The organism is Microseira sp. BLCC-F43 (assembly GCF_041929235.1).
Lineage (GTDB): Bacteria > Cyanobacteriota > Cyanobacteriia > Cyanobacteriales > Aerosakkonemataceae > Microseira.
Genome location: NZ_JBHFNP010000043.1, coordinates 1 through 44,611, shown reverse-complemented (window position 1 = coordinate 44,611; position 44,611 = coordinate 1). Strand labels below are relative to the sequence as shown.

Below are 44,611 nucleotides of genomic sequence, written 5' to 3'. Positions count from 1 at the left end.
CCTTTCCTTTGCCAAATGGCTCCAGCCTAACAGCCTTATTTCGCTGGTTGAATTTGACGATGGTTCGGGCACACCTTCAACAGTGTTACTCATGGGTTCTTGCTAGCCGGGATTCTAGACTAGGCTTCTAGTTACCGTCATGATTCCCCGCTACATTGGTCAGTTAAGTTTGCTAGTCCTAACTGTGGGGGACTTGCTGTTACCACAGCACCTGTGGAGTAGGACTTGAAATTTCTAGGGTACTTTTCCTCACCTACATGGTTATCAAGTTGTCGAGGTTCTATGAACCAAGCGGCTATTCCAACCATTTATTGAGAATGGTGTTTCAAGCCAACGAATCGCAGAAGCGCATAGTTCCAGTGCCGACGCAGCAACTCACCCCAGAGTGTCATTGTTGCCATCTGGTCAGCATTGGGCTTGAGTTTGTACTGATAGGTGAGTAGCATAATACTATGGTACAGCATTTATCCGTACACTGCATGATGGCTACACGATTGGACATCAGACTTCCAGAGTCCGAGTTGGAAATACTGAAAGCGTACTGCGAGCAGGAAGGCAGGACTCAGACCGATGTAATCCGAGAGTTTATTCGCAATCTCAAGAGGAAGGTCAAACGTGAAATCAATGATTAATTGGCAACCTCCGCTTACCGCTGCGGTTGCCGCTCCTATCCCCCTCACCGCCAAGCTTGCCTGTGGCGGGAGTACCCCGGAGGTTTAGATGGGGGCAAGTTTGAGGAACAACCCTTCATCTCGGCACAAACTTTAGAACAGATGCACACACCCCATATTTTTGCGTCGCCAACCAAGAATCAATTGGGGCAGGAGTTTATCAGCTACGGATTGGGCTGGGGTATGTGTTCGCACAAAGGCAAAGTGCTACTCGAGCATGGCGGGGGGATTGATGGATTTGGATCGCTTGTCTCGTTCATGCCTCATCATCATCTAGGGGTGGTCGTGCTTTCCAATGGGGATGGGTCCCATAACCCTGTCCCCTTTCTGATTAGTTACGCGATTTATGACCGCCTACTCGGTTTAGAACCGACGGATTGGAATGGGATTTTCACAACCCAACAGCGAGAATGGGAAGAAGCGCAAAAGCGCAGCCAAGAAAAAGCAGTGGTGGAACGTCAGAAAGACGCACCTCCAACTCACCCTATTGAGTCTTATTTGGGGGATTACGAACATCCTGGATATGGCATTGTCTCCATCAGAATGGTGGATGAGCAACTCCAGATGGTAATCAATGACAAACTAACGTTGCCACTGGTGCATTATTACTATGATGTTTTTGCAGCGACCATTGTGCAATTTGACGCTCGAATCAAGTTCTCATTTTCTACAGACCTCAAGGGAAATATTGCCTCTTTAGCGATTCAGCTGGAGTTAGAGGTCAAGGATATAGTATTCATCCGAAAACCAGAGCGAAAACTGACTGAGAAAAGCTTTTTACAACAATTTGTTGGCATTTATGAATTTGCATCGGACAGTTCTACTTTAACTATTGCATTGAAGAATGAGACTTTGACAGCAACATTTCAAGGAGAGAGGGAGAATGTATTAGTTCCCGCTCGGGGAACTGAGTTCAATCTCCAGGGGCGCTCTGGTGTAAGTATTGAGTTTAAGTCGGATGAAAATGGGCAATTTACCCAGGCGTTCTTTATACTACCCGGTGCAGTATTGATAGCTAAAAAACGAGCTTGAACGGCATTTACAGCGGGTTACAGCCGATTGCAATACACCTGGTTGAGGCTGGAGTATAGCGTGTATTACTACAAGTGATATCATGTCTAGTGGCATCGGTAGTGTATGCTCTTGGTGCGAACAATACTGTGCGTTCGCGCCAGGGTTGCGGAGGCATATCGCGTGCATTTTAGATAGCGGTCAGACGCCACCAATGAAACGAGGTAAAACCATGAATTAAATCACGCTTTTTGTCACCAATTATTATAATTTTAGCAATTTAAGCTGTATTTTGCTGCGAATCTTCAATTAAATTTACAAGCCAATCTTTGACCAACAAAGTAGCGCGACAGTCGTCTTCGTTGTAGCGTACAATTGCGTCGAGGTAGTCGCGATTGCTTACCTTTAACCACTGGTCATACCAATAGATACATAACTGTCCATTTGCTTGAGGATTTTGCCATTCAAAACCCAACCAGCGGGCAATATGTTTGAGTGCATAACTTTGCACTGGTAACGTTACGGCTTGTTTAACTCGTGAGTGGATATCGACAAACCGCGCCAGGATGGATTTAACTCGATCGTAGGGTGTTTTATAGCACTTGGCTAACCGTTTTACTGTCTCGACTTCGTAGTCGCAAAAATGAAATATCGGCGCGTCGGGATAGCAGGAAACTAACTCTAAAAATTGCTGCCAAATCAAACCTTCATCTTCCGGTCGTTCTGCCAAAAAAGGATAAAATTTTTCCGTTTTGGCTGCCCGATCTACAACTAAAACCCCTAGCAAATAATCTAAATTAATATCCGGTTCTGCTTCTATATCGAAATAAAGTTCGATGGGCGCAGTTGGTAACGCATCCGCCGCGAAAGGTGGAGAATCGCTTAAAATTACTTTATTTTGCCAGACGGATTGAGCTTGTCTGACTAATTGAATCGCAATATCTCTTTCGATAGTCGGTTCTAACCAATCGACATTGGCGCCAGCGAGAGATTCTACCGTTGTTAGGTTGAGACTTCGCAAGTAACTGTATCGACTCGGACTCACCCCCGGTATCAAAGACAAATGTTGCTCGAATTGGGCTTTGGCGTAACAATGACTGTACCAGCGACAAAGATTGCACCGCTGACGGGAAATAAACACTTCTGGTTCTTCCTGCTGTTGCAGCAAAGCGATGCATTCATCCAAAACACCCTGCATCTTGGGCATAACTTTTGGTAAATTGACCTGATAGGGCGGGCGATCGCGCAAAATCAACCACGCCGTTTCCGGCAAACTTGCTTGTACCGCCGCCAGGACAAAAGCGTGAAACGCGGCAATAATTTGATAATCCTGCTTTGGACGCTTGCCCAGTTCAATTTGGTAGGGAATGTAACACCAATCCCCAAAAATAGATTCTCCCGGCTGTTTAACCAATAAATCCGGACAGCTTAATAAATTGACAAAGCGAGGTGCTTCCACTTTCCCCGCCTGTTGCATCGCGGTATGTGGAAGAAGACGCGGTGACGGGGGGACACCGTGACGCGGGGAAGAGGACAGTCTGAAGCTCTGACACTCTGAGACAGGGAAATTTTCACTCGACCCGTCACCCCTTCTCCTCGTCACCGCGTCTTCTTGGTCATCATTACTCGGTAGAGAACAAGAGTCTTCCTCGTCCCAAACCCGATCTGACGACAATTGCGCCAGCAACACCCCTTGATAAATCACCTCGACCCCTTGGTGCATCAATTCCAAGGTCGCTCTAGCACCCGCGTGCCAATCTCCCTTACGATACTCTGGTTGGCGATAAATTTTCCCTGCCAAAACAGTTCGTTCCTGGGCGAACCGATCCTGTTGTAGTTTCAAATGAAAATCGCCGATCGGATCGAGCTGTTCAGGATCTCCATAAACATCCAGAAAAGCTCGCCTCTCACAGCGCTGGTAACTTAGTAGCAGTTCCGCAGTCAACAACATAACCTTAACTTACCAATAAATTCCACAGACTGCGAACTCTCCTCTTCTTCCTCTTCCTTGGCGTCCTCTGCGTCCTCTGCGGTTTAATCAGGTAAAATACTCAATCTTGCCACCCTTGCCACCCACAATCATGACCGACGCAAAAACCGAACAACACCGTGCCTTATTTCCAGCTTTGGCGAATAAAGCCTATTTCAATTATGGCGGTACTGGCCCCCTTCCCAGTTTGGCACTAGCAGCAATTTCCCAAGCTTACCAATCCATCCAGCAAGCAGGTCCATTTTCCAGTGCGGTTAACGATTGGATCGACATCGCAGCCTTACGAACCCGAGAAGCGATCGCTTCCCAACTCGGCGTCTCCTTTCATTCAATCGCCCTCACCGAAGATGTCACCGTCGGGTGCAATATTGCCCTCTGGGGCATAGATTGGTCTGCGGGCGACCATATATTAATATCCGACTGCGAACATCCCGGCATTGTCGCCGCAGTCAAAGAACTCCAGCGCCGTTTTGCCATTGAAGTCTCGATTTGCTCCCTGGTGGAAACCCTTAATCAAGGCGACCCAGTTACAGCCATCGTCCAACATTTGCGACCTTCTACCCGCCTAGTAGTAATCAGTCACATCCTCTGGAATACAGGACAAGTCTTACCCCTAGCCCAAATCGCCACCGCCTGCAAAAATGTTTCTTCGGCAAGGATTTTAGTCGATGCTGCCCAATCCGTCGGCGTCCTGCCGTTAAATCTGGGCGAAATCCCCATCGATTTTTATGCCTTTACTGGTCATAAATGGTGGTGCGGCCCGGAAGGACTCGGCGGTCTTTACATCTCACCCGATGGGGAAGAATCTTTAAACCCTACCTTTATCGGCTGGCGCGGCATTGTTACCGATAGCAGCGGCAATCCGATTCGCTGGCAATCCGATGCGCGACGTTATGAAGTTGCTACCTCTGCTTATCCACTGATGGCAGGTTTGGGGGAAGCGATCGCTCTCCACGAGCGATGGGGTTCTCCCCAACAACGCCTTGAACAAATCCAGCATCTGAGTCACTATCTCTGGCAACGCTTATCCGAGTTACCTTATATCAACTGTCTGAATACTTCCCCTCCCGCCGCCGGTCTTGTTTCTTTCCAAGTTAAAGGTATCCCCCACAACCAATTCGTCAAACTTCTCGAACAACAAAACTGCTTTATCCGCACGATTCGCTTCCCCGACTGCGTCCGCGCCTGCGTTCATTACTTCACTCTCCCATCCGAAATCGATCTCCTACTCGATGTTGTCGCTTCTGTCAAGTCCGCCCTTTAGCTGCCGTCGCCGCGCCGGTGCTTTTAGACTGGTTAAATATCAATTTTTCCTGACATTTTGAGCGATAGGGGTGCCAACTCTTGTACGCAAGTTTCGATGTTTGAGTTATATTGATATTATGGTTATTTTTATGGGTATATATGGGCGCACGGATTCCCATTATCCGAATGTTAAGCATAATAATATTTCAACACAAAACTTCAAACTCGTCAACCCCCCTAAAATCGTCAAATTATTAAGAATAATTATCAATAATTTGTTAGGATTCCTTGACTTGCTTTTAATCTTTAAAAATTAGAGATAATTTTAATAAGCTAAGGTTATTAAAAAACCGCAGAGGACGCAGAGGACGCAGAGGTAAGAAAAAAGAAGAGTGGGGGGGAAGGATTGGGGTGATAATTAAGTTTGAAAGAGATAGGGGAATGCTTCGCCCTGGAAAAGGCTAGAAATTAAATCGTAGATGGTCGGGTTGAAGGTTTTAGCGGTTTTAATTTACGGCGGAAAATTGCGCCTGCGCCCAAAGTGGCAAAAGCGAACAAACCGCAGGTTGTAGTAGGTTCGGGAGTAGCGACGATGGAGAGTTTATTGATAGCGATCGCGCTCGCTGTTACGGAACTGGTAAAAACGATGGGGGAGATGTTGGCAGTGTCGCTGCGAACGCCGAGAAAAATAGCGGAATTATCCAGAGCCACGGAAGAAGTTCCTGGGAGGATAAAGGTATCGAGCAGTTGATTTGTGTCGTCAAAGACAGAGAGAATCGCGTCAAATTGTGGCGTATCGTCTACGGCAATTTGAGCGCCAGCACCTGGAACGGGGCGATGGAAGGAAAAGTAGGCGGGATGGTAAATTTCAAGCCGGTAAATAGAAGAAAATCCCCGGGAGCAAAGTTAGTCGGAATGCCGCTAGGTGGGGGTAAGGTTTGAAACACAAATGGCGGGGTAATGCTGGAATCGCCTGCGGGAGGAATGGTAACCTTTAGTCCTAAGCTGCTTGTAGAGGTGGCCCAGAAAGCGTTGCTTAAAAAAAGCAGTGGGATTGGGTGCAAGGGGATGGAAGACTTTCCCCAAACTCGACCAATCGAGTTGGTCGTTACTGCCTAGAGCAGCGCGATCGCTCACGAATGAGATCCCATCGGCGGGTGTTGGCAGCGTCGCGAGTAAAGTCAATAGCGCTACCCCAGAAAGACGCAAGCATTGAATGGTCATATTTAATTCAAAATCAGTTTGGCACAAAAGATTATCCTGGTTTACTATACAATCGGTGCTGATAGCGCCTGCTGAAGGAATTTTTACCAAAAAGAACGGATGTCTAGACCTGTTTTATATATTGCGATTACCAATCACGGATTTGGTCATGCGGTGCGCGCCGCCTCGGTCGCGGCAGAAGTTCAACGGTTAAACCCAGAAATTCTGCTAATTTTAGTCACGACAGCGCCGCGTTGGTTGTTGGAGTCGTATATTCCGGGAGATTTTATCCATCGACCCCGCGCATTTGATGTGGGGGTGATTCAGTCGGATAGTTTAACGATGGATAAAAATGCCACTTTGGAAAAATTGCGGCACATTCGTTCTAGTCAGCAATCGATTATTGCGGGAGAGGTTGGCTTTATCCGGCAAAATCGGGTGGGATTAATGCTGGCAGATATTCCGCCGTTAGCGCCTGTTATCGCTAAAGCTGCGGGGATACCTTGTTGGATGTTGAGTAATTTTGGCTGGGATTTTATTTATGGGGCTTGGGGGGGAGAGTTTATCGAAATAGCTGAGTGGATTAAGGATTGTTTTGGTTTATGCGATCGCTTGTTTCGTCTGCCGTTAAATGAACCGATGTCAGCGTTTCGGGTAATTGAAGATGTGGGTTTAACTGGTGGGACACCTCATTACAGTCGAGAGGTGTTGCGTTCGCGGTTTAATATAACTGCGCCACCGGAAAGAACGATCTTGCTCAGCTTTGGCGGATTGGGGTTGCAGGCGATTCCCTACGAGAATTTAAGTCAATTTCCCGATTGGCAATTTATCAGCTTTGATGACAATGCTCCCGATTTAGCCAATTTAATTAAAATCGGGGAGCGCTCGCTGCGTCCGGTGGATTTTATGCCGCTGTGCGGGCGAGTCATTTCTAAACCGGGTTACAGTACTTTTTCGGAAGCGTTGCGCTTAGAAGTGCCGATCGTATCCCTGACTCGCTCTGGCTTTGCCGAATCTCCCTTACTTATCGAAGGGATGCAAAATTATGGGTATCATCAAATTATTCACCCATCGGAGTTCTTCGCCACGAGTTGGGAATTTCTCCACCAACCCCTACAACCGCCCCGTAGAACTGAACGGTTAGATAAACGAGGCAGCTTCGCGATCGCCCAAGCGATTGTAAATTACTTCCAGCATTAGTCATTCACACGCACCAACCCATTTACCCCTGTTAGATCGCCAATGACCCATCACCAACAATTGCTCAAAATTCAAACAGCTGGCAAATCTTTGTCTAAGATTACCGGCAAGGTTCAGTCAGTTGTCGCCGAATCCGGGATAGAAACCGGACTTTGTAGCTTATTTTTGCGCCATACGTCCGCTAGCTTGCTGATTCAAGAAAATGCTGACCCGGACGTCCTGAAAGACTTGGAAAACTTCTTCTCCCAGCTAGTGCCAGAAGACGATCGGCTTTATATCCACAACGCCGAAGGACCAGATGATATGCCCGCCCACATCCGCACCGCCCTGACAAAAACATCGGAACAGATACCGATCGATCGCGGTCGATTGTTACTGGGAACCTGGCAAGGCATTTATATTTGGGAGCATCGGCAACATGGGTATATTCGAGAACTCGTCGTCCATATTTCCGGCAATAGCGAGAATTTCTAGTTTCTTTTCAGTTTGAGTTGGGTAGCTCGCTCCAAGTTATAACTTTTGTAAAAAAGATAGCAGCGCCATACCCCCAAACGGTGAAAATTTTGAGGATAATTAAAAAAATAGAAAATAATTAAAAAATATAGCCTGGGAGGGATGGCGAAATTGTTAAGCTACACTTCAAGCCCAACGGGCAACCGGAAAAAATCCCACAGGTCAAAACCAATGGCAGACCGTTTTTTTAATTTGTCATTGGATTTGCTGTGTATAGCCGGACTAGACGGCTATTTCAAGCACGTCAACCCGAGTTGGGAAAAAACCCTGGGTTTTAGACAAAGCGAACTCTTAGCCAAACCCTTCCTGGAATTCGTTCACCCGGAAGACCGGGAAGCAACGATTGCGGAAGTCAAAAAACTCGACAGTGGGATAGAAACGATCCAATTTGAGAATCGCTACTTGTGCAAAGACGGGTCGTATAAATCGTTGGTGTGGAACGCAGCACCCTTCGTGGAAGAAGGTTTAATTTATGCAGTGGCGCGGGATATTACCGAACAAAAGCAAGCTGAACAAGAACTGCGGGATTTGAGTGCAGCGCTGGCGAATGCGGTAGAGGGAATTTCGCGGTTAGATACCCAAGGGCGATATATCAGCGCCAATAAAGCTTATGCGAAGGCAGCAGGATACGAACCAGAAGAAATGATCGGCATGGAATGGCCTTTGACCGTCCATCCGGAAGACATAGAAAAATTAATAGCCGCTTACGAACAAATGCTCAAAGACGGTAAAGTCGAAGCGGAAGCAAGGGGAATTCGCAAAGATGGGTCGATCTTTTACAAGCAAGTCGTGATGGTCTGCGCCTACGATGCCCAATATAGGTTCATCGGACATCATTGCTTCATGAAAGATATCACCGAACGCAAGCAGATGGAAGCAGCGTTAATTCAAGCGAAAGAACTGTTAGAGTTGCGAGTAGAAGCGCGTACTGCCCAATTAAGGCAAACCGTGCAACAGCTAGAAAGCGAAATCCTCGAACGCAAGATGGCAGAAGCGGCGCGGGAACAAGCGAAAGAAGAGTTAGAAATTAGCAACGGTTTATTGCGTTTGGCGATCGAAGGCACTCCCGATATCATCTTCGTGAAAGACCTTCAAGGACGCTACCAGATGATTAACTCGGCGGGTGCGATCGCCATGGGAAAATCCGTAGCAGAAATTATCGGCAAAGACGATCGGGAATTAATGCCAGAGGAAATATGGCGTCAGATTCAAGCAACGGATCGTCGCATTATGGAAACGGGGGAAACCCAGATTTTGGAAGAAGAGGTCACCAGCGATAACGTGACTCGGACTTATTTATCTACTAAAAATACTTACCGCGATCGCAACGGCAATATTATCGGCGTCATGGGAATTTCGCGAGACATCACCGAACGCAAACAAGCGCGAGAAGCGCTAGATCGAGAACGGGAATTTCTCAACGCCTTGCTTGATAACCTGCAAGACGGTATCGTCGCTTGCGACGCCAACGGCACTTTAACCTTATTTAACCGCGCCACCCGCGACTATTGCGGATTGCCCGAACAACCGATTCCCCCCGAAATGTGGGCAAAATACTATAACATCTACATGCCCGACGGGAAAACCCCAATGCCAACCGCAGAGATTCCTTTATTTAGAGCATTTCGGGGAGAAACGATTCGCAACGTCGAAATGGTACTCGTGCCCAAAGATAGAAAACCGCGGACTTTACTTGCTTCGGGTCAACCGATTATCGACGCCTCTGGGAACAAACTCGGTGCGGTTGTAGCGATGCACGATATCACCGACCGTAAAATAGCAGAAGCTGCATTAAAAGCCAGCGAAGCACAATATCGTCGCATCGTAGAAACAGCCAACGAAGGCATTTGGATGCTGGATGAAAATGGGGTGACAACCTTTGTCAATCCCCAAATGGCGGCGATGTTGGGATATCAAGTCGAAGAAATGCTAGGCGAACCTTTGGTAGCATTTATGGACGAAAAGGGAATTGCGATCGCTAAAACCAAATTAGAACATCGTCGCCCAGGAATCGCCGAACAGCACGATTTTAAATTTACCCGTAAAGATGGTGCCGATTTGTGGGCAATTGTTTCTACCAATCCCATCCACGATACAACGGGTAACTATGCCGGAACCTTGGGCATGATTACCGATATTACCTCGCGCAAACAAACCGAAGCCGCCCTCGCCAAACAACAGCAAACTTTGAGGACGATTTTAAATCATGCGCCGATGTGGATTTGGATGACCGATCGCAACGGGAAAATGCAGTTTGTGAATAAAACCTTCTGCGAAAACGTCGGCATACCCGAATCGCGCTTTCTCGAAGTTTCCCACTATTCGGAAATATTAGGATTAGAACCATCAGCCAACTGCATGGCGTCCGATGCTGCTTGCTGGCGGCAGGAATTACCCCATCATTCGGAAGAAAGTCTGCCGTTTGTAGATGGTCAACAGCATTATCTGGAAATTACCAAAGCCAAAATTAAAGATAAAGACGGCAACATCATCGGCTTAATTGGTTTGGGCCAAGACGCCACCTTTCGCAGACGACAAGCGCAAGAATTGCAAGCATCGGAACAAAAGTATCGACTCCTGGCGCAAAGGGAAGCACTTCTCAACCAACTCGCCAGCCATATCCGCAATTCCCTGGACGTGAATACCATCCTGGAAACCGCCGTAGAAGAAATCCAGACAAAGTTGCAACTCGATCGGTGCAACTTTGTCTGGTATCGCCCCGCATCTGCACCCCCCGTTTGGCAAGTCGTCACCGAAGCCAAGATTCCCACCCTAGCTTCTCAAGTCGGCGTCTATCCCGTCGAAGCCAATATCCTGGTCGAACAGCTAATAAACCAGGCAATTGTCCGCGCCTCCGATTTGAAAAACTCCCGAAATCTAGAGGGTAGGAGATTATATCATAAATATGGATATAGGGCAATAGTATCTTTACCGATACAAACGCCTTCTGGGGCAATTGGGTTGCTGGTTTGCGCCCAGTGCAACAATGGGCGAACTTGGTGCGACGAAGAAGTGGAACTGCTGCGGGCGGTGGCGGATCAACTAGCGATCGCGCTATACCAAGCCGAACTATACACCCAAGCGCAAAACTCTGCCCAAGAAGCGCAAGAAAAAGCCGTGGAACTCGAACAAGCTTTACAACAGCTGCAACAAACACAAACCCAATTAATTCAAACAGAAAAAATGTCATCTTTGGGACAGTTAGTTGCGGGTGTCGCCCACGAAATTAACAACCCGGTTAATTTTATTTACGGCAATCTGGTTCACGCCGAACAATACAGCCAAGATTTGCTGAAGCTGCTGGGGCTTTATCAAGAACATTATCCCAATCCACCCGCAGAAATTGAAGATGAAGCCGAAAACTGCGAAATAGATTTTTTAGCAGAAGACTTGCCCAAACTACTCGGTTCGATGAAAATGGGAGCCGAACGCATTCGTCAAATAGTCCTATCGTTGCGGAACTTTTCCCGCCTCGATGAAGCGGAAATGAAAGCAGTAGATATCCATGAAGGAATTGAAAATACTCTGCTAATATTGCAAAACAGGATTAAAGTAAAATCAGACTATGTGGGGATTGAAATAGTTAAAAAATACAGCGAATTGCCACCTGTAGAATGCTACCCAGGTCAACTAAATCAAGTGTTCATGAACATTATTAATAATGCGATTGATGCGTTAGAAGAACACAGGTGTAAGCTGGAAAAGCAAGGAGAGAAAAACAACAAAGTTCCTAGAATTAAGATTAACACCGAAGTCAAAAACGGGGAAAGATTAGTAGTGCGAATTGCCGACAACGGACCGGGAATGACTCAAGCAGTAAAAGCCAAATTGTTTGACCCTTTCTTTACCACAAAACCAGTCGGTAAAGGTACGGGTTTGGGATTATCGATTAGCTACCAAATAGTGGTGGAAAAACACGGTGGCGTTTTGGATTGTATTTCCGAACCCGGTAAAGGAACGGAATTTTGGATAGAAATACCGATTCGCCAGGAAATGAGTTGAACTATCCCCCTAAATAACGAAGTAGAACAAATTACTTCCCCTCTTCCCCATGTTCTAGATTGGAACTGCCGCCAGCGCGTTGGCAGAAACCCGGTTTCAAAGTCGCTCTCTGATTGCCAAACTAAGGATTTTTGAGAGAAACCGGGTTTGTTTGCCTCAGTTATCTAGATGTTAGAGCGTAACGTGCAATCGCCGGTAAATCGGGATGCAAGCGAAAGTCATGGAATTATTTCTTCACTCCCCACTTGCCCATTGCGCTCGCTATTTGTAATACTATTTTTTTAAATATCTGCTAATAGTAAAGAACGTGAAATTAGCGCAAAAATTTCTCTGTACCTTGGCTTTAATGCTAGGTTCTTGCTGGGCAATGCCGGTATCGGCAGCGGAACGGTTACTCCTGCGATTGGGACCGTTTGAGCAGTCGATCGAGATCGAGGATTTGGAACGGTTTGCCAAAACTGGCGAATTGCCTGGGAACCTGAGATCCTTCTCGGTGGTGTTGAATCAGGATGTGCGGCATCTCCTGTTACAGCGGCTGCAAGTAGACCCGAACATTACAGATAGAGTAATTAAAGACTGGGTGCGAAGTCCGGCGGCAGAACAAGTTATCAAAAGTTTAGGAGATGCTCTGCCCAATAGCAGCATTGAGCAAGTACAGGCTGCCATATCGATCGCGGCGCGTCAAGCCAACGGGTTGAGTGCAATTTCCTTGTTGCGGGCATTTCCGGGGGAAAGCGTCACCATAGACGTGACGAGAGCGATCGCACTAGCGTTACAATTCAACCCATCATTCTGGGAAAGCCAAGTCCTCGGTCCGATGCTGGAACGGGAACTCGCCAGCGACACCACTGGGTTCGATCCGCCATTTAACCCCGCAAAAAGGGGTTTTGGGCGCGTGGAAGAGCAAACCTTGACTTTTTGGGACCGACAGCGCGATCGTTTGATTCCCGTAGACATATACTGGAATGACCCCAATTCCAACTTGGATGGCTACGACCTTACTCCACCAGATCCGGGTCCTCTGGTAATTATCTCTCACGGTTTTGGTGCCGACCGAGGATTTTTAAGGTATTTAGCTCGCCATCTAGCCTCCCACGGACTCACGGTAGCTGCTTTAGAACATCCAGGTAGTAATGTAAATTGGCTATCTAGAGCGTCCGTGAGTGGCAATCCAGGGGATTTAATGTCGCCGTCGGAGTTTATCGACCGTCCCAAAGATATCAGCTTTTTACTCGATGAACTAACGCTGTTAAACGAGCAACCCGGAACTTGGCAAGGGAAGTTTAACACCAAAGTGGTTAGCGTTATCGGTCATTCCTTGGGCGGCTATACTGCTTTGGCGTTAGCGGGTGGGGAACTGCAATTAGACGAGTTGCGGCGGTCGTGTAAATCAACGGATTTGCTTTCTAAGTCTCCCGCCGAATGGTTGCAGTGCGCCGCCTCCGAATTGCCCTCTCGCCGGTTACAATTGGGGGATGCCAGGGTAAAAAATGCGATCGCTCTCAACCCCGTCGTCGGTCAATTGTTTGGCAAAACAGGTTTAAAACAAGTCGCGATCCCGACCTTGATTTTATCCGGAACTGAGGATGCGTTTACCCCAGCGGTGAACCACCAATTGCAACCATTCACCCAACTCGGTAGCGAAAAATACCTTCTAACCGTCATTGGCGGTACTCACCTCAGCGTCGGAGACCCTAGTAATTTGGGCATTCAAAGAACCTTGGTGCAAGAGCGCATCGGCGATGATGTAGAGCAATTGCATCAATTGCTACAAGGAGTTAGTTTAGCGTTTATCAAACAACTGACACCAGAGGCTAAAACCTACGAACCTTTTTTAACGCCCGCCTACGCCCAATCGCTTTCTAGTCAGGAATTGCCTTTGCGCTTCAACACCCAACTACCGGCAACCGTGTACCGATGGTTGCAAATAACTGCGCGTCGGTAGATTGACACTCCCCGCGCCTGTTGGTACGGGGATTCTTCAGACATTGCGGTCTTAATATCCTGAAAACTCAGGAACGCTTAGCGCCATCGTTCTGCCTAATGGCGGTCAAAATCCTAGCCTTGCAGCGGTATCCTGGGTCGTCAACTTTCTCCCAGTCGGTGGGTAGGTTTTAACGTCTTGTACTGACGAAACCTGTTTTAGTCCCGATCCCCCCAATCCCGCCTTTTAGAGGGGGTGCAAGCGTGTCTCGTCATGCTTTATCAGGACAGGACTTACGCAAAGAAACTTTGGTGATAGCAAAAATCGTTGGTTTGGTTGGGAGAGATCAAGGTCGAAACCGGGTTTCTAGCCTAGTCATGCTTTATAAGGATTGATTTTAGAGTTAACTCCTGGCATCAAGTTGGGCGATTGCAGATTAGGATCGAGGTGAAGCTGCGGTTGCACCGCATCTGACAGTCTTGCGGTCGCTCGCGTTTTGGGTTATGAATTCTGTAACTTGAAATCCTGGGATTTCAATCAAAAATCGAGTTGGAGAAAACTTGTTATGGATGGGATTATTGCCGCCTTTGTCTTGCTAATCCTGGGTTCAACCGTAGGATCGGCAAAGGTGATCAACCAAGGTTATGAAGCGATTGTAGAGCAAACGGGTAAATACAAACGTACCCTTAAACCCGGTCTGAACTTCATCGTGCCTTTCCTAGACACGATTGTTTGGGAAGAAACGACGCGGGAACAACTGATCGATATCGAACCTCAAGAAGCCTTCACCAGCGATAGCGTCCAAGTCAAGGTGGATGCGATCATATACTGGAAGGTTACGGATTTGTACAAAGCTTACTACGAAGTTGAAGATCTGGAAAACGCGCTGAAAAATTTAGTTCTCACCGCCATGCGATCTCAAATTGGTCAGATGGAACTACAAAAAACTTTCTCAAACCGCAGAGAAATCAGCCAAGGACTGACGGAAGAAATCAAAGAAGTAACCAAAGCTTGGGGCGTCGAAATTACGCGGGTGGAAATTCAGGAGATTAAATTAGCGCCAAACATTGTCGCTTCCATCGAAAAAGAAAAGGCAGCTCAAATTGAAAGAAACGCAGCCAAATTGCAAGCTCAAGGCGTCGCAGATTACATGAGGCAAATTTCTGATGTTTTGAAAGATAACCCCAAAGGTCAGGACGCTTTGAAATTTTTCTTGGCGCAAAAATTTGTGGATGCTAACTATAAACTCGGTGAAAGTCCGAATTCTAAGATAGTCTTTATGAACCCGAAAGACATGTCAGAAGCTGTATCCGAATTGATGGTTGCAGATGAACTTAGCGATCAAATCAGAGATCTGGGCAGCGAAGGAACAAAAGCTAGTTAAGCTGAAAGATTTTAGATTTCAAATTGCATGAAATCTAAAATCTTCGCTTAACGTCGGAAAATAGCATCGGCGACAAGACAAACATCGCGCATTTCTTGCACGTCGTGGACTCGTAAAATGTCTGCGCCAGATGCGATCGCACCCGCACAAGCACCCGCCGTCCCCCAAATTCGCCCTTGGGGATCGGTTTGATTTAAAATCCGACCGATAAAACTCTTCCGCGATACCCCGACTAAAATCGGGCAATCTAAACTGGAAAATTCCGACAAGCGGCGCAGAATTTCTAAGTTTTGGTCGGAGGTTTTAGCAAAACCGATACCTGGGTCAATGATAATGCGGGATTTGTCGATACCGGATGCGATCGCAGCTTCTACCCTCGCTTGCAGAAACTGATAAATCTCCCCAATTAAATCCTCATAATCCGTCATTTTTTGCATAGTTTGGGGAGTTCCCCGCATGTGCATTAACACAATCGGAACCCCCAATTCTGCTACAGTTGGTAACATTTGGGAATCAAAAGTTGCTCCCGAAATATCGTTGATGATATCCGCACCGGCGAGGACAGAGGCACAAGCGATCGCAGCTTTTGTGGTATCCACAGAAATGGGTACGGACAATTCCCGACGAATTGCTTCGATTGCTGGGACTACCCGATTCAGTTCTTCTTCTGGGGAAATTTCCGCCGCACCGGGACGAGTCGATTCACCCCCCACATCCAGAATATCAGCCCCTGCCTTGACTAAATAGCGAGCTTGTGCTAAAGCAGCCTCTGGATGATTGAACAGTCCCCCATCGCTAAAGCTATCGGGGGTAACGTTCAAAATGCCGATCAAATAGGTGCGTTTTCCCCAGTTGAACGAGCGATCGCGTACTGTAATTGGTAGCAAGTCTATCTTTTGTCCTCTGTCAATACTCATTTGTTAGTGTTGACCAATGACCGCTACTTGTAGTTAACAATGCGAGCAAAACTAGCAGGTTCTAGACTCGCGCCTCCTACAAGTGCCCCATCAATTTCCGGTTGCGCCATGATGTCATCAATATTATCTGGCTTTACCGAACCGCCGTACTGAATTGGCACATCCCGATTCTTTAGCTGACTGCGAATTAAACCAATCACGCGATTCGCTTCTTTTGACTCGCAGGTATCGCCGGTACCAATCGCCCAAATCGGTTCGTAGGCGATGACGAGGTTGTTTTGGTCAATATCGACTAAACCTTTTTCGAGTTGGGAAATAATCAGCGATTCAGTTTCGCCAGCATCCCGTTGCTGCTTACTTTCACCGACGCAGAGAATGGGAGTGATGCCGTATTTTTGGGCAGCTTTGAGGCGTTTATTCACCGTTTCGTCAGTTTCGCCAAAATATTGCCGCCGTTCGCTGTGACCGACGATCGCGTAACGCACCCCAATTTCCGCCAGCATCGCCGGGGCGATTTCGCCGGTGAACGCTCCTGCATCTGCCCAGTGGAGGTTTTGAGCGCCCAATTGTACCCGACTCCCATGTAAATTTTTAGAGAGAACGCCTAGGGTTGTAAAGGGAGGGCAGATAATAACTTCTCGGTCTTGGGGGGTTTCTTCCAGGGTAGGGATAAATTTTTGCAAAAACTCAGTGCCTTCTGCCTGGGTTTTATACATTTTCCAGTTGCCAGCAATAACGATTTTCCGCACGGGTCACTCTTTCAAGTTCAAACTATTACAATTGCAAACTTTAGTTTATGACTTTAAGGGGTCAATTAGGGCTAAAGACCATTGCCAATTAGAATAAATGGTGCCCAGTAGAAGGGGTGACCCAGGCGGTTACTCACTTGTGGCGGTAGACTGCTGTTAATGTACTGCTGCCCCGTAATCAGAGCAATTTGGGCTTGGCGTAGGGCTTCGGCTTTGGTGATATTTCTCGTTCCCACGGCTTTGCCTGGGAACGCTAGAGCTGCATAGAAGGCATCCATCAAGACTTGCGTGCCGCCATCGTCTACAAACCATAACGATGCGATCGCCGCCCTAGCCCCTGTACGCTGCATTTGGTACCCAAACCCCAAAATTTCGTCCCCGTTGCCTAACGTGCCGCCTACAGCCGTCTGGCAGGCGCTCAGAACGATTAAATCTACCTTGGGTAACGACCAGGTTTCCACATCGCGCAGAGTTGCCCTGTCACCATTGCCAAACATAATAAAAGAATCTTCCGGCTGACCGACCAAAAAAGCAGCGTGGGTGGCGAGGTGAACAATCGAATAATCATTCATCAACAACACAGTACTGGGGTTAAATTGGTCGTCCAATAGTTTCCTTGTACCGGGAATTGTCGCCGCTAAATTTTCCACTTCTCGACCCGCAAATGGCAGTCCCGACATCGTGAAATCTCTCGTACCAACTCTGAAATTATAACTGCCTTGAGTAAAAGCAGCCGCTAAAACTTGCAGATTATTTTGAGGTTTCGTGTTGAAATCCGTCAGACTAGCAGCAGTAATATTGTTAATCCGGAAGCGCTGCACTAACCATTGTTTGCCATCGTGTAAAGCGGCAAGCGGAATATAGCGCAACTGTCCATCAGGAGCGTAAATAATAGTTTTGGCATCGGCTTGTGCTAAGTCATTTTCGATTGGTTTAATCAACAATTCGTAAAGCTTTTGAGCCGAAACTTCAGCATCGGCAATATCTCCACTCGGATTTGAGATTTCACGACGGAATTCAACAATGGCACGGTTAAGTTCTTCCCGTTTGATAGTAACCGTGCGGCGAATCGGCGGAGAATAAGGAGTAACTAAAACCAGTTATAATCGGTCATCTAGAACCAAAGGATAGAGAATAACGGCATTTTGTTGCAGCTTGTGGAGGTTGTCTCGTAAACTGTTGAAATTGGCTAAATTGAGAGTTTCTCCACCCGTGACTTGCCTCAATTGTGCTGTCAATGCCGTTACAGCAGGACTTTGGAGAAATTCGTCAAACTGTTGGGTAATCTGCTGCTGATTTTTTCTTAACTCTATGATGCGTTGTTGCTGGGCAGGAGTTCTATTAGCAGGTAAAATGCTTTCTAGTTGAACCAGTTCTTTACCGAGTTGAATCGCTCGATTTAAAATAGCTTCGTAGCCTTGCTGAATTTGCTGTTCTGAGGGAGTATTTGGGATTCCTTGAGCAGTTTGTTCGTTGCCCCGCACGTTGCTGAGATAATCTTCTAGTTCTTGAACTTTGAGTAAATCTAGAACTTGTTGGGCTTCGAGAACTCGGTCTTGTTTGAGGAGAAGGTCAGCTAAATAGCGATAATCTTTAGCAATTGTTTCGGTGTAGGATTGCTGTAATTCTTGAGGAAGTCCCTTGATATTCTTGCGAATCTCTTCTCTGACATTGACTGATTGCTTGAAGAATGCGATCGCTAATTCCGGCTGGTGCTGTTTCTCCAGCAAGTAACCGATATTGTTGAGAGCATTTGCTCGATCTGCCTGGTCGCCAAATTCCTGGAGAATTACCAAAGATTGCTGATAATATTTCCTGGCTAATTCGTACTGTCCTTGCTCAAAATATACTTCGCCAATATTGCCGATCGTTACCCCTTCTGACTGCTTATAGCCAAGGGGTTTGATAATGGTTAAAGCTTGCTGTAATACCTGTAATGCTTGTTCATATTTTCCTTGTTCGCGGTAAACAAATCCAATATTTTGTAGCGTCACTGCTTCGAGATTTTTTTTGTCTATTTTGTCATCAATTGTTTTGACGACTGCTAAGGCTTCTTGATAGAACTTCAAGGCTAATTCGTACTTTCCTAATCTAGAGTGAATGGTTGCGATCGCATTGAGATTTCTCACTTCACCTCCAATGCTGCCAATCGCGCCCCTGCCAGATACAAGTAGTACGGGTTTTCGGCTGAGATCTAAGGATTCTTGATAGAACTTCAAAGCCAGTTCGTACTGTCCTAACGCCTGGTAAAGCCTCCCCGTGTTGAACAGCATTGCCCCCCGATACTCCGCGAAATATGGTGGAGGAATGGCTAAGGCTTGCTGATAGGAATTCAAGGCTAATTCATACTCTCCCAGGTTGGTGTAAGCTATGCCAATTTGGTTGAGAGTTAACCCTTCCGCATCCTTCTGACCAAGTTTTCTATTAATGACTAGGGCTTGTTGGAATTTCTCTATAGCTTCTCGATATTGACTGCGATTGACCAGCTGAAGACCTTGATCGTCGTAAGTTCTCCTCATCACGTTTAGGGTTGTTTTTTGCTCTTCGCCATCGCCCACTTCCCGTTGAATTGGCAAAGCTTGCTGCAAGTAATTTAATGCTTGCTCATACTCTTTCTTTCTGTAGTAAACATATCCAATGTTGGAGAGGGTTTTCCCAACGCCTGCCTTGTCACCTATCTCTTGATAAATCAATAAGGCTTGATTGAATTTCCTTATAGCTCTTTCAAAGTTATCCCCAGCAATGAGATAAAAGCCTTCTCTAAACAGGCGATCCGCTATAGCTTTCCTATCTTGATTTGTTTGCGCCTGTGCGACTGGGGGCGAGAGGCTCAAGCTTGGTGGTAAAAAGGGAGAAGTTACCGAAAGCAGCAGAGTGGTAAAGCCGAGGCTAACTAGATGTAGACGCATAGTTGGGTTCTCCATCAAGGGCGTGTAACTGGAAAGTTGAAAGTATGAATGCGGAATGTTAAAGAATTAGACTGTTTTCATAAATGTTAAAGCTATCGGTAATAGGTACTATAACAACAGTTCTAAGCCTGATTCCCGATTGCTTGGGGAAATACGTAGGGTGCTGTCTTCCCGCAGAGTACGGCACCATTTAACCCGGAAGGTGCGTGAGGGAGATCTTCCAATGTTGGCCTTGATTTTGGTCATTTCTCCCCCTCACGCACCCTACTTAATCTACTGATGGGGAGTTCACCAACTATGAAATCAACTAGCGCAGCTGCTCTGATAATAAGTATGTGGGCGTTCAGTGGCTGGGGATGGGGAATTACTCAAGCCGCCGCACCTAATCGGGGGAGTTCTTTTAAAGACTGGTGTCAGCAACAAGCCAGTTTGTCAGCCGACACGAGAATCACTGTAGAGGTGCTGTTAGCAGCAGCAGGCACAAATGATTGCGAACTCGCTGCCAAAAATCTGTTAAGTCGCACAAAACTTGACCTCAACCAGAAAGGAATCAGCGATCTGAGTCCCTTATCAGAACTGACAAACTTGGAGGATCTTTCCCTCCACAACAACCGAATAACTGATATTCGCCCTTTGGCAGGACTAAAAAATCTGAAGCAGCTTTCTGTCGGAGGCAATCAAATTGCTGATATCAGCCCTCTGGCTGGGCTAAAAAACCTGGAGTCGCTTTCTCTTGGCAACAACCAAATTGCAGATGTCCGCCCTCTAGCAGGACTGACAAATTTGAATTGGCTTCACCTCTACAAGAACCAAATTTCAGATGTCAGCCCGTTAGCGGGACTGACAAAATTGACTAACCTCAACCTTGACAAAAACCAGATTGCAGATCTCCGCCCTCTGGCAGAACTGACAAACCTGACTCGGCTTGATGCGATCGCCAACCAGATCGCAGATATCAGAGGTCTAGAGAGACTCACTAACCTGAAGAAGCTTTATCTAATGGAAAACCAAATCGCAGATCTTAGCCCTCTGGCAGGACTAAACAACTTGACGGAGCTTTACCTGGAAGACAATCAAATTGCCGATCTCAGACCCTTGGCTAGACTGACAAATTTGAGGCGACTTGTTCTAACTTTCAACCAAATTAAAGATGTCGCTCCTCTGGCTGGACTCACTAACCTAGATTGGCTTAACCTCCGCTTCAATCAAATTGCAGATGTTCGCCCTCTGAGAGGACTAATAAACTTGACTGAGCTTTATCTACAAGATAATCAAATCAGAGATGTAAGTCCTCTGGCGAAGCTGACAAAATTGACGCAGCTTGAGCTTGATTACAACCAGATTGCAGATGTCAGTTCTTTGGCAGAATTGACAAACATAAAGCATCTTAATCTTGAAGGTAACCAAATAGATGTCCGCTCTTTAACAGGATTAAAAAATGTAAGTTCGCTTAATCTTGAGAACAATCAAATCAAAGATGTCAGTTATTTAGCAGGGCTAAAAAATCTGATTTCTCTTGACCTGGATAACAATCAAATACAAGATGTTAGTCCTCTAGTGGGATTGACAAACTTGACTTCGCTTTACCTTGCAGATAACCAAATCAAAGATATTAGTCCTTTAGCTTCTCTCGCAAAACTGAATGCTCTTAACCTTAAAGGCAGGCAGATCGAAGATGTTAGTCCTCTAGCCGGGTTGACCAACCTCTCTTGGCTCAATCTTGAAGGCAATCAAATCAAGGATGTTCGCCCTTTGGCAAAACTGATCAATTTGCGATCGCTTAATCTCCGCTTCAATCCAGTTGCAGATTTCACTCCTCTAGCAACACTGAAAAACCTGAGTTCACTTAATCTGGGAGATAATGCTATGGCGCGCCAAAATTGCCCAGTTACTGGCGCACAAGTTTGCCAGTTTTGATCGCCGGATTTACGGATCGATCCCCCCCAACCCCCAATGCCTTGGGGGGCTTTCCCGTTTCCCCCAAAGGGGGCTTTCTGCTTGCCCCCAAAGGTGGCTTTCTGGTTCCCCCCAAGGCATTGGGGGCTAGGGGGGATCGGCATTTGAGGGATTGCCTGCGTAAGTCCTGGAGAAATTAGAGATCGCATCCGCTACTCCTGCATAAATGACCTCACTTCTTCCAACGGTAATCCCAACGCTGCTGCTATTTGCTCTACCGTCAAACCCAAACCGAGCAAGCGCGGTATCGCTTCCCGTCGCGCTTGCGCTTCAGCTGTTCTCTCTTGTTCGGCAAGTTCGGCGCGCTGGCGTTCTTGTTCGGCGCGCTGGCGTTCTTGTTCGGCGCGGTGCTGCTCGATTTCAGCTCGCTCGCTGCCGGTTAGCAGTAAATTCCCCTGACTATCCCACCAGCGCAACCACCGCTGCGTTTGATTTTGATAGCTTCCCTGCCAAACTCCTAATTCAACTCCCAAGAGTTCGATCGGATAGTGTCCTCGTTCGTTTGGTGTTAGACGGCGGTACTGAGTGTTTACCAAGTTGTAGACCTCTAGTTCGCCGCTGTTGATTAGGAAAATAGCGTAGTAGGGAATGCGGATAATTTGCTCGTAAACCCAGAATTTGCCCGGTTTTCTGGTTTCAGCAGCAGTGCGCGATAGGGGAGTGCGATCGTGTTCTGGCGTTCCATCCCCACTCGCTAGTTCAATCGCAATCGCAGGCGCAATATATTCCCGCCACAGCACGTAGGAACGGCGAATTTCGCCATCAAGTAAGGGAGGAACGTTCGGCACGTAGAACCAATCCGGTGCTTCTGCACCTTGTTCCGGCGGTTCGGTTTCGCGCCAATAAATGCCGCAATCTTGTCCAATTGCGTATTGTCCGTCGGGGTGCAGACTTTGCAAAACCGAACCAATCGAGTCGGTGAGTAGAATACTTTGGGGATGTTCTTGAAAATTCTTCACAAACGTACCGTCTGATTCAGGCAGTTGGGTATGGTCCGGAAATGGAGGAGGAAGAATCCTGGGATTTGTGCTTTGAGTCATGTCTGGGGACTAAATTAAAGATGATAGCAGTGACTTACAGGCGACGATCCTAGAAAGCGGGTTGCTGCATATTTCATAGAAACCCGCTTTCTTTGCGTAAATGGATAAGTTACCAGCAGCTTCTCTCCTCTATTTTGCCTCGTGCCAAATAACTGTTAACTCTGGATTCCCTGCCGAAATTCTGCCAAAGCTTGAGTATGATTTGCTAAGTTGATGCAGCGCATCAACAGCGCTACATCTAAATTGCGGAGTATTTGCGACTGGAGGATGTTCTCATATCCCTCATCCCCCAGCGCATAAAACGAAAGTTGCCCTTTTTCCCAAAACCAAACTTCAGGAATTTGCAGAGGTTTGTCAGCTTCGAGTTTGTCAATCCCTCCACTGGTGACGATAACTTCTATTGCTGAATCGGGACCTTCTCTATCAGGACTTAGTTCATAAGATTTGTCTGCTTCCCGTTTGACTCGTCCAGATTCGCTTTCCAGAGTCATAGAACCAGTGGGAGTAAAATCTAACCCCAAGAATTCCAGATATATTTCCCACAAAGCACCGATGGGTTCTTTTATAGTTTCGTGTTTTTTCCCTGGAATTTTACGAATCTCTAAAACTCCATCCAGAAAAGATAGTCTGATATGATGTCCGCCTAATTACCCTTAATAAAAATCTCACCGCGTCACCGTGTCACCCCCTCAGAGGAATTCGCTAAATAGATGGGTGATTAACCGGACATCATATGACTCCTGGGCGAGCAATTAGCTGTTCCACAACTTTGAATTCGCGCCTGGTTAACCCGTCGATTAAAATTGGTTCTGCTTCTTTTTCCAGAGGTGTAACTGTCATTTTTGTCAACTCCCTTCTACATTCATTGCTGATAACACCGCCTGCTGACTGACATTCTTGTAAATTCCATCTAGATATTGCATCACAACCTGAGTATCCTGACCTTTTGAGCGATTTTCTGCGTCAGATGTGGGGGGAATTGACCCCAAGACATCTAAAACCGTCTCGCTACCAGGCGGCGCAATTACTACGAGGGAAGATTCCAGAGGTTCGTTATATTGCCAAAATTGGTTGATTTGTAGCGGGTATGAAGGGGGTGGTGGAGGTTGTGGAATCGGGGATGTTTCTGAGTCAGATGCTTCACCAGCAGCGCTTCGCATTTGGCGCAATGCGGATAGAATATCTTCTTTGGAACGACCCCGCAATTGGAATAGGACAAAGGGGTCTTCCTCGAAGCGATCGCCCAATACGTAATATACTGCCCCGATATGCTTGCAAGGAACTGCTTTATCCGGACAACTGCAATGCGATCGCACTTCAGATAAGCTAAACGGAAATAAAGACAACCCATTCGCCGTAAACACATCTTGGATATTCTGCGGCATTTCCCCCGCTAACAGTTTTGCAGAAAATATCGCCTGCTGGGATAAAGTTTCGATGACATAATCCCATTGTTCATCGCTGAAAGGATCTAACCACAAAGAAACATCATATTTAGGTTGTTCTCTCCCTCTAACTTCAGCAACTACTTTTGGTCCTTGAAACTCAAAGCTAAGCACGTTACCCTGACGCGCATAATCTCGCGCTCTTTCTAACCGTTTCTTGAAGCGGTAGGAGTTGAGTAAATCCAGCCACCCTTGCACCCACCATTCTCTTTGTGTTTGGTCGTTATTCATTTTTTTCCTTTTTTACTTTTTAATCTCTAATTGCTAATTGCTAATTGCTGTTTGACTATTAGCTATTAGCCATTAGCCATTAGCCATTAGCCATTAGCCATTAGCTATTTATTCATCATCTATTACTGAACTTCGGTCTAATATTAGCAAGTTCCGTAATTGGTCTGTATCTAGTTCTGTTAGCCATTGTTCTCCTGCACCTACGACTTGTTCTGCTAGGGCTTTTTTACTTTCGATTAAATCGTGTATTTTTTCTTCTAAAGTGCCGTTGCAGACAAATTTATGCACTTGAACGTTGCGGGTTTGACCAATCCGAAATACCCTGTCTGTGGCTTGATTTTCCACCGCTGGATTCCACCATCGGTCAAAGTGGAAAACGTGAGTGGCGCGGGTTAAGTTAAGACCAACCCCACCTGCTTTAAGGGATAAAATAAAGATTTTTGGTCCTTCGGGGTCGTTTTGGAAGCGGTCGATCATTTCTTCCCGTTGTTTTTTGGCGGTGCTGCCATATAAAAATAATACCTCTTGTTCGAGTTGTTTTTCCAGATGGGGTTTTAGAAGTTTACCCCACTCGGCGAATTGGGTGAAAATTAACGCACTATCGCCTTCTGCAACCAATTCTTCTAACATCTCATCCAATCGCTGGAGTTTCCCGGATTGTTGCGAACTAATTCCGGATTTTTCTGTCTCATTTTTTTCCTTAAATAAAACCGGATGATTGCAGATTTGTTTGAGTTTAGTTATCAAGGCTAAAATCATTCCCTTGCGCTTAATTCCATCGGCAGATTCGATTTCATCCAGGGATGATTCGACGATTTTTTGATAAAGCGTTGCTTGTTCTACTGTGAGGGGACAGAAGACAGTCATCTCCTGTTTTTCTGGTAAATCTTGGATAATTTCCTTATCGGTTTTGAGGCGGCGGAGGATGAAGGGTTGTACGAGCGATCGCAATGTTTTCAACGACTCTCCATCCCCATATTTTTCAATTGGAATTCCAAACCTTCGCTGGAAGAATTGTCGCTGCCCCAAATATCCTGGATTGAGAAAATCCATGATTGACCAAAGTTCCGCTAAGCGGTTTTCTACCGGAGTTCCTGTCAGCGCAATGCGAAATTGTGTCGGCAATTCCCTTACTGCTTTCGACTGCTTCGCGTCTGGATTCTTAATATTTTGTGCTTCATCCAACACGACTCCCCGCCAATTAATACTTTGGAGGTCTTTCGCATCCCGAAACACCAGCGGATAGCTAGTAATAACTAAATGCTTATCCTTAACCGCCTTAGCTAATGCTTTCCCTTTCGCGCGTTTATCTCCGTGATGCATTAAAGTTGTAATTGAGGGTCCAAATTTCTTAACTTCGCGTTCCCAGTTCCCTAAAACTGAAGTGGGAGAAAGTAGCAATACAGGTGCTTCTAATGCTTCTTGCTCTTGGAGGTGTAAAATAAAAGCAATGAACTGAATGGCTTTACCAAGGCCCATGTCGTCCGCCAAACAAGCTCCTAAACCCCATTGTTCTAGGAAAGATAGCCAACCGACTCCTCGTTCTTGATATGGTCGTAATGTTCCCTTAAAACTTTTAGGTACAATCGGTTCAATTGCGCGATTATTAGTTAAATTAGATAGCAATTCCTCAAGCGTTCCTGATGCTTCAAAACTAACTACGGGCAATTTTTCTATCATTTGAGTATCGCCCGTACTTAACCGCAAAGCATCTTCTAAAGATAGTGCCATTTGCTCTTTACGCGAGGCGAAGAATGCTTGTGCGGCGCGAACATCTTGGGCGCGCAACTCCACCCACTCCCCATTAATCTCGACTAGGGGCGTATTCTGCGCTACCAGTCGGTCAAATTCAGCTTTGGATAAAGTTTGTCCACCAATAGACAATTCCCATTTAAAATTCAACAAGCTTTGCAAACCTATCCTCTCCTCCTTTCCTCCCCTTCGCCAGGAGGGGATCTCAGGCGTTTCAGCTTGAATTTTCAAACCTAAGCGGTTCGCCCATCCTTCCTGACTTGCCAAAGAAGGCGGTAAAATGACACCGAGTCCGCTATCTTTCAGTCGCCACGCCGCCGACTTGATAAACTCATACGCCTGTAGGGGTGTTAAAAGGCAAGATTGGGGACGCCTTTCCCGTAAGCTGGGTTCAATCGGTGCAAATAACCTTGCTGCTAAACCCAAACCCTGCAAAAAAGTTTCCTGGGGATGGTTAATTTTCCGACCTTGGTGGACTAATTCAGCAGTAGTGTGGTTCCATATTCTCGCCGCACTAACTAAAAACTCGCCATCGTCTGCTGCTTGTAAGAAATACTCCAACCTCCAGCTATTTTCCCCCGTTCCAGGTGGATGGATGGAAAAGCAGGTGCGATACAAGTTCTGTCCCAATCCTTGCGATGGCGAGACGACGATATAATCTTGTACGGCAGCTGTCCAATTTTGCAGTGTAGTTTCCAGGCGTCCCACCGCTTCACCCGTTGCCTGGACTAAGTTATCGGATACTCTAGAAAGTGCTTGTAACCACTCCCGCACCGGAGTTGCTGCTGTGGGTGGGGTAGAATTTCCCCAAGCACGCACCTGAGCATCTATCGTACTCCTTAAGAATTCTAGTAATAATTTTTCTGGTGCCGCTGGCAAGTCCAAAAATGGATAATTGAGTAATTCTGATGCCCCATCTTGATAAGTGCGACAAGCACCCGGCAAAAGCTGAGCAAAGTTTTCCAACCGCTCCCGATCTACGGCACTATCTAACAAGGGTTGCCAACAAGCGACGACAGAACCATCGTTTTTTCGGTACATTCCAGGTATAAATTTACCCCTGGACAGTAAATCTAAACTCCAGCGACAAACCTGCGCCCAAAACCGCAATTCTCCCCCTAAGTAAGCATCTGATGCTTTAAAAGAACTTAGGGGCAATGCTTGTAAAAATTTCATCCCATCGGTAGCATTTAAACACAATCCTTCAACTTCCCAGGGATATAGATATAGATCGTTTATTTCCCCCGCTACCTTGGGGGAATAAATCGGGTAGGTGGGTTTGTCTGCCACAATCCGAGTCGGGGATGCGATCGCATGACTTTTCCATCGTTTCCCACCCCCATATGCCACTTCTCCCTTGCCTTTTCCCTTGGCGGCAGAGGGAGATGCTTCTATATCGAGTCTGTGAGAACGTAAAAAAGTAACTAATTCCGCCTGCGCCATCGCCAACGGGTGAGATAATATCCCATCTTTTCTCCCCGCTTCCACCAAAGATGTTTGAGGACGCCAAGTTTCTCCCCAAATAAATAAATAACCACCCTGATGTTGAGGTATCCAGTTTCCGTGTAAAATTGCCATGCCAGAATTTATTTGAATTACTCTTTCTTCACAAAAGATTGATTGTTGTCTTTTTAGGTCAGAGACAATCCGGAGCGGGTATTTGTTCCATGCCAACTAGGCATATCGAATTTTACCCATCCAAGTTAAGCTAAAATCTGAAATTCTCCAGTCAATTCAAGCTTATATTTTACCTCAGATGATAATCCAACTGCCCAGCCGAAAATTATTAACAAATTCAGCTAAAATAGAAATAGATTGGATGCGTGAGTCAGAAAAAGAAGCGGTCAGGAATCTGTTGAACGCGGTAATTCTTGAAGGTAAAACCTATCCGCAAGAACAACCTCTTTCTGAGTCAGAATTCGCTGCTTACTGGCTGAGTTCGGATGCGTTTGTCGCCAGAGCAATTGACGACACAACAACATCAGGCCCAGGAGAAGTTTTAGGATCTTTCTATCTGAAACCCAACTTTCCCGGACGCTCAAGCCATATTTGCAACGCTGGTTTTATTGTACAACGGGGAGAGCGAGGTAAGGGGATCGGTCGGTTAATGGGAGAAGCAATGCTGGAAATTGCCGCGAGTCGAGGCTATCAGGGTGTAATGTTTAACTTGGTGTTTGAAACCAACATACCCTCCCTCAACCTGTGGCAGTCTTTAGGATTTCAAACGATTGGGCGGATTCCCAACGCGGCGCTTCTTGTAGAGGGACAAGTAGTTGATGCTTTGATACTTTATCGATCCCTTGCTTGAAGCAAAAGCTATTACCCATGACCCATTACCAAACACCACCCGTATAACAGTGCTACGATTGCGACAGATAAAGAATTGTGATAGAGACGGAAAGAATGGTAGAGATTGACAAATCAATATCCTTTGACGGAAGGGATATTCGACTAAAGGTTGGCTTACTCGCACCACAGGCAGGAGGTTCCGTCTTAATTCAGTCGGGAGATACAGCCGTTTTGGTGACGGCAACCCGTTCCGGTGCCAGAGAGGGCATCGATTTTTTACCGTTATTGGTAGATTACGAAGAAAGACTTTACGCCGCTGGACGAATTCCGGGCGGTTTCTTGCGGCGGGAGGGGCGTCCGCCAGAAAAAGTCATTCTCACCAGTCGTTTGATCGATCGTCCTTTGCGCCCCTTATTTCCCATTTGGTTGCGCGAGGATATTCAAATCGTAGCGACAACCCTATCGATGGACGAGCAAGTGCCGCCCGATGTGCTAGCTGTTACCGGGGCTTCCATTGCCACGTTACTAGCAAAGATACCGTTTAACGGGCCGATGGCAGCCGTGCGGGTTGGATTAGTAGGAGATGATTTCATTATCAATCCCACGTATAAGGAAATCGAAGACGGCGACCTAGATTTAGTCGTTGCGGGTTCTCCTGAAGGCGTGGTGATGGTAGAAGCAGGGGCGAACCAATTGCCGGAAGCGGATATTATCGAAGCAATTGACTTCGGGTATGAAGCGGTGCGCGACTTAATTGCGGCGCAGGAAGAATTGCTCAAAGAACTGGGGATAGATTTGGTGCAAGAAGCGCCACCGGAAGTAGACCCGACACTGGAGAATTTTATCCGCGATCGCGGCAACGAACCGATCAAAAAGATCCTGTCCCAGTTCGAGTTAGATAAAAACCAACGGGATGCCGCATTAGATGAAGTTAAAGCATCAATAGAACAAGCGATCGCCGAACTGCCAGAAGAAGACCCCGTGCGAGTTGCCGCCGCCGCAGACAGCAAAGCCGTCGGCAACACGTTTAAAGATATCACCAAATACTTCATGCGCCGTCAGATCGTCGAAGACGGAGTGCGAGTAGACGGACGCAAACTCGACGAAGTACGTCCCGTCTCTTGTCGCGTCGGAGTCTTACCGCAACGAGTCCACGGCAGCGGTTTATTTAACCGCGGACTCACCCAAGTCATGTCCGTCGTCACCCTGGGAACCCCCGGCGACGCCCAAGAACTCGCCGACGACCTGCATCCAGAAGACCAAAAGCGGTATCTGCACCACTATAATTTCCCCCCCTTCTCCGTGGGAGAAACCAAACCCCTGCGCGCACCCGGACGCCGCGAAATCGGTCACGGTGCTTTAGCAGAACGCGCCTTAGTGCCCGTTTTGCCCCCCAAAGACCAATTTCCCTACGTCATCCGGGTCGTATCGGAAGTACTTTCTTCCAACGGTTCCACCTCGATGGGTTCGGTCTGCGGTTCAACGTTGGGTTTAATGGATGCTGGCGTACCGATTACCAAACCCGTCAGCGGTGCAGCAATGGGTTTAATTAAAGATGGCGATGAAGTCCGCATCTTAACCGATATTCAGGGGATTGAAGACTTCTTAGGCGATATGGACTTCAAAGTCGCCGGGACGGATAGCGGCATCACCGCATTGCAAATGGATATGAAAATCAACGGTTTATCGATGGATACCATCGCCAAAGCCATTGAGCAAGCTCGTCCCGCACGATTGCATATCCTGGAGAAAATGCTGGCGACAATTGACCAACCCCGAACGGAAATGTCGCCCTTTGCCCCACGCCTGCTGACGCTTAAAATCGAACCAGAATTTATCGGTTTGGTCATCGGCCCTGGTGGTAAAACTATTAAAGGGATCACCGAAGAAACAGGTGCAAAAATTGACATCGAAGATGATGGAACCGTTACCATTTCTGCTAACGATGTTGAAAAAGCCGAACGCGCTCGCACTATCGTCTTCAACATGACGCGGAAACTCCAAGAAGGAGATGTTTACGCCGGTCGCGTCACTCGAATTATTCCCATCGGTGCTTTTGTGGAATTTCTTCCCGGTAAAGAAGGGATGATTCATATTTCCCAACTCGCAGACTACCGCGTTGGAAAAGTCGAGGATGAAGTTGCCGTCGGTGACGAAGTGATCGTCAAAGTACGGGAAATTGATAACAAAGGTCGCATCAATCTCACGCGCTTAGGCATTCATCCAGAAGAAGCAGCAGCAGCACGGGAAGCTGGCAACAAGCGCTAAACCGATTTGAGATTTTAGATTTTATATTCGTGCCAAATTAAAATCTAAAATCTGGCTTAAATAACTGACTAAAAAGCTTCTGAAACCAGAAGCTTTTTTGATTTTTATTCAAGAACCACAAAACTTACGCAAAACTTCTATATGTAGTAGGGTGCGTTAGTAACGCACCATTCCACCATATTTATTGTCACTGCGTAAGTCCTGACCTAAACAGAAAGATATAGGACTTACGCACGACGATCTGAGCAACCGGGTTTCTGCGTATATCTCTAGTTGCCAAACCGACGATTTTTCACAGAAAAAAAGGTGATTTTGCTTAATTGCTGATCTCCCCAGCTTATCTAATATAGCAATCGCCAAGGCAGTTAGGACGATAAATTATTTCGACTAATTCAAAAATAGTTTTAAGAAATGACGTTATCTTGAATAAAAATAGAAAATTTTATCGCTTCAAATCGGGGATAAAATTAATGAAAAAATCAACTTTTACCAAAATTTATTTTTAAATAAATCGCTAATTTGATGAGTTAATAAATTAACAGAAGACCGCCTTTGTTCTTGATGAGAACGATCTTCAACAGTTGACAGTTGACAGTTGACAGTTGACAGTTATGGAAAGAAACCGGGTTTCACCTGAAAAATCCTTTATGAAACTCTAGATCGCAGAAGAAACAAAGGTGATCAGATAGGATTGTAACTCTGGGAAATTAATTTTTCCTTTCCCCTTTAAAGGGGGAGGATCTAAACCGATTGTTTCTGGTAATACAGAGAGGAAAAAGGCAATCAACGATTACTTTTTCCCTCTCCCCGACCAGAAGTTATTCTCATTTTCATCATCTGGCAAATTTAGTATATTCAATCATTGACAAAAGCTGCAATTTCTGAAACATTCACGAATGGCTAGACCCGGATCGGTTGAGTCATTTACTTGTCATAATTGTTCGGGGTGCGTTGGCTCTAGTCGGTCGCAGGCATTGATTTTTGTCTGCTCAGGTGCAAAATATAAGTACTGACTGAATTCATGATTAACCAAATGTTCAATAAACCCAAATTTGTTGGGTGTTTAGCACCTGGGAAAAGGCTGATTTTCGGTTTTATTTCTTTAATCTCAGCCATTTTAGTGATTTTAGGTGGTTCGCTGACAGGCGATCCAGCTGCCAGTCAAACTATTAACCTAGTTGAACAAGTCCGGATCAAACCGAGTACGGTAGTCGGTAAACCGGGTTTTTTCCAGGTTGGTCAATCAATGCAAGATCGTTGGTGGTTCATCGATCCAGAAGGCAAACCATTTTTCTACAAGGGGGTGACATCAGTCGGTTCTGGTCGAGGTGTTCCCCCATCGGCAGTTTATCCCGGTTACAGTGAGGTGATTATGCAGAAATATGGTAAGGACTCCACGGCGTTTCGCGAGGCTACCTATGAGCGGCTACGTCGCTGGAATTTTAACGCTTTGGGAGCATGGACGGCACTAGATTTGTTGGATGGGGATATGCCTTATACAATAGTGCTTGATTTTGCCAGAGTCGGTCCAGAAATTAAGTCAGATGGTGTGAGAATACCTGATGTTTTCGCACCGGAATGGCTGAAGGGGATTGATCGGCAAGCACAAACATTTGTTGCTCCTCGGCGTAACAATAGAATGCTGGTTGGGTATTTTACCGATAATGAATTAGGTTGGGGGGAGATAGACAATCCCGATCAACAAGGTAAGCTCAACTCAGATCTGTTACTTACAAATGAGCTGAAACCATCTTTACTACAGGTTTGCCTGAGCCTTGATTCCCATCGACCAGCTTACCAAGCTGCGTGGGATTTTGTTTTAAGCCGACATAATGGCAGTCTGGAGACGCTAGCGCAAGATTGGCAAGTCAATATTGATACTCCAGAACAAGTGCGACAATGGACAAACGCAAAACAAGCCATTGTTTCCAGAGGCTATTTAGCCGATTACAGAGCGTTTCTGGCGGAATTCGCCCAACGATATTTTGAGCAGTCAGCCGCAGCAATCCACCGTTACGATACAAATCACTTAATTTTAGGTTGTCGATTTGGTGCGCCTCCTAGTGATGCGGTTTTTTCAGCCGTGAAGAAACCTTGGGTTGATGTAGTATCAGCGAACAATTATCGTTATCAAATGTATGAGCGGATGGACATCTACTACAAAGCGACACAATTACCCATACTCAATGGTGAGTTTAGTTGGGGACATCGTGTTTTTTCAGAGCGTCCTTTGCCAAACGAACCTGAAGCAGGACTTCCAGCGACAGAACGGATGACAAGGAATGGCGAACAGGCATTGACCCGTGCTTGGACTCATCCAAGTCTTGTCGGTTATACCTGGTATCGCTGGGTCGATCAACCGACCAATAAACCACCTTATTTGCCACCTGTTAGTTTAGGTTTAGTGACTCTTGAAGATGAACCCAATCGTTGGCATACGGATTTACTGACCAAATTGAATGCCCAAGCTGAAGCGATCGCTCTTGGGATAAATTAACAATATTGAATTATTTCCCTACATGAACTTTTGCACATCTGACCCAATCAAGTATTTTGCTGAGCCGTATAATCAGAATTTAGGAGTTGTTAAAGCCCTGGGAAAGCCTGTGGAAAAGCTTGATTTATCGCCTTTGACTCTGCCCCTCAATGCTTTATCATACAGAGAGCGAAAAGGCAATGATTGCCTTTCCCTCTCCCCGACCAGGTGCAATTCTCATTTTCATCCCCAGTTAAATTGAGCATATTCACTCATTGACGAAAGCTCCACTTTCTTAACCTGTCACTAATGTAAATGCCCTTCAAAATCTCCTCTCTCAATTGAAAGATATTTACATTCATTCCAGAGGAAGAGGGAAAATAAATTTCAGCTTTGTAAGCTGATTTAAGTCACAGTGCAGATCTTGAGATAAAGGAATTAATATCATGGCGAAGAAACAACAAAGCAAGGGCAAGCAAGGCTTTGCTTCTATGGATGAGGAAAAACAACGGGAAATAGCCAGCAAAGGTGGTAGAACCTCCCATAAAGGCGAAGAACCTGATACCAACGGTGACGTAGAAGATGAAGACAACGAAAATGAAGGTAAAGGCAAGCAAGGTTTTGCTTCCATGGATAAAGAAAAAGTGCGCGAAATAGCTAGCAAAGGCGGAAAAGCTTCCCATCGCGGTGCTTCTGACGATGAAGATGAACAACAAGATGAAGAAGATGGCGTTAGCGAAAAAATATACTCGTTAATTGACATTCTCCAAGAAGATTTAACTGCTGTAGATGTTGATACGGCAACGGCAGCTATTGACGAGTGGTATCAGCAGCTTAAAGGTTCCAAAAATAAAGACCTCAAGCAAATTGCCACCAATCTTAAAAACTTGAGAAAAGTGGTTACAAGTGAGGAAGCTGATGAGTCTGAAATCGCTGAAATCTTGATTTCTATCGGAGAACAGATCGGTGAATACGCATCCAACGCCGATGAAAACATTTCCGATCCATTACAAGAGTTAAGTGCAGTACTGATTGACGCTGGCGATTCCCTCGAATAATATAACCTCACAGGCATAATTTACAGCGCTCTTTGGTGGTCTTGCGTGGCGACCAAAGAACGCTGTAAAGTTGTGAAAGTCACGACTGACGCACAGAAACCGGGTTATCAAATCATCAATTTTTGCTAGGGGCACGGCGTTCAATCATTTTTGGTTTTAGCCAAAGATCCTCAATGCCGTGCCCCTACACCCTGTAATTTCAAATCGTCAATTGTTGGTCAATACAAAAATTATCAAATCATCAATTGTTGCTAGGGGCACGGCGTTCAATCATTTTTGGTTTTAGCCAAAGATCCTCAATGCCGTGCCCCTACATCCTGCAATTTATTTCACGGCTAATTCATCGGATTTCAAACTAGAAAACAATCTTTCCCAGTTTTTAGCCACTTCGCCATTTTCTGCTTCTTTGACCTCAAACGTGACATTGCAAGCTTTGGGTTGTTCGAGTGAATAGACGCAAAGTTCTGCCACATCTTCCCGACTAACTTTGCCCTTGATATTGTCGCCTTGGTCAAACATTAGCGCCTTACCCCCCGCTTCTTCAGTCAGCGCACAGGGACGGATAATCGTATAAGGAATTCGACTTTGGCGGAGGACTTCTTCTCCCCGCAATTTCCAAGTTAAAATTCCTCCCAATTGGTCGTTTAATCTGACCGCAGGTGGTTCTTCTTCTAAATTAATTCCAGGTCGTCCAGGACGAGTAACCCCAGCAGAACTTACCATGACAAATTTTGGTAATGTTTTGCCTCCATAAGCTTTAATCGATTCTACTTCCAACTGAAACAAACCCGGTTGGAATTTCGGGTTCAATTGCCCGTCGTATTCAAACTTACTCAGCATTAACTGAAACGAATAAATTTGACTCGCGTCGATGGGTGCTGCATCTTTTACAGTCTTGGCGCGAAATACTGGAATTAAATCCTTGAAAGGAATGCGAACTGTTGTCCAGATGTTGTAGACAGTATCGAAAGAATAAGCGTAACCAATTCCATCCCAAGCGGAATTGCTGCGGATGAAAAATTTATACCGCTTCCCATCCCCTCTGACGCGCAATTCGATTCCTTCGTATCCAGATAAGTTAATCCCAGGGTTAAAATTGCGCGTGCGAACTGAAGCAAAACCGCCCGAATTCGCCGTAGATACATTGCCAAAAAATACAGCAGTATCGTTCGCGAATCGAATTGAACTTTCGCTGACGCCACCCATTACCACATCATCTAAAGCACCCCAAGTTTCTTTTAGATCGGCTGATGGTTTAGTAAAATCGAATACCAGTTTTTCGCCGTCCCGATTCAGATTGGCGGCAGCAGCTTGGACTAAATTCTTGATACCGCGATATTCCACATTTTCCGGCGTATCGCCTACTATTTCTGGTTGGTAAAATTTGATGCCTTGATTATACTTATCCCGCTCCGGTGTATCTCCTTCTACAGGTTGCACGCGGACGCCGATGCCAGAAACGATCGCACGCACATCGCGCATAACTTCGGCAGTCAGGGTTTCGGGTATGGTAATGTCTCCGAAGACGATTTCTACCTTGTCGCCGAGTAGCGCTTTTGCTCTGTCCGGATCGCGCGCGATCGCTCGCACCCGATAACCCTTCGCCAACAATCGCCGCACCACTCGCTTCCCGACTCCACCCGTCGCACCGGCGACTAGGACTACACCCATTTTGTTATCTCCGCCTTGGTTCTGTTGTTTCTTCTCGCTACGACCTGTAAATAGTTCTTGCAGCCAGCTAATGCTCCCAATAAACGGGATTATGCCAAAATATGCTAGGGTTTTGCCAAATCTTAGCGCGTCCCATTGTCCAGATTCTTTTTGACTCATCGACTTGTCCTCGCCCTCTGTTACAAGCTTACATAATTTGTAAAGTTAGTTAACGAAGATGAAGGAGCGAAGAAACTGGCGATTCTTGGAGCGATAGCTTCGCTTCACGCGCAGCGTGCCGAAGAGACAAACTGATGCGAACGCCAGCGTTGCTACAAAGCCGTTACCAGGTTTTATCCCAGGTCAATCAGGTGACCCGATTCAGCGGAATTCGCTTGGTTAAGATGGTCATGAATTCCCCGTTAGGAGCAGGCATAAGGAAGCTCCATTCGCTGATCTGGGCGAATTTGAGCGTGTAAAGCCAACGGATTGTGTAGTTGACGCCGTAGCTCGATCCGAAAATCATTACCCTGACAAGCTCGTAATCGCCTGTCGGCGGTGGGAGGCTATCCACACCAGGAATGAACGACGACGGTAAAGTGTCGCCATTGCCTGGTACGAAGCCTAAAGTTTGCGTGTAAGCCATTTGCGGCGGGAAACTTAGTATCGTTTCCCACCGAGTGTCAAATTTTGTCATGATAAATGAGCCTCCTAGGTTGTTAGGGGGTAGTCGTCGTGTAGGGGATGTGCGAGATCTCCTATACGGCGCAATTGGTTGTAGGCTAGATTCCCAATCTCTTTGGATACTGTGCAAGCCACTAAGATCCTAAAATTACCATGCCTTTTTTTAGAATGTTAATCGCCGCATTTGTATCGCGACAAATCTCAACACCACAATTAGGACATGAATGAGTTCTAGTGCTTAATGACTTTTTCACTCTGTTTCCGTTTAGTAGCTTGGCTTTTCTAGCCATCATGCTCCTAATTTATCACAAAATACTGGGAATAAAACATTTAATCTAAATAAAAATCCGCCCTTTGATATCGCTCAACTGCCTTGCTCTAAAGCCAAAATTTTATTCAGTAAAAAATGCAGTATTAAATGCAGTAATGCAGTAATGCAGTAATTAAGTATATCAGGTAGTGTAAAAGCAGAGATCGCACGAACAGAATAACCAGTTAACGGTAATTCTGGTTATGAGGCGGGGCGCGATCGCATGTGGCATTTGCGTAATTACTGTAATTTTAAGCGGTCAAACCCGCTAAAATTAGCAATATACCGTATTAATTAATTGTGATATAAATGCTAAAATAATAGAATGATAAACCTGACTTACGCCTATAAAATTAATCCAACTTCAGACCAAGCGGCACTTATTGAGCAGACGCTAGAAGTGTGCCGAAAAGTTTGGAATTATGCTTGACAAGAACGTAAAGATTGGATTAAATCGCGTAAGTGCAGGGTAGATGCTTGCTCAATTCAAGAGGAGTATATAATTCCAGCAGATGCTCCTTACCCCAACAAAGGTTTTCAAGAAAAGGCACTAACAGTCGCCAAGAAAACCAATGAAGAACTAAGAAGTGTAAACGCCCAGGTTTTACAACAAGTACTGAGGAAACTAGACACCGCATTTGACGACATGAAGCGAAAAGGAAATGGATTCCCGCGTTTCTTGAAGTTTGGACGGATGCGGTCATTTGTTTATCCTCAAATGCTTGTTAACCCGGTTGGCTCTGGCTGGGTAAAACTTCCACAGTTGGGCAAAGTCGAAGTTATCATGCATCGACCAATCCCTAGTGGATTTGAATTGAAGCAAGCACGCATTGTCAAGAAAGCATCGGGATATTATGTCATGCTGTCATTGCAGCTTGATGTAAATGTTCCTGACATTCCTCCATCAGGACGCCCATTAGGGATTGACGTAGGGCTAGAAAAGTTTCTAGCAACATCCGATGGCGAGTTGATTAAAAGGCCCAGATTCTTCAATACTTTGGCAAGTAAGCTGAAATTGCTACAACGCCGATTAAAGCATAAAAAGAACGGGTCTAACAATAAAGCTAAACTTGCTAGGAAAATAGCTAGAGTTCACGAACAAATACACGACACTCGGAAGGACTTTCATTTCAAGTTGGCTCATCACCTATGGGACCAGGCAGGAATGATATTTGCAGAACAACTGAACCTCAAAGGTATGGCTAAAGGAATGCTGGGTAAGCATACCTTAGACGCCGGATGGGGTCAGTTTTTGCAGTTATTGTCCTGGGTTTGTTGGAAGCGTGGAGTGTATTTTGCCAAGGTTGAAGCGGCAGGTACATCACAGACTTGCCCAGAATGTGATGCGAATGTGTCTAAGAACTTATCGGTCCCTTGTACATGAGTGTCCTGAATGTGGATATAAGACAGATCGTGATGTAGCAGCCGCTCAAGTAATTAGAAACCGAGGTGTCTGGAGCCGTTGGACAGACGGTGGAAGAAATTGCCTGTGGACGGGATGCGTCGGGGACTGGTTCGTCCAGTCTAGATGGCACCGGAAGAGACAGGAAATTCTTTGAAGCGATTCTGGGAAGCCCCCACCATAATCTTTGATTTGGTGGGGGAGGATGTCACTCGTGAGTCGTACCATCTGGCATAATTGCACCGCTGAGCTTGGCATTTTCCAGGTTGGCGCCATTCAGTTTTGCTTGTTTTAAGTTAGCTTTTTCTAGATTGGCATTACTCAAGTTTGCCCCACGAAGATCTGCTGAACTTAGGTCAGCTTCAATCAAATTGCTGTCAGAAAGGTTAGCGCCGCAGAGATTAAGACCACTCAAGTTTTGTCCGCTCAGATTTGCGCCACAAAAGTTGACTCCAACCAAACTTACTCCAGTCAAGTTAGCACCGCTTAGATCTGCTTCACTCAGGTCAGCTTGGGTTAGCTTCGCATTAGTAAAATCCGCTCCAATTAGGTTAGCACTATTTAGGTAAGCGCTGCTTAAGTTTGCTCCATTTAATGTTGCAGTAGTTAAGTTAGCGCCATTTAAGCAAGCCTGAGTAAGATTCGCTTCATTTAGATTTGCAGTAGTTAAATTAGCCCCAACCAGTTTAGCTCCGTTTAAAGTTGCTCCACAAAGGTTAGCCGCAGTTAAGTTAGCATAAGTTAGGTTGGCTTCCTTTAAGGTTGCTTGACTTAAATTCGCATCAAGGAGTTGTACGTACACCAAGTTAGCATTGTTTAAGTTAGCACCACTAAAGTTGCTTCCAATTAAGTATGCTTCGTCTAGGTTTGTTAGGCTTAAGTTTGCTCCTTGCAAATTTGCCTCGATCAGATGAACTCTACCCAGGGATTTTTCAGTCAAATTAACTCCAGCTAGGTTAATCCCTTTAAAGTGTCGTTCTTCCTCTTTATACCGTTTCAAAAATTCTTCCACATCGACAGCAGTTTCCTGACTTGCTTTGGTAAAATCATCAGCCGCTTTATTTTCAGTGGGTTCATCACGAGCAACAATTACAGGAATAGTTGGGTTTTGTATGACAGTTTCGCTCAATTCTACCTGTGACGTTTCATTAGGCGATGCTTCTATTTGCTGGTTAAGTTGTTCAATTGCCCGCTCAATCCTATCAATCTCGTTCAGAGGTTCAGAATTATCAGTAATGCTACTTTCCGATGCTTTAGTAGCCAGGAAATTATTGAACTTTATGTTAAGCTTTTGGGTAATATCGTCTATTTGAGATTTAAGCCCTGTCACATATTTCTTCAAAACAACTTGCTGCTGTTCCAGTTGTGAAATCCTAGAAGCCAAGGCGGCTAAATCCAGTTGCTCGGTAACCATTTTCATTAATTTATAGCCTGTTTAGGCTATTTTCTCCGATCGGGCTGCTGTCTGGAACAGAGAAATTACTTAAATAGAGTTTTTAATTCTAGCCAACTGTTAGGGGAAAATACATAACTCAGCTACTCAGAAACCCGGTTTCTTAAAGAAACAGGGTTTCTCGGTTTTATGGTTATTGTTTATCATCAACGATACCATTGAGATAGAGGAGTGAGCGAAGCGCTAATACACATGACAGATGAAACGAGGCAGGAAATAGCCAGACAACTTGCTAGCGAACTAGCATCAAGAACGCTCATTCCCCCCAGAAGAGCAGGTCAAAGCTTTAAAACCTTTGGTGAATTCAAAAGAACAATAGGTTCGGCGGGTACAGAAACAGCTTGGCATCATATTGTTGGACAAACTACCTCGAATGTACAGAGATTTGGTGCAGAAGCAATTCACAATACAGGTAATCTTGTTTGACTACCTCACGGTCAAGGTTCAATTCATCAGGAAATTAGCAATTTTTACAGTTCAATTCAGCCAGAACTGACTGGTTCTTCAGATGTCACAGTCAGAGAGTGGATTGGTAATCAATCTTATGAAGAACAACAAGACTTTGGAATTAGAGTTATTATAGCTTTTGGAGGGACAGTAGAATGATTACCTTAGACGTACAATCAATTTTAAGCTCAATTGGTAACGAAGTGCGCTGGCAAGACATTGTGCAGTTTGAAAAGCTAGATGCTCGCGTAGCAATAGCTAACGATCTTTGTGCAAATATTATTGGTGTAAATGAGGACTATATAGAGTGGTGTCCAAATGATGACCCTCCAAACAGTTTGGAAACTTTGATTTGGTGGTGGGTTGTTCGTCCGGATTTGGGGGCAGCTATAGCTATTGAAGCTCCTCAAGAACTGAAAGAGATTATTGGTAATTACATTTTACAAAACTAAAATTTATGGCAATCTCTTCTTTTAAAATAGATACAAAAACCCTGGACAAATCCCTATGAAAACTCTCAAGGCCAAAAACCTAACTTTGGGCGAGGTGAACCGTTTGTTAGGCTTTCAAGATCGGTACGATGGCTGATTTACAACCTTACTATCCCTAGAACCTTTGACAGAGTTTGAACAGCAGGAACTTACACAAATCCGGAATGACTTTCGTTATTACCTTTCATCCAGTAAAGTATCTGAAGGAGCGATCAAAGCTCTCACCACTTTTCCATTATTGCGATTAGCTGGCTTCTATCGCTACCCAATCCAGATTTCTATAGAAGAGAGTATTGCTGACATTAGCATTGAAGATAAAGACACAATTATTACAGGTATGTTTGATATTCTAGCTGTTAACAAGACAACAGAAACAACTGCGATCGCAAGTTTTTGGATATTAGTAATCGAATCTAAAAATAGTGGTGTTGAGGTTCGCCAAGGATTGCCTGAATTGCTAACTTATGCTTATCAAACTTTGGAATTGCAATCATCGGTTTGGGGACTGGCAACGAATGGACTGCAATATTTGTTGGCGTACCTTAAACAAGGAAATCCACCCACATATCAGTTAATGCCAGAATTGCACCTGATGGAATCTGAACGTTCAATTCAGTTGTTACAAGTTCTGAAAGCTATCTGCAAGCTGCAATCTGCATCGTGAGGGAGGCAGCGATCGCATCCTAATCGGCTTTCTTATGCCAATTACCATCGTCGCCTTTTTCATAGTCGCGCTTGACGGCACTCGAAGCAACTTTAAAAGCAGTTTCTTCCTCTTCATACTCTTTGACTGCATTGTTAAACGCAGCGAGGAAAATCTCTTGAGCGTGCTTGGGTAGGTGAGATTTGACAGACTCGGGTAAATCTTCAATTTGTTGATAAGGCATGGTTGCGCTTCCCCGTCAGGTTATAATATCAACCTGCTTTTTCCGATTGGCAACTTCATGGCTCTAAAGAGGGATTTTTGGACTTAAGATCGGGGAGGAGTTTGGAGCGATCCGTTCGTAGTAGGCGCTTGAGCGCCGTCGATCAAGCGCCTACTACGAACGGTAGCGATCGCGCCTACCGCCACCAAAATCCTTATTGCCCAAACTCTAACCGCGCCTGCTCGACTATTTCAGCCGTCACGACATCTAATCCAGCTTCCCGCGCCAACTGCTCAATCCGCTGGCGAGCTTGAGAACGGACGAAAAAAGGAATATTTTTCAGCTTCGTCTTAGCTTCCGGCGTCCACTCTAAAACACCTGCAAAATCAGAATTACTCATAAAACATCAGCCTTCAACTATTAGCAGTCAACTTGGCTGCGGCAAATCAATTATTTGTCATATTTTACTGCCGTGATGGACAACGGGGAGAAACGGGTTTATTTTAATTGTCTGTTTGTTCAGATCTTGAACCAGTATTCAGCCGAGGCGGAGCCTCTAGCAACTCGTTCCCAGGTTCAACCTGGGAACGAGATCCGGGAGGTTCTACCTCCTTTGAGCCAAGATTTGAGCTTGCCCTAAATTTTAGATCGAGTCCCTTCGTATCCGACTTCTATGGGTGAACTACCCACCGCACAGGCGGATGGGGCTTCCAACTTGATTGAGGAATGCCGCATCTTGGGTTTGCGCCCGCGAGTTGGTCTTACTTCCTCTCGATTGGCGTTAGCCTCCCCCGTCCCAGAGGAGGACAGCATTATGATAGCTTCTGCTCTAATATTCATCGCTGCATTACCGTCTCTATCATGGTGAGTACCGCAACAAGGACAAGTCCACCTCCTAACATCTAGCGGCAACTCAGATATTTGGTAATGACAATTAGAGCAAAGCTTGGAACTGGGGAACCATCGATTTATTTCTATCAACTTCCCTCCACTACGTTCTAATTTGTAGTCCAAGAAATTGACAAAAGTTCCCCAGCCAGTATCAGACCCCCCTCTGTCCCCCCTATTAGGGGGGATGAAAGGGGGGTGATTGCGAACCATGCCGCAAGAAGATTGAGGTTTTCGACTACTACCACCTGATTATTATCAACTATCTTTCTAGATAGCTTGTGTAGGTAGTCTTGGCGGACATTGCTAACCTGTTCGTATACCCTAGCGACAATCTTATTTGCCTTTCGACGACGATTACTACCCTTTTTCTTGCGGGCAGCAATGCGCTGTTTTTTGGCTAATTTCCGTTCATATTTGGCTAAGTGTTTGGGGTTGGGATATTTGTGAACCTTACTGCCATCATAGGCAATAGCAAAATCCTTGATTCCTAAATCAATCCCAATAACCTTACCAACAGTTGTGGATACTGGATAGTCACCCCGCTCCTACAGTTTGTTTCCCATTCCTATAGGCTCAAAAAAAAGGCTCCTGCCTTAAGACAGGAGCCGCAGACTCTTTAGAAGAGAGACGCTTTAATTAAACTGAAACCTTAGTCAAGGTCAGGCATGAATAGCACTGGTTCAGTTTCGCGGTCGATGCCTTTTTCAAAGCCAGCAGCAGCGGCGCGAGCGCGACCGGCGTGCCACAGGTGACCGACTAGGAAGAAGAAGGCTAACACGAAGTGAGAGGTAGCCAACCAAGCACGGGGGTTAACGTAGTTGAAACCGTTAATTTCCGTGATCAGACCGCCCACAGAGTTCAAAGAACCGTTGGGAGCGTGGGTCATGTACTCAGCAGCACGACGAATTTGCCAAGGTTGAACGTCGTTGCGGATCTTGTCGAGGTCAATACCGTTGACACCGCGCAGGGGTTCCAACCAGGGGCCACGGAAATCCCAGAAGCGCATCGTTTCGCCACCAAGGATGATTTCGCCAGTAGGAGAGCGCATCAGGTATTTACCCAGACCAGTGGGGCCTTGAGCAGAACCGACGTTAGCACCCAACTTTTGGTCGCGCACCAAGAAGGTGAACGCTTGAGCTTGGGAAGATTCGGCGTTGGTAGGGCCGTAAAATTCGCTGGGATAAACGGTGTTGTTAAACCAGACGTAGCAAGCGGCGATAAAGCCCATCATAGATAGCGCGCCCAAGCTGTAGGAGAGATAAGCTTCTCCAGACCAGATGAAAGCGCGACGCGCCCAGCCGAAAGGCTTGGTGAGAATGTGCCAAATACCGCCAGAAATGCAGATCAGACCGATCCAAATGTGACCGCCGATCACGTCTTCCATGTTATCGACGCTGACGATCCAGCCGTCGCCGCCGAAGGGAGACTTGGTCAGATAACCGAAGATGGCACCGGGGTTCAAAGTCGGGTTGGTAATGATGCGAACATCACCACCACCGGGTGCCCAGGTATCGTAGACACCGCCAAAGAACATGGCCTTCAGCACCAGCAGCAGGGCACCAAGTCCCAACATAATCAGGTGGAAGCCCAAGATGGTGGTCATCTTGTTCTTGTCTTTCCAGTCGTAACCAAAGAAAGAGGAGTATTCTTCCAGGGTTTCCGGACCGCGAACCGCGTGATAGATACCGCCAAGACCGAGAACGGCAGAAGAAATCAGGTGCAGAACACCGACCACAAAGTAGGGGAAGGTATCGATTACTTCACCGCCAGGACCAACACCCCAACCCAGGGTAGCGAGGTGAGGCAGTAGAATCGTGCCCTGTTCGTACATCGGCTTTTCTGGGATATAGTGGGCGACTTCAAACAAAGTCATCGCACCAGCCCAGAATACAATCAGACCAGCGTGGGCAACGTGGGCACCCAGCAATTTACCGGAGAGATTAATCAGACGAGCGTTACCAGACCACCAGGCGAACCCGGACGATTCTTGGTCCCGATTGCCCATCATTGAAGTATTAGAGAGCGTTACCACGAGGTAATACCTCCTCAGGGAAGATAAAGTTTTCGTGCGGTTGATCCTGAGGCGACATCCAAGCGCGGATGCCCTCATTCAACAAAATGTTTTTCGTGTAGAAGGTTTCAAACTCTGGATCTTCGGCGGCGCGCAATTCTTGCGACACGAAG

The 44,611-nt window shown here is 46.0% G+C and carries 41 protein-coding genes and 1 pseudogene; 19 read left to right on the top strand and 23 right to left on the bottom strand.

The genetic code is table 11. From position 1 onward, the window contains the following. Nucleotides 1–308: 308 nt before the first annotated feature. Nucleotides 309–446: a helix-turn-helix domain-containing protein gene (locus ACE1CM_RS08300; protein ID WP_374876936.1), complete on the bottom strand. Its 138-nt coding sequence runs from the start codon at nucleotides 444–446 to the stop codon at nucleotides 309–311. Nucleotides 447–452: 6 nt separating this feature from the next. Here ACE1CM_RS08300 and ACE1CM_RS08295 point away from each other — a divergent pair, with 6 nt between their 5' ends. Then, nucleotides 453–632: a ribbon-helix-helix protein, CopG family gene (locus ACE1CM_RS08295; RefSeq protein ID WP_374876930.1), complete on the top strand. Its 180-nt coding sequence runs from the start codon at nucleotides 453–455 to the stop codon at nucleotides 630–632. Next, the gene (locus tag ACE1CM_RS08290) at nucleotides 633–1,703 is read left to right on the top strand and encodes a DUF3471 domain-containing protein (protein WP_374876929.1); all 1,071 of its coding nucleotides are present in this window, start codon (nucleotides 633–635) and stop codon (nucleotides 1,701–1,703) included. Nucleotides 1,704–1,962: 259 nt separating this feature from the next. On the opposite strand, the gene ACE1CM_RS08285 is transcribed toward ACE1CM_RS08290, so the two are convergent. After that, nucleotides 1,963–3,633, bottom strand: a complete 1,671-nt coding sequence (locus ACE1CM_RS08285; RefSeq protein WP_374876928.1) for a TM0106 family RecB-like putative nuclease — start codon at nucleotides 3,631–3,633, stop codon at nucleotides 1,963–1,965. A gap of 130 nt (nucleotides 3,634–3,763) precedes the next feature. On the opposite strand from ACE1CM_RS08285, the gene ACE1CM_RS08280 reads away from it, so the two are divergent. Then, nucleotides 3,764–4,936: an aminotransferase class V-fold PLP-dependent enzyme gene (locus ACE1CM_RS08280; protein ID WP_374876927.1), complete on the top strand. Its 1,173-nt coding sequence runs from the start codon at nucleotides 3,764–3,766 to the stop codon at nucleotides 4,934–4,936. A gap of 449 nt (nucleotides 4,937–5,385) precedes the next feature. On the opposite strand, the gene ACE1CM_RS08275 is transcribed toward ACE1CM_RS08280, so the two are convergent. Both ACE1CM_RS08275 and ACE1CM_RS08270 read right to left on the bottom strand, forming a co-directional pair. Next, nucleotides 5,386–5,628 carry a hypothetical protein gene (locus ACE1CM_RS08275; RefSeq protein ID WP_374876926.1) on the bottom strand — a complete coding sequence of 81 codons (243 nt, stop codon included), beginning with the start codon at nucleotides 5,626–5,628 and terminating at the stop codon, nucleotides 5,386–5,388. A 210-nt stretch (nucleotides 5,629–5,838) separates the two neighbouring features. After that, on the bottom strand, nucleotides 5,839–6,141 hold the full coding sequence (locus ACE1CM_RS08270; protein WP_374876925.1) for a hypothetical protein: 303 nt from the start codon (nucleotides 6,139–6,141) through the stop codon (nucleotides 5,839–5,841). 99 nt (nucleotides 6,142–6,240) lie between these two features. On the opposite strand from ACE1CM_RS08270, the gene ACE1CM_RS08265 reads away from it, so the two are divergent. From ACE1CM_RS08265 to ACE1CM_RS08245, 5 genes are all read left to right on the top strand, one after another. Next, nucleotides 6,241–7,320 (top strand): glycosyl transferase, encoded by a 1,080-nt coding sequence (locus tag ACE1CM_RS08265; RefSeq protein ID WP_374876924.1) that lies wholly within the window; start codon nucleotides 6,241–6,243, stop codon nucleotides 7,318–7,320. Nucleotides 7,321–7,362: 42 nt separating this feature from the next. Continuing rightward, complete coding sequence (locus tag ACE1CM_RS08260; RefSeq protein WP_374876923.1) at nucleotides 7,363–7,794, top strand: secondary thiamine-phosphate synthase enzyme YjbQ; 432 nt, start codon at nucleotides 7,363–7,365, stop codon at nucleotides 7,792–7,794. 210 nt (nucleotides 7,795–8,004) lie between these two features. Then, on the top strand, nucleotides 8,005–11,835 hold the full coding sequence (locus ACE1CM_RS08255; protein WP_374876922.1) for a PAS domain S-box protein: 3,831 nt from the start codon (nucleotides 8,005–8,007) through the stop codon (nucleotides 11,833–11,835). A 307-nt stretch (nucleotides 11,836–12,142) separates the two neighbouring features. Next, nucleotides 12,143–13,780 carry an alpha/beta hydrolase gene (locus tag ACE1CM_RS08250; protein WP_374876921.1) on the top strand — a complete coding sequence of 546 codons (1,638 nt, stop codon included), beginning with the start codon at nucleotides 12,143–12,145 and terminating at the stop codon, nucleotides 13,778–13,780. Nucleotides 13,781–14,324: 544 nt separating this feature from the next. After that, complete coding sequence (locus tag ACE1CM_RS08245) at nucleotides 14,325–15,143, top strand: SPFH domain-containing protein (protein WP_374876920.1); 819 nt, start codon at nucleotides 14,325–14,327, stop codon at nucleotides 15,141–15,143. Nucleotides 15,144–15,190: 47 nt separating this feature from the next. On the opposite strand, the gene folP is transcribed toward ACE1CM_RS08245, so the two are convergent. The 4 genes from folP to ACE1CM_RS08225 all read right to left on the bottom strand — a co-directional run bounded on the left by folP (nucleotide 15,191) and on the right by ACE1CM_RS08225 (nucleotide 19,718). Then, nucleotides 15,191–16,060 (bottom strand): dihydropteroate synthase, encoded by an 870-nt coding sequence (folP, locus tag ACE1CM_RS08240; protein WP_374876919.1) that lies wholly within the window; start codon nucleotides 16,058–16,060, stop codon nucleotides 15,191–15,193. Between the two features lie 23 nt (nucleotides 16,061–16,083). Further along, nucleotides 16,084–16,809, bottom strand: a complete 726-nt coding sequence (gene tpiA, locus ACE1CM_RS08235) for a triose-phosphate isomerase (RefSeq protein ID WP_374876918.1) — start codon at nucleotides 16,807–16,809, stop codon at nucleotides 16,084–16,086. 71 nt (nucleotides 16,810–16,880) lie between these two features. Next, nucleotides 16,881–17,792: a CHAT domain-containing protein gene (locus ACE1CM_RS08230; RefSeq protein ID WP_374876935.1), complete on the bottom strand. Its 912-nt coding sequence runs from the start codon at nucleotides 17,790–17,792 to the stop codon at nucleotides 16,881–16,883. A gap of 117 nt (nucleotides 17,793–17,909) precedes the next feature. Beyond that, entirely contained in the window at nucleotides 17,910–19,718 is a 1,809-nt protein-coding gene (locus ACE1CM_RS08225) for a tetratricopeptide repeat protein (RefSeq protein ID WP_374876917.1), read from the bottom strand. Nucleotides 19,719–20,015: 297 nt separating this feature from the next. On the opposite strand from ACE1CM_RS08225, the gene ACE1CM_RS08220 reads away from it, so the two are divergent. Further along, nucleotides 20,016–21,635, top strand: a complete 1,620-nt coding sequence (locus ACE1CM_RS08220; protein WP_374876916.1) for a leucine-rich repeat domain-containing protein — start codon at nucleotides 20,016–20,018, stop codon at nucleotides 21,633–21,635. A 191-nt stretch (nucleotides 21,636–21,826) separates the two neighbouring features. Here ACE1CM_RS08220 and ACE1CM_RS08215 read toward each other — a convergent pair whose 3' ends face one another. The 4 genes from ACE1CM_RS08215 to ACE1CM_RS08200 form a co-directional block, all read right to left on the bottom strand. After that, nucleotides 21,827–22,714 carry a Uma2 family endonuclease gene (locus tag ACE1CM_RS08215; RefSeq protein ID WP_374876915.1) on the bottom strand — a complete coding sequence of 296 codons (888 nt, stop codon included), beginning with the start codon at nucleotides 22,712–22,714 and terminating at the stop codon, nucleotides 21,827–21,829. Nucleotides 22,715–22,869: 155 nt separating this feature from the next. Then, a complete protein-coding gene (locus ACE1CM_RS08210) occupies nucleotides 22,870–23,205 on the bottom strand; it encodes a hypothetical protein (RefSeq protein WP_374876914.1) in 336 nt (111 codons plus the stop codon). A 354-nt stretch (nucleotides 23,206–23,559) separates the two neighbouring features. Then, nucleotides 23,560–24,390 carry an SWIM zinc finger family protein gene (locus tag ACE1CM_RS08205; protein ID WP_374876913.1) on the bottom strand — a complete coding sequence of 277 codons (831 nt, stop codon included), beginning with the start codon at nucleotides 24,388–24,390 and terminating at the stop codon, nucleotides 23,560–23,562. 108 nt (nucleotides 24,391–24,498) lie between these two features. Beyond that, nucleotides 24,499–27,720, bottom strand: coding sequence for a DEAD/DEAH box helicase (locus ACE1CM_RS08200; RefSeq protein ID WP_374876912.1), 3,222 nt, complete (start codon nucleotides 27,718–27,720; stop codon nucleotides 24,499–24,501). 241 nt (nucleotides 27,721–27,961) lie between these two features. Here ACE1CM_RS08200 and ACE1CM_RS08195 point away from each other — a divergent pair, with 241 nt between their 5' ends. The 4 genes from ACE1CM_RS08195 (at nucleotide 27,962) to ACE1CM_RS08180 (ending at nucleotide 34,233) form a co-directional block, all read left to right on the top strand. Further along, a complete protein-coding gene (locus ACE1CM_RS08195; RefSeq protein WP_374876911.1) occupies nucleotides 27,962–28,450 on the top strand; it encodes a GNAT family N-acetyltransferase in 489 nt (162 codons plus the stop codon). Between the two features lie 95 nt (nucleotides 28,451–28,545). Next, a complete protein-coding gene (locus ACE1CM_RS08190) occupies nucleotides 28,546–30,699 on the top strand; it encodes a polyribonucleotide nucleotidyltransferase (protein WP_374876910.1) in 2,154 nt (717 codons plus the stop codon). 1,033 nt (nucleotides 30,700–31,732) lie between these two features. Continuing rightward, complete coding sequence (locus ACE1CM_RS08185) at nucleotides 31,733–33,196, top strand: hypothetical protein (RefSeq protein ID WP_374876909.1); 1,464 nt, start codon at nucleotides 31,733–31,735, stop codon at nucleotides 33,194–33,196. Nucleotides 33,197–33,621: 425 nt separating this feature from the next. Further along, on the top strand, nucleotides 33,622–34,233 hold the full coding sequence (locus tag ACE1CM_RS08180; protein WP_374876908.1) for a KGG domain-containing protein: 612 nt from the start codon (nucleotides 33,622–33,624) through the stop codon (nucleotides 34,231–34,233). 324 nt (nucleotides 34,234–34,557) lie between these two features. Here the strand turns inward: ACE1CM_RS08180 and ACE1CM_RS08175 are convergent, their stop codons facing one another. The 3 genes from ACE1CM_RS08175 to ACE1CM_RS08165 form a co-directional block, all read right to left on the bottom strand. Beyond that, nucleotides 34,558–36,063, bottom strand: coding sequence for a CIA30 family protein (locus tag ACE1CM_RS08175; RefSeq protein ID WP_374876907.1), 1,506 nt, complete (start codon nucleotides 36,061–36,063; stop codon nucleotides 34,558–34,560). A 187-nt stretch (nucleotides 36,064–36,250) separates the two neighbouring features. After that, the gene (locus ACE1CM_RS08170) at nucleotides 36,251–36,580 is read right to left on the bottom strand and encodes a hypothetical protein (protein ID WP_374876906.1); all 330 of its coding nucleotides are present in this window, start codon (nucleotides 36,578–36,580) and stop codon (nucleotides 36,251–36,253) included. A 121-nt stretch (nucleotides 36,581–36,701) separates the two neighbouring features. Continuing rightward, complete coding sequence (locus tag ACE1CM_RS08165; RefSeq protein ID WP_374876934.1) at nucleotides 36,702–36,857, bottom strand: zinc ribbon domain-containing protein; 156 nt, start codon at nucleotides 36,855–36,857, stop codon at nucleotides 36,702–36,704. Between the two features lie 345 nt (nucleotides 36,858–37,202). Here ACE1CM_RS08165 and ACE1CM_RS08160 point away from each other — a divergent pair, with 345 nt between their 5' ends. From ACE1CM_RS08160 to ACE1CM_RS08150, 3 genes are all read left to right on the top strand, one after another. After that, nucleotides 37,203–37,307, top strand: coding sequence for a helix-turn-helix domain-containing protein (locus ACE1CM_RS08160; RefSeq protein WP_374876905.1), 105 nt, complete (start codon nucleotides 37,203–37,205; stop codon nucleotides 37,305–37,307). 18 nt (nucleotides 37,308–37,325) lie between these two features. Further along, entirely contained in the window at nucleotides 37,326–38,261 is a 936-nt protein-coding gene (locus ACE1CM_RS08155; protein WP_374876933.1) for an RNA-guided endonuclease InsQ/TnpB family protein, read from the top strand. A 65-nt stretch (nucleotides 38,262–38,326) separates the two neighbouring features. Then, entirely contained in the window at nucleotides 38,327–38,470 is a 144-nt protein-coding gene (locus tag ACE1CM_RS08150) for a hypothetical protein (protein WP_374876903.1), read from the top strand. Between the two features lie 17 nt (nucleotides 38,471–38,487). On the opposite strand, the gene ACE1CM_RS08145 is transcribed toward ACE1CM_RS08150, so the two are convergent. Beyond that, nucleotides 38,488–39,699, bottom strand: a complete 1,212-nt coding sequence (locus tag ACE1CM_RS08145; RefSeq protein WP_374876902.1) for a pentapeptide repeat-containing protein — start codon at nucleotides 39,697–39,699, stop codon at nucleotides 38,488–38,490. 204 nt (nucleotides 39,700–39,903) lie between these two features. Here ACE1CM_RS08145 and ACE1CM_RS08140 point away from each other — a divergent pair, with 204 nt between their 5' ends. The 3 genes from ACE1CM_RS08140 to ACE1CM_RS08130 all read left to right on the top strand — a co-directional run bounded on the left by ACE1CM_RS08140 (nucleotide 39,904) and on the right by ACE1CM_RS08130 (nucleotide 41,334). Continuing rightward, entirely contained in the window at nucleotides 39,904–40,158 is a 255-nt protein-coding gene (locus ACE1CM_RS08140) for a hypothetical protein (RefSeq protein WP_374876901.1), read from the top strand. A gap of 176 nt (nucleotides 40,159–40,334) precedes the next feature. Beyond that, on the top strand, nucleotides 40,335–40,631 hold the full coding sequence (locus ACE1CM_RS08135) for a hypothetical protein (protein ID WP_374876900.1): 297 nt from the start codon (nucleotides 40,335–40,337) through the stop codon (nucleotides 40,629–40,631). Between the two features lie 163 nt (nucleotides 40,632–40,794). Next, complete coding sequence (locus tag ACE1CM_RS08130; RefSeq protein WP_374876899.1) at nucleotides 40,795–41,334, top strand: restriction endonuclease subunit R; 540 nt, start codon at nucleotides 40,795–40,797, stop codon at nucleotides 41,332–41,334. Nucleotides 41,335–41,353: 19 nt separating this feature from the next. Here the strand turns inward: ACE1CM_RS08130 and ACE1CM_RS08125 are convergent, their stop codons facing one another. The 7 genes and pseudogenes from ACE1CM_RS08125 to ACE1CM_RS08095 all read right to left on the bottom strand — a co-directional run. Next, nucleotides 41,354–41,557, bottom strand: coding sequence for a ChaB family protein (locus ACE1CM_RS08125; RefSeq protein ID WP_374876898.1), 204 nt, complete (start codon nucleotides 41,555–41,557; stop codon nucleotides 41,354–41,356). Nucleotides 41,558–41,750: 193 nt separating this feature from the next. Then, complete coding sequence (locus ACE1CM_RS08120) at nucleotides 41,751–41,936, bottom strand: PCP reductase family protein (protein WP_374876897.1); 186 nt, start codon at nucleotides 41,934–41,936, stop codon at nucleotides 41,751–41,753. Nucleotides 41,937–42,172: 236 nt separating this feature from the next. Then, nucleotides 42,173–42,376 (bottom strand): hypothetical protein, encoded by a 204-nt coding sequence (locus ACE1CM_RS08115; RefSeq protein ID WP_374876937.1) that lies wholly within the window; start codon nucleotides 42,374–42,376, stop codon nucleotides 42,173–42,175. Between the two features lie 48 nt (nucleotides 42,377–42,424). Next, nucleotides 42,425–42,637 (bottom strand): annotated as a pseudogene (locus ACE1CM_RS08110) (zinc ribbon domain-containing protein); the annotation flags it as partial. Continuing rightward, the gene (locus tag ACE1CM_RS08105) at nucleotides 42,535–42,897 is read right to left on the bottom strand and encodes a transposase (RefSeq protein WP_374876932.1); all 363 of its coding nucleotides are present in this window, start codon (nucleotides 42,895–42,897) and stop codon (nucleotides 42,535–42,537) included. The pseudogene ACE1CM_RS08110 and the gene ACE1CM_RS08105, both read right to left, overlap by 103 nt. Nucleotides 42,898–43,076: 179 nt before the next feature. After that, on the bottom strand, nucleotides 43,077–44,459 hold the full coding sequence (psbC, locus tag ACE1CM_RS08100; protein WP_374876896.1) for a photosystem II reaction center protein CP43: 1,383 nt from the start codon (nucleotides 44,457–44,459) through the stop codon (nucleotides 43,077–43,079). Beyond that, on the bottom strand, nucleotides 44,443–44,611 hold a 169-nt coding region (locus ACE1CM_RS08095), incomplete at its 5' end, for a photosystem II protein D2 (RefSeq protein ID WP_374876931.1). The genes ACE1CM_RS08095 and psbC, both read right to left, overlap by 17 nt.

Excerpts from the sequence above, each read along its gene's own strand:
- ACE1CM_RS08125 (WP_374876898.1), bottom strand. The coding sequence starts at position 41,557 with ATGCCTTATCAACAAATTGAAGATTTACCCGAGTCTGTCAAATCTCAC.
- ACE1CM_RS08295 (WP_374876930.1), top strand. The coding sequence starts at position 453 with ATGGTACAGCATTTATCCGTACACTGCATGATGGCTACACGATTGGAC.
- ACE1CM_RS08135 (WP_374876900.1), top strand. The coding sequence starts at position 40,335 with ATGATTACCTTAGACGTACAATCAATTTTAAGCTCAATTGGTAACGAA.
- ACE1CM_RS08190 (WP_374876910.1), top strand. The coding sequence starts at position 28,546 with ATGGTAGAGATTGACAAATCAATATCCTTTGACGGAAGGGATATTCGA.
- ACE1CM_RS08170 (WP_374876906.1), bottom strand. The coding sequence starts at position 36,580 with ATGACAAAATTTGACACTCGGTGGGAAACGATACTAAGTTTCCCGCCG.
- ACE1CM_RS08210 (WP_374876914.1), bottom strand. The coding sequence starts at position 23,205 with ATGACTCTGGAAAGCGAATCTGGACGAGTCAAACGGGAAGCAGACAAA.
- ACE1CM_RS08255 (WP_374876922.1), top strand. The coding sequence starts at position 8,005 with ATGGCAGACCGTTTTTTTAATTTGTCATTGGATTTGCTGTGTATAGCC.
- ACE1CM_RS08220 (WP_374876916.1), top strand. The coding sequence starts at position 20,016 with ATGAAATCAACTAGCGCAGCTGCTCTGATAATAAGTATGTGGGCGTTC.
- ACE1CM_RS08225 (WP_374876917.1), bottom strand. The coding sequence starts at position 19,718 with ATGCGTCTACATCTAGTTAGCCTCGGCTTTACCACTCTGCTGCTTTCG.
- ACE1CM_RS08120 (WP_374876897.1), bottom strand. The coding sequence starts at position 41,936 with ATGAGTAATTCTGATTTTGCAGGTGTTTTAGAGTGGACGCCGGAAGCT.
- ACE1CM_RS08260 (WP_374876923.1), top strand. The coding sequence starts at position 7,363 with ATGACCCATCACCAACAATTGCTCAAAATTCAAACAGCTGGCAAATCT.
- ACE1CM_RS08270 (WP_374876925.1), bottom strand. The coding sequence starts at position 6,141 with ATGACCATTCAATGCTTGCGTCTTTCTGGGGTAGCGCTATTGACTTTA.
- ACE1CM_RS08185 (WP_374876909.1), top strand. The coding sequence starts at position 31,733 with ATGTTCAATAAACCCAAATTTGTTGGGTGTTTAGCACCTGGGAAAAGG.
- ACE1CM_RS08265 (WP_374876924.1), top strand. The coding sequence starts at position 6,241 with ATGTCTAGACCTGTTTTATATATTGCGATTACCAATCACGGATTTGGT.
- ACE1CM_RS08245 (WP_374876920.1), top strand. The coding sequence starts at position 14,325 with ATGGATGGGATTATTGCCGCCTTTGTCTTGCTAATCCTGGGTTCAACC.
- ACE1CM_RS08180 (WP_374876908.1), top strand. The coding sequence starts at position 33,622 with ATGGCGAAGAAACAACAAAGCAAGGGCAAGCAAGGCTTTGCTTCTATG.
- ACE1CM_RS08160 (WP_374876905.1), top strand. The coding sequence starts at position 37,203 with ATGATAAACCTGACTTACGCCTATAAAATTAATCCAACTTCAGACCAA.
- ACE1CM_RS08215 (WP_374876915.1), bottom strand. The coding sequence starts at position 22,714 with ATGACTCAAAGCACAAATCCCAGGATTCTTCCTCCTCCATTTCCGGAC.
- ACE1CM_RS08195 (WP_374876911.1), top strand. The coding sequence starts at position 27,962 with ATGCGTGAGTCAGAAAAAGAAGCGGTCAGGAATCTGTTGAACGCGGTA.
- ACE1CM_RS08205 (WP_374876913.1), bottom strand. The coding sequence starts at position 24,390 with ATGAATAACGACCAAACACAAAGAGAATGGTGGGTGCAAGGGTGGCTG.
- folP (WP_374876919.1), bottom strand. The coding sequence starts at position 16,060 with ATGAGTATTGACAGAGGACAAAAGATAGACTTGCTACCAATTACAGTA.
- ACE1CM_RS08280 (WP_374876927.1), top strand. The coding sequence starts at position 3,764 with ATGACCGACGCAAAAACCGAACAACACCGTGCCTTATTTCCAGCTTTG.
- ACE1CM_RS08165 (WP_374876934.1), bottom strand. The coding sequence starts at position 36,857 with ATGGCTAGAAAAGCCAAGCTACTAAACGGAAACAGAGTGAAAAAGTCA.
- ACE1CM_RS08285 (WP_374876928.1), bottom strand. The coding sequence starts at position 3,633 with ATGTTGTTGACTGCGGAACTGCTACTAAGTTACCAGCGCTGTGAGAGG.
- ACE1CM_RS08300 (WP_374876936.1), bottom strand. The coding sequence starts at position 446 with ATGCTACTCACCTATCAGTACAAACTCAAGCCCAATGCTGACCAGATG.
- ACE1CM_RS08200 (WP_374876912.1), bottom strand. The coding sequence starts at position 27,720 with ATGGCAATTTTACACGGAAACTGGATACCTCAACATCAGGGTGGTTAT.
- ACE1CM_RS08145 (WP_374876902.1), bottom strand. The coding sequence starts at position 39,699 with ATGAAAATGGTTACCGAGCAACTGGATTTAGCCGCCTTGGCTTCTAGG.
- ACE1CM_RS08175 (WP_374876907.1), bottom strand. The coding sequence starts at position 36,063 with ATGAGTCAAAAAGAATCTGGACAATGGGACGCGCTAAGATTTGGCAAA.
- ACE1CM_RS08115 (WP_374876937.1), bottom strand. The coding sequence starts at position 42,376 with ATGAATATTAGAGCAGAAGCTATCATAATGCTGTCCTCCTCTGGGACG.